Source organism: Butyricimonas sp. RTP31003st1_G1_RTP31003_210430, from assembly GCF_040920905.1.
In the GTDB taxonomy this organism is placed as follows: Bacteria; Bacteroidota; Bacteroidia; order Bacteroidales; family Marinifilaceae; genus Butyricimonas; species Butyricimonas paravirosa.
Window position 1 is genome coordinate 1 of sequence record NZ_JBCOSQ010000023.1, and the last position, 57,671, is coordinate 57,671.

A 57,671-nucleotide genomic window follows, 5' to 3' on the forward strand; every position below is an offset into this window, starting at 1 on the left:
GCACTACTGATGATGTAAAGATCACAGGTACTCAACTCGTAAAATGCCGTGATTCGACGAAAGGGGGAATGAGGCCCCAGATCAAAAGCAATTCGCTGCCCGGTAAAGATATGAAAGCGTACACGGGTGGAAAACTTATAATAGTTATTCGGGTATTTTTCCGGTTCCTTCACCCAGAAATCATCGGATAACACCGTGTTCATGTACAGTCCCGTCACCAGTGGTTCCAACCACCACTTGCCACCGAGACTAACCTCCCACGGTGCGTAATTTTGTTTCAACGTGAACGTTACTTTTGCCTTGTTGGAAGAAAAACGAGGAATCAAGCCGAACATGATCTCCGTTTCCCACTGTTTCTTTCGCCCGTAATCCCAGCCTACGCCAAGGGAGAGCAATCCCATCGAACCGGCATATTGCACGTTCTGGTACTTCGGGATCAAACGGTTCCACCCGGATTTATATTGCTGCAACTTACGCTGATGCCGTTCTGCCCGGCGTTGCTCCCGGTCATCATCCGTCATACCCAACACGATTGTAGCCATACCCATGAACATGGCCACGATGCCGACTCTAATAATAGACCACTTCATACTCGTACCCTCCCGGCGTTAAGGTGAATAACAAATAATTCTTATCTTTCATCGCGGCACAACCGATATACGGAATCCCGTCCTCGAACAACTCTTCATGAAGTAGCGTGTGACTGTGTGCGTGCAAACAGAACTCCACCCCCGGAAATTCCAGCAACAAGGCATGAAAACCACGGGCCACGTTATTGTTGAACTCCACGTTGAAAGGTTGCACGTGCATTACCGGAACCGTCCGGGGACATCCCACCGTGTCCTGCAATTCATTGTACATGAAGGTGAAGTCCGGCACCGGGTGTGAGTAGTCGAATTCCAAGGCATTCGTGTTCATGCAAACAAATTTAGTATTCCCCGCCCGGAAGGAGAAATTCTCATCCCCGTATACCTTCAGAAAAACATCCATCCCGTTCCCGAGAATATCGTGATTTCCCAACAAGGCCACGTAAGGCACCTTCAGCTTTCCCATAATATCCCGCACCCACAGGAACTCCTTCGTCAAGCCGAAATCGGATATGTCACCCCCGTGAATCACGAAATCCACGTCATCCCGCTTATTGAGCGCCTTCACGAAATCTTCCGTCTCGTCATACCAACGCTGGCTATCTCCCATTAACACGAACCGCAAGGTGTCTTTCCCCTCGCAGATTTCTTCTATACGAGCTATATTCTTCGCATTTATACCCGTTTCCCCGTGCAAACGCACATCGTACGGATGATACTCGATTAAATCACACCCGCATAGAAATAGCACTATTCCATATAAAATTACTCTTTTCATTGCAATACCAGTTTATGCTTTCGATAATGCAAAAAACAGACCAAAGATTATTCACACGAAATCGACACGGTTACCATTTTGGAAAAATACCCTACCAAAATGAAAAGGTTTTATCATTTATCGAATCGCCCATCATCTCGATAGACACTGATTAACAAGCAAATAAAATAAACTATATTCGTCTCGCATATTTTTTGCTATCTTGTTGGTCGTTATGGACAAGGAACAGAATGTTGAACACTTCCTCAGTCTTATAAGAAAGGCTAAGAGAGGTCATTTAAAGATATATATCGGCATGATTGCCGGAGTTGGAAAAACTTATCGGATGTTACGGGAAGCACATGATTTGCTTACCGCAGGAGTTGATGTACAAGTAGGTTACGCGGAAACACACGGTCGTGTCGACACGGCAGCCAAACTGGAAGGTCTTCCCGTCATTCCCCGTAAAAAACTATTTTACAAGGGCAAGGAAGTCGAAGAGATGGATTTACAGGCAATTTTACAAATACACCCGGAAGTGGTGATTGTCGATGAGCTGGCCCACACGAATATCGAGGGTTGCGTGAACGAGAAACGCTGGCAGGACGTGCTTGACTTACTGGACGCAGGGATTAATGTTATCACGGCCGTGAATATCCAGCACATCGAAAGCCTGAACGGGGAGGTACAGGACATTTCCGGAATCGAGGTAAAAGAACGAATCCCCGATAGCGTGTTAGGACAGGCCGACGAGGTGGTGAACATCGACTTGACCGCTGAAGAATTGATCTCCCGGTTAAAAGCCGGAAAGATTTACAAACCGGATAAAATTGAACTGGCCCTGCGTAACTTCTTCAAATCGGAAAACATCCTTCAACTCCGGGAACTAGCCTTGAAAGAGGTCGCCCTACGGGTGGAGAAAAAGGTGGAAAACGAGGTGGTGGAAAATATCGGTCTGCGCCATGAACGCTTCTTAGCCTGTATCAGTAGTCAGGAAAAAACACCGCGCAAACTCATCCGGAAAGTGGCACGCCTAGCCACCCATTACAATAGCAAATTCGTGGTCCTCCACGTGCAAACCCGCCACGAAAGTGCTGACCGCATCCCGCTAGCCAAGCAACGTTACCTGATCAATCATTTCAAGCTGGCATCAGAACTGGGCGGAGAGGTACTTCAAATACAATCGGACGACATTATCGGAACCATCATCAATGTTTGCCGAGAAAGGCAGATTAGCACGGTTTGCGTGGGAAAACCCAACATCCAGTTGTTTTCATACGTGCGTTCTGCCCTTCGATACAAGAGGTTATTGAATAATCTGGCGATATTAAATGTAGATTTAATCATTCTCGGATCATAAACACGGAAGAATTCTTGAAAATATCATTAAATCGAATTAAGTTTAGGGGTATGAAAATAAAAACGAAATTAACATCGGGAATCGGTCTCCTTTTCATGATCATCGTGCTACTCGGTGTTCTGGCGATCAGTTACATTGATAAACTGGCCGACGACACGAAAAATATCCTGTCCGATAACTACAATTCGCTCGATTACGCGAAAGGAATGCTTTATGCCCTCGATAATCTTGAAACGGACCGGGAAGCGTTGAATATATTCATGGAGAACCTCGAAAAACAGAGACTGAATATCACGGAAATCAACGAGTCGGAAGCCACCGACCGCTTGGCCCGCCATTTCAAATTGCTGGACGAGAATCCTAGCGAACAGAACATCCGGCAACTCCGGCTGGACCTGAACCAGATCATGAGCCTGAATATGGCCTCGATTCAACGCAATAGCGTGATTGCCGAAGACACAGCCCGACAGGCCACATTATGGATTTCCATTATCGGGATATGCAGTGTCGGGATTGCCCTCGCCTTGCTCTTGTTGTTCCCCTCGCAAATTACCCGCCCGATCAGCGAGTTGACACGCGGGATCGTGGAGATTGCCCACCGCAATTACAGTAAACGCCTGCATTTCGACTCTACACGGGAATTTAATGACGTGGCAACTTCTTTCAACGATATGGCCGAACGCCTGGAAGAGTACCAGCAAAGTTCACTGGCCACCCTGTTATCCAGCAAAAAATACTTGGAGGCTATTGTCAACAGTATTCATGAACCGATTATCGGTCTGGATCATGACCGGCAAATTCTTTTCGTGAACAACGAGGCTTTGACCGTGTTAAACCTCAAACGGGAGCAGATGATTCACCAATCTGCCGACGAGTTATCGTTGAAGAACGACTTGTTACGCCGCCTTATTCGCGAACTGGTACATCCAAACGAAAAGCACGAGCCGCTAAAGATATACGCCGACGACAAGGAGAGTTTTTTCCAAGCCGTTTACGTGCCGATTAAATTGACGGAGACCGAAACCGAGGGAGAAAAACAGGTTGGCAACGTGATTTTGTTAAAGAATATCACGGAATTCAAAGAACTAGATTCGGCCAAAACAACTTTTATCTCCACGATCTCGCACGAGCTTAAAACCCCGATTTCAGCTATCATGATGAGCTTAAAATTACTGGAAGATCAACGGATTGGCAGCTTGAACGACGAGCAACAATCTCTTGCGAGTAGCATAAAAGAAAATAGCGACCGGTTGTTGAACATCACGGGAGAACTACTCAAATTGACCCAAGTGGAAACCGGAAAGCTGATTTTAAGCCCAAAGATCACGAAACCGATCGAATTGATCAACTATGCCGTGGCAGCTACCCGGGTACTTGCCGAACGTTTCGGATGCAATATTGAAGTGGAGTACCCTGAAAAGATTCATAAACTATTTGTAGACAGTGAAAAAATAGCTTGGGTGATCACGAATCTCCTCTCCAATGCCATCCATTATTCGAAAGAGAACTCCCGGATCATCGTGGGAGCCAAGGAAGTGGACCAGACCATACAAATATTCGTGCAGGATTTCGGAAAAGGAATCGACCCCAGATACCACCAAAGTATATTCGACCGCTATTTCCGGGTTCCGGGGACCAAAGTACAAGGTAGCGGGCTAGGACTAGCCATTTCTAAAGATTTCGTGGAAGCTCATGATGGAAAAATCTGGGTTGAAAGCGAGATCGGCAAAGGAAGTAAATTCACAATCGCATTTCCAGTCCGATAAAAGAACTAAAAAGTAAAAACTAAAAGCTAAAAGTTAAAGGAGAGCCAACTTTTATCTTTTAACTTTTAACTTATCAACGTCGCCCGGGTATAAGTGATTAAATCTTTCGGGTTTAGCCGGATTTGTAATCCCCGAACACCCGCACTGATATAAATGTATTCGAACTTTAAACAACTTTCATGAATAAACGTGGGGAACTCTTTTTTCATCCCGATAGGCGAGCAGCCTCCCCGGACGTACCCGGTAATAGGTAATAATTCCTTCATCGGAATCAAATCCGCTTTCTTGTTCCCGGACGCTTTAGCCGCCACTTTTAAATCCAGTTCATGATCACCCGGAATAACACAAACAAAGTACCCCCCCCGATCCCCATGCAGTACTAACGTTTTGAACACCTGTTCGATATTCTCCCCCAACTGTGCCGCCACGTGAGCCGCAGCCAGATCATTTTCATCCACCTCGTAAGGAATTAACTCGTAGTCAATTTTCGCTTTATCCAGCAAACGAACAGCATTCGTCTTATTTATCTTGGCCTTCATATCTACACAATTTTACTTCCATACAAAAATAATGAATCACCGGAAAATTGGAGTAAAATAGATGCAATTTCTGACATGGAAATCATATCATTAAACGAACGTTTATTATATCTCATTTATTGAGCTGCCAATAAAATGCGGATTGTTAATTTTTATCTTGCTTTTCATTTGATCATGAGAAATTTAAAAAATAAGCAATATAGCTAATATGAAGTAAAAAATACTTATATTTGTACATTCAATAAACGTTCATTTATTGAATGTACAAAATTACAACATGAATAACGTTAAACACCTTATGGAACCAGAGAAACGCCCTATAATTCTTATTGCAGAAGATGATGAAAGTAACTACTTGCTTTTATTCGCTTTATTAAAGCGAGATTACCAGATCATTCATGCACATGATGGAATTGAAGCCATCCAATTATTCAAGAATTTTCCTCCCGATGCCATACTAATGGATATAAAAATGCCCCACATGGACGGGCTTACAGCCATGCAAGCCATTCGGGAAATAGATCAGGACATTCCGATTATTGTCGTTAGCGCGTACGCCTTCGAACAAGACAAACAAACAGCTTACTCGTGCGGGTGTAATGCCTATATCATGAAACCCGTGGATGCTAAAAAGTTGACAAGCACCATTTCCCTCTTGCTATCTATTAAAGAACATCACATTTCTATTCACTAACGGGAATCCATTTCACGGCATTGGCAAAAATCAACTGCACGGCATCCCGTTCCCACGCGTAAGTGCCATCATTCTCCCACGTCAAAGAATCACCACCCCGGTCACTCAAAAACACGCTATACTCACCACGATCAAAATGATATTTCCCCAAAGAGATCCATCCCGGTTCCTCGTTATCCAACAACACTTCCACGTCCGTGACGTCCCCCGCAGATGTCACCTGATAAAAAAGTCTCGCTCCCCCGATAAAAACCTTACGGGCTGAAGTCGCCTCCACATCCGGAACATAAACCAAAACCTCGTACTTCCCGGGATTTTCCACGTTCACTTTCCACTCCACCTTAGATTTCCCTGTTCCGGCAATTTTATAATAAGCACTCTTCACGATATCTCCGTAACAATGGCTATCCATAGTCAAAGTCCAATGCTCGTGGTCATACACGTAACTATACTTTCTCTCGTTCTTCTCCTTCGAGAAATAAGCGGCCAATTTCCCTTTCCGCTTTTTCTCATGAATAACAAAACCGGGGTCCTCGGCATTCACGACTATTCCCGGAGCTTTCCGAGTAAAAATAGCACTATCCACATCCCAAATACCCGTTTTCCCATCTTTCGTTTTTGACAAATCTTTGGATGAAGTCCATTCCAAGACATTCTCCCCGGGAAGATTCTGACTGAGATTCATTCCTAACGCAAAAACATCACGCATACCCAAATCGGCCCGAATCTCTTTACAACTATGTCCCGGAATTAAATAGTTACGCAGCCCGGACCCGCTCTCGTTATCCCCCATGGAATACGTTGCCACGCTCAGTGTCACAACTGCCGGAACTGAAGTAGGATTATATATTTTACAGCTACCTATATTTTTAGTCTCCTCGTCCTCTTCATACAATTCCACTTTCAAATCCCGGATAAATAGAGCCGGTAACTCCTTCCCCTCGTAATAATAATTCAAAATCTCCCGAAGATTCACATGAAAACGAGCATTAAACTCCCGTTCTAGCTCTTCGAAATCAGGTCGCATAAACAAATGACTTTGCTTAAATTGTTTCATAAAATTGAATAATTCCCGCTCCCCGACAAGCGCCTGCAAATGTTTTTGAATCAACTCGTATTTCTTCCTCAATAATTTCTGTAATTGCTCCCCCTTCACCTCTTGATCCACGAAAGCCTCCCGCATGGATTTCCCCTTCCAATAAGTGACAATCTCAGAATAACTGATCTCTTCTCCCACGTACACCATCGGCCCGTTAGAAAAATCTACTTTGGCTAAATCGTTCACTATACCTCCAAAACCCGGATATTCATCCGATTGTAGAACACCCCCGAAATCACCAAACAGAACTGAACAATCAAAAACACCCGCAAGTAAATTCACGGCTAACAAATTACGAAACGCCTCCACCTCCAACTCGAAACGAGTCCTTTCATCCTCATCTCCCGGCCAAAAGCCCACATGCGCATAATAACCCAAGTACATTCTCTCCGGATAAAATAGTATCTCCGGCTGTACAAATTGACTTCCCGTAACCCCTTTCCGTTGGTGTGGAATAAAATTCACCGGAGTCTCGACCAAAGTAAACTTACAAAAAGGATAATCACCCCCCTTTACTTCCCGCATCATACTTATCGGCTCTTCCACAAGGAACTCGGCGGAATCCTTCAGACTCGTGTAATCCCGCATGAAAAAGTCATGTCCGGGGAAATGATACAACTCGAACGTCAACGAGTCTAACACGATACTCCTCCGTTCGTACTCCCCGATAGTCAGACTTAGAGAAGGTAATGGCTCCCGGTTTCTGAAAATCGTCGTATCCCCGCTCATCTCCATCTCTCCTTGCGAGATAGCCACTCGTTTCCCTACATCCCCGACTTTCAACCGGTAACGAGTAAAATCATACTGACAAGCCAACGGGGCGTTCACGTTTACCGGGGGAACGGCAGCCGGATACCACAAACATTCCGGGAAAAGCAACGTGTAATCATCCCCGACACGAGCAAAACACCTTCCATGACGGAACATCGAATGATACGTCCGGAAAAAGCTCATCAAGCGGGTATCATGAAACTCCTCGTCCGGGAAATCCGGGAAACAAATCGCCTCATCAATCTTTCCCTCGTAAACCACGTGTAAAAGGATTTCTTCACCGGGTTGTAACGCTCTCTCCAAAAGGATGGCTTGGGATTCCCGGGTATAAGACAAGTTCTCCCCTTGCCCGCTTGTCAAGGCCGTTACCTCTAATCCCGGATTCAAGTAAAGCACGGGGCGAACTAAGGGCTGTCCTCCCACGTTTGCCACCACCAGATCACTCTCCCCCGTTATTTTATCCCCTTCCTGACGAAAATAGATATTATGCGCCTTAACGTGCCCTCCTTTCACTTCGGCGTACTTTTCGAATACCTCCCGGTACAAGTCTCTTCGATTATTTAGCTCGTGAAATATACCGTAATAAGCCCCTCCGAACAGGATGCCGATCAGTAGGAATGTCCATCCCCCGGCCCTCACTTTCCACGTAACACCTGCCCGTTCCGACAAACGCGGCATCATTCCCATGGCCAGCACAACAAGCCCCAATCCCAGAAAAACAAACATTCCCCGTTGTAAAACAACCCACTCAGGACGGGTCATTCCCGTCACATCCGAGAACAGAAGCGGCAATGCACGCCCCCACGGGTCAATAGTACCACACAATAAATCCGTGGTCCCGAAATAAAAGGCAGCAAATACAGCCACCAATACCAATACTGCCAAGGCATGATTCTTTATCCGGTTAGCCACGATTAAAGCGACTCCCAACACGAAAAACAGCGTGGGCAAGGTCATCACGAACAGGTAAACAAAATAAATCTTCAACTGGAAAGTTCCCGGTTCCCCGAACAAGATATGGAAAATCATCCCTAATCCCATCGTTATCAAGTTCAGCACGAGGCAAACCTCCACGATCCCCAACACCTTTCCCGTCTGGTAAGCCAAATTAGTCACCGGACGGGCAGAGAACACGGCATTCGTCTCCAAACGCCGATCCCGCCACACGAAATCAATACCGATAAAAATCACGATAATCCCTTGCACCAAATTATAAAACCAGGCATTCCAAAAAGGAATAAACGAAGGTAAAGCCCTGTTTAACCATCTGAGCCCACCTAATGAATCGCTTTGCCATAGCCAATGCGAAAGAGAAATTCCCGCAACTACACAACAAGCGAATATCCAAAACAACTTATTTCTTATGATCAGGTTTCGCTCGTAACGGGCCACCAGACGTATATTTTCAAATGTCATACCTATTATCGTAAAAGTAACAACCAACCTATTGAACAAAGGTATTCATTCCCAGTGAACATTACAATAAAAAGGGGTACGTCTTTCTCGACATACCCCTAGTTTGTAAAGTTTATAAAATTAGCCACTCGGCTACATTATCTCTGTAACGGGAATTTCAACACCGGCTCTTTCTCTTTCTTCGGTTCAGACTTGTTGATTTCTACATCCTCGATCAAAACCGAGGCCGGATAAATCAAAGAAGAAAGCACTTGACGATTCAGAATGTAGTTAGACACGTTCTCTTTACTTGAAATGTCCAGTACCCGTTTGATCTTCGCCAGATTAATGGCAGAAACATCACCGAAACGAACCTGCGTTTCACTACCATCTTTCACGTCAACCTTGTAAATACGGGATGCCGGTCCGGCAATACTGCGCACGATGTAAGCATAATCCAACCCTTCATCCTTGGCAGCCTTAATTAATGCTTTTTTCATCTTGTCCTGTTTCGTTCCCTTATCTACTTGGATATGAATAGTTCCCGGAGCCGTAGCATAAACTATATCACTTCCGGTCATCACGAAACGAGAGCTACCCGTGGAGTGCTGAGTTTTCAAAGAAGGTACCCGACCATTCAACATTTGGCGCAAGATCCCCTTGTCAACCAGCGTCATCTCCTTTTCCGGAATAACACCTTCCGCGTCGATCTCGTAAGCACCTAACAACGGGGTCCCATCGTATTTCTCCAAGCTAGTGTAATTTTTCACGGTCAAACGGTTATCAATAATCTTTCTCCCGATATGACCTTCCAACGTTCTGCCTCCCGCCTGACCAATCGGCTTACGATAAGCAAATAATCCCCCTTGATTCAACAGGTTGTTCACGAAGATACTGGAAGAAGCCCCGTCTTCAAAAAGAACCGGCCCGGAATAGAATTCTTCAACCACCGGGGCATTTCTCAACTTCATCAGATTTTCAGCAAAAGCAGTTACTTTCTTTTTCAAATCTTCCAAAGAAGGCATATCCTGCGGGCGAGCAACCAAAATAGAAAGCGCATCCCCGATCCGTACCCCGTCTTCCGTGGTTACATATCCTTGTGCAAACAGATTCGCATAAGTAACCGGTTGTTTCATGGTCACGTCCTCGCTCGTCTGTTTGTAAACTTCCATATCCAAACCGCTAATACCCACGGATGAGTTGTAAATTTCCTTGTAATTCTTGAATATCGCGGAAAGTTCACGAATCGTGTTTTCCCATTTCTTTATATCAATTTCATAGGGAACCTTGCTTTCCACGATCTTCGTGATCGGTTCTGCCTTCACCAAGTCCGGCAATTGAGCCTCCTCCGGAGTTTGCGGGTTTGACTTCAAGGCCGCTTCTTTGGCAGCAGCTTCACGCAACGCCATCTTGTAAGCCGCATCGGATACCAACCAAAAATTACGACGAATCATGTCATAATCCGCCTCGGCCGGCATCCCTACCTTCATGAATTGTCCCACGAAACGAGTATCGTTCGTGTTATTATAATCACCCAGCAACAACTGAGACGAGCCTACCCCTCTCCACGGCAATTCCAGTGAATTCGTGATCGCTCCCAGCTCCCCGACAACTTCAAATTGACGGAACCGACCTAAAGAATACGACAAATAAAACGGTTTATCCATTCCCGGCAATGCCAATTCAGCTTTATTTCTTTGTAATTCATCCTGCATCGCCTTGAAGATCACTTGATCTTGCTCATTCTGTGCCACCACTGGCCCTACCAGCAGGAAAAATATTAATAGTGATAATATATATCTCATCTTTCTAATTTTATAATTTCCACATCTTTATTTCGTTCCCGGAGCCGGTAAAATCGGTAAAATATCTTGTGATTTCGCTTTTCTTTGCGTCTCCACCTTATTCACCAAGATCGTCGGGGAAATAGCCGTTACAGGAATTGAACCCGATTCAGCACCACACATTCCCGTGAACACGCGGGCATCATTTCCAGCATATATAATATTAGAGAACATGGAAAGCGGAGTTCCGATCAAATCCACGCCACGAACCAACTGATCCGGACGACCGTCAGCAAATACTTTGTACACCTCCAGCGGGGTCACGTTGAAGGAATTGGTACCACCTTTACCGGTGAAGGTAAATCCACTCGTCACCTCCTTGAAGAAATAACCGTATTCTTTACCTTGTTTCTTTACCTCTTCAATCAATAACTGGCGTAATTCTTCGGGAGTTTTCGGGTTTGAAGTCTCGATCACCAAATTAGACTGGCGGGAAACAGGGTCAAATCCGTCGCTGGCACGGGCGTGTCCGTTCGTGCGAGGATGACCGTCGATCGGGGTACGGGTCATCAAGAAGTCATTCAACTTACCGTTCACCACAACATCCACCCGTTCGGCTTTCACACCCTGATCATCATACTTATAAAATCCGTTCAAATCCTCTCCTGCATACTTCCGAAGTGTCGGGTCATCATACACGTGCATACCCTCCGGCAACACGAATTGACCGATCATTTTCTTAAACGTTTGCCCGTCACTCTCGCTCTTCATACGTTGTCCCTCGATCCGGTGACCGAAAATCTCGTGGAAGAACACACCACTGGCAGGACCGGATAGCAAGGCCGGTCCCGTGTAGGGATCAACCACCGGAGCCACACGCAAAGCCTCCAATGTTTTCACCATCTCTTTGGCATCTGCAATAATCTTATCATTCGCAGGAAGATCTGCCGGGTCATAAGCAAAATAAGACAAGTTCAACGGCAATTCCATCCCATCATCGGCTTTTGTCTCCCCGAATACCATAATACGGGCATACGGTAGATTCTGCACGACTTCCGTTCCCTCGTTGTTCACGAAATACCGTCTCTCCACCGTGTAGATCATGATCGCATCCCCTTTCATAATCCCGGGGTGGTTTTTGAACACGGCCGAAATCTCTTTCATCCGGGCTGCCCATTGGTCCATATCAATCGTCATCTTTTCAGCCGGGAGCGGGGCCTCGTAATATTTTTCCACTTTCGCTTCCGAAAAATAAGGTGCCTTATCTTCTTCTTCCACGTTTACAGAGCTTTCTGCCTTCGTTTTCTGGTACATATCCACGGCAAACTTGTAACGATTGTTCACCTCGTCCCAGATAGCCTGACGAACGGCATCTTCATTATTTTCTTCATCCAATGGTAAACGAGCCACGGAAGGTCCTTGGAAACGGGACATGGCCGATCCCATTTGATTAAATCTAAAATTATCGAGTTTCTCATCCCCTAACCGAATCTGCGGAACTAATGTCCGGGAACGATATTGCTGACTGTTCATCAGCGCTCCAAAAGAAGCCGATACCACGGAAGAGGTCACATCAATTACCCTGTAATTCATGTGATACGGGGGAAATTCTTCACCCTTTAGTTCTTTCATCTGTTGTGCCAACTCTTCTTTCAGAAGTCCTAGCAACTTATCCTGTCCTTGCCCGTAAGTCTTGGGTACAAACAACAAGGAGAGAAAGCAACTAAAAATAACCAATACTGTTTTTCTCATGTGTAATTGTTTTAATCATGTGAATAATAAAAGATCATTGAAAAATCACGCACTATTTTCGTTAACAAATATAAGACGAATCTTTTGTGTAACAATACTCAAACGTTTTAAATTTTTCTTAAAGTGAAGAAATGCAAAAAAGGATGATTTCCCATCACGGTACTCTCACCCTCGTCGACAAATTAGAATTCAAAATATTACATTTATATGTAACTATATCTTTTCAAAAAACGTTTTCCAAAAAAGCCTCCGGATCATTAAATGGAATGTCAACTCGGATTTAATAAAAAAAGTGTATACACACTTCCGGAGGCTTATTCCTTCATGTGCTATACACTTTCTTATTATTTCTCGAATTGACAAGACAAAGGTAAATATTTCTTTAATATAAACCACAAAAGAACAAAATTATTTATTCTATACCGCCAGCATTTAACATTCCAACCTCCGCCTCTTTACGAAAATCTTCAACCGTATTTCGTTGAAATTATATCATAACACTTTTAATCATAACGCAGTAATTATATTTACATACATCATTTGTGTCTTTTCAATTTTCCACGAAAATATCTATTTCTCCAATATTTTATATTTTTCACCCGAATTTCATCCATTCCTCTTTTCCTTCCTTAATCCTCATTGAAAATAGAACTCAAAAATAAATTCCTAACAGGCTCATGGAACCTATTAGGAATTTTCATTCCACAAAACAATTTCATATCTTATATCCCTAACGGACATCCCGACAACATCGCACATTCAACCAATTGGTTTTCATTGTACTTGCTCGAAAAACCTGAGTCGAATTATAAGCGATTTTACGATAAAAAATAAAACCACTATTATCCGGATCTTCGGTTGCAGTCCAGAAAAAACCGTACACACCATGGAAACGCCAGTTCTCCGTATACGCCACCGTATGCTCGGAATAAAATCCTCCAGCAGTTAGTTGCATTCCTGTACCCTCATCGCCTTGTTGTAGCAGTTCACCCTCATAACATCCCCTGAAACCTTCACAAGCGGCATCCTTCACACTCATTCCCAAAGCTATTTCCAATTTCTGCCAGTCCTCGTCTGTTGGCAAGCGCCATCCTTCCGGAGCAACTAAAATAGCGGCATTGTAATCATACCAATACCCATATTTCTCGTACATCTCCTCTTTCATTGATCCACCTCCCAACTCCCCATCGCTTTCATATTTCCCATACAACCCGGATTCGGGAGCGTACCGCATATTACTGGTCATCCATTCCAAGTCTCCAAATCTTACCCAACCATATTCATTCCCATCACGTTCATCCACATAAGTTCCCGATGCATCCGGTTTAACAACGGGTATCACCTCATTATCATTATCACATCCCCAGATCGAAATCAACCCAAGGAAAACATATAATATCCCTTTATTCATAATTCTTTATTTAATCATTAATCGAACTTTAATCCCAGATCAATCAATACTCTCTTCATCTCATTCCATTTCGTTACACAAGCCGGATAACTTCCATTTTCAGTCATGAATTCTTCTTCCGTCATCGTTAACAAAACATTTACATAACTAGCCAAATCTTCCTCTTTCGAATACCATACTCTTACGGTTCCCATAAGTGGATTAGACCCCAAAAATCCCACCGTTTTAATATCATTCAACGGAGCAAAAATAGACCATTGTTCATAATAACCTTCCGCAAACGAGAAAAACTCCTCAAATTCGGAATCTTCCACTTTAGAAATACTATTAGAAACAATTTGTCTCAAAACAACAGCCGCATATTCTTCTTTTTCCTCTCCACTCATATTTAGAATATCCCTAAAAGCTACCGCCATACTATTCCATCCAGCGATATAATCCATATCCTCATCAACTAATTCGTACTGATCCCCATCTAAACTAGCCTGATAAGCATCAATCCGTTTCACCAACAATAACGAATAGGGATAAAGTTTCGAGCTAAACATATTTAATATTCTCTCTTTCATAAATTCTACGGCTGCCCGTTGAGATTCAATATCATCAAGATATTCAAAAAGATACCTTTGTTTCGACATGGATGTTAAATAATAAGAGAAATCTACTTTCTGTACGAAATAAACATCGTTACCATATCGATCGGTTCCCCGATATTCCTTTCTCAACGTGTCATTGAAGAGCAAATGAATTCCCAATGTTTCTTCAAATTCTTTACGTAACAAAGACTCCGGATCACTGGCATCTTCAGAGATCTCGTAATAATTATCTTTTAGATCCAATGGCTGTACATCTTCTTTCTCCGAACAACTCGACAACAAGCATACACACAGCCACCCCAAAATATATAAATACTCAAGTTTCATATTCATAGTTCAAATTATTAATTCAATGATTCTATTCTATAACTCCTCACCGGATGAGGATTATTTTGCATTCCCGTGTGAAATTCCAATACTTCATGGGGTATCGGTAAAACATAAGCCGGATCATTCTTCTCTAATTTATAGACCCGTTTCTCGATCTTTTCATCGGAAGAATCATCTTTATAAACATAGTATACTTTTTCAATTTCTTTGGAATAAGGATATTTTTCACATACCATATACCGTCTCAAATCAAACCAACGATGTCCTTCCAGACATAACTCCCGCCGACGTTCTTCCCGAATTTCCGTCACTAACTCTTCTCCGCTTTTCTGAAGTGTCGCATAACTTTCATTTTTAAAACGTTTTACTCGCAATTGTTCCAACAAATCTAGAGCCGTCGCCTCATCACCCAAATAAGCCGCCGCCTCCGCCCCGTTCAAATAGGCTTCTGCATTCCGAAACAAGAAATTATCCGATACCTCTATTTTCCGTCCCTCGTAAGCTAACGTGTAATTATAATAATAATCAGCAGCCGGATCATCATTCGCAAACGAAGAACTCTCAGCAATTTTAGCATATCCAACAAAATCATTATACGTCCAGAAGAAAACAGACTTCCTTAAATCTGTTATATCATAAGTATCATACATTTCACGTGATACTTGAAAACTCTTGTACTGATTGACTGTGTTATGAGTAATGGCATGACCACCCATTGAAAAAATTGTCTCCACAGAACTTTTGGATAGGAATCCCCCGGAAAATCCATTCAGATCCAAGAGATCAGGTTTGACTGCAATCACTTTTCGGGCATACTTCAAAGCTTGTTTCCAATCTTGTTTGTACAGGTAGAAACGACTCATCAGTAGATGTACAGCCGTACTATCAGCCTGATATATCGTACCAGGTAAATTCGCTTTTCCCAAACAATCTTCTGCAATCTTCAAATCCGATTCTATTTGTTCATAAACCCGGGCCACGCTCTCGCGCTGAAAAATTACATCTTGAATCTCCCCCGTAAGTTTTAAAGGTACCCCTAAATCGTTCTCCGCAGTGGAAATTTCATAGGGTTTCCCATACAAATTTATTAACGTAAAATAATAAGCCCCTCGTAGGAAATAAGCCTCCCCTTTCACCCGGTTTGCCCCTGCCACTTCATTATCACCTCCCTTGATATATTCATCAATAAGGTCAATGACACTATTTACAATATTAACATGGTAATATAGTTTCGTCCAATCACCGCTTTCATCTGCAAAAGAAGAACCATACTCATTCACGCCACAACGATCTTGCCAAGTATAATATCCGAAAATAGCATCTCTTCGATTAAAACCACTGGAACCGAAATCACTTTTCTCACATTCTTCTGTTTCATCCGACATATAGTGAAGATATGGGTAATAACTAGCTACCTGTTCTAACGAATAAGAACCATTCACTTTCATATATCCCTCACCGATTAACAACTCTTCTAAATCTTCATAACCACGAACTTGAACGGTATCTTGCGAATATTCCTCCAAAAAGCTACAACTTCCTAGGAAGAAAAGTATTATACTATATATAATAATATATTTCATAATTGTCAACATTAAAATGAAACATTTAATCCGAGAGAAATTGTAGGACGCTCGGACAATTGAATCTGAGAGAACACACTTTGTGTCGGAGTCTGTCCTTTCAGTTTTTTAGAACATATCGTGAATAAATTCGTTGCAGAAAGTGTCGACTCCAAACGAGAAATTCCAGCCTTCTTTAGCCATTTTTCCGGGAACACGTATGACAAACTAACATTACTACACTTTAAATAATCGGCACTCACAACCCTGGCATCGCAATAATCATACATATCCCAATAATTATCTGCAATGAATACGCCCTCATATGAACTATTTACGGACCAATGTCGTCCATACACACCATATCCTGGATCTGAAACGCTAAGAATCGCAGGTATTATAGTTTTCTTTTCATCTCCTGGCACTTTCCAACGATTTAGTAACGCCCGGCCAACATTATATTCCGAATAAATATTTCGATTATCTGAATCTTTTATCGCTTGAGAAAATACTCTTGATAAACGTAAACTAGCTCCCAAGCTGTACGCAAAAACCACGCTAGCCCGAATACGCTTATAACTGAAATTATTATACAAATTTCCGGATATAGAAGGATCACGTTTACCAGTTGCCTTTAATACCGTCGTGTACGTGTCATACTTATCCATGTTTTTCAACAAATCAATGCGATCCGAGTAATCGTCAAACAGAGGCCCTCCATCCAGAGGATTCAATCCGACAAAACGATACGAATAAAAAGTACTGACCGCTTTTCCTTTCACCAAAGCAGTTCCAGTCAAGAAATCGGACAACTCGTGAACATCCGCATTCGGCTGCGTATTCAACTTGTTTTTTGTCTTAGAGATCATCGTGGAAAACGACCACTTAAAATTATTCGTTTTCACCGGAACTAAATTCAAGGAAACGTTATACCCAATATTCAAAATCTCACCGGAATTTATAACATACGAATTCTGACCGTTCACACTAGAAATCGGTTTATTCATAAAAGCATCTTTCGTTCGTTTCCGATAATAATCCCCACTAATCTGTATCCGATTATCAAGCATAGACAACTCCAAGCCAACATTGAATGATCCGGTTCTTTCCCACTTCAAATCAGGGTTCGGATAGGATGACACCGATGACGTGAACTTATTATAATAGGAATCTTTCGGGTTGTTGATCAGCAGCAATTCGGGACTTTGCCCGTCTAACATATTACCTTGGTAACCATAAGACATTTTCAATGACAAAAAATTCAGCCACTCATTCTTTATCCCCGGTAATTCCGACACGTTAAATGCCCCGGATATAGCCCATACAGGTAATAGTTTCTCGTTACTCCGACTACCAAATTTATTAGAACCATCATAACGGGTGTTTGCATTGATACTGAACAAATTCTGATAACTATACGTCAACGTGATATAAGCCCCGATCAAATTTGTCAGATTATCCGTGATTGTCGGAACATTCGACATTACCCAATTAGCATAAGTTGCGTAATCAGAAGACGAAATATCACTGGTAAACTTTTTACCTCTATCTGCATAGTATCCCCGGGTTACATTTTGATACCCTTCATAACGGGATGATGACATCTCATAACCAAGAGTTCCGTTCAGATTGTGCTTATAATCCCGACCAAAATATTTATTCAAGTTTATTTGGAAACGAAGAGTATAAGTGGTGTTTCTCGTATTTTGTGCTGTCAGCTCCCCCCCGTATGGCATTAAACTTCTAGCTGGAGCCGTTTCTCCGTAATTAGACATTCGAAGGGTCGCCGCATACCATGTTTTCTCTCCCCAATAACCTTCTGCATTCACGTTTGATACAGCATAATTAAAAAGTATATTCGCATTTAAATAATCTGTAAACAAGAAATTTAACTGCGTACTCAAATTAAAATTATTATTATCTTGAGACGTGTAACTCTCCTTTTTCTCATTTAAAATATTAAAATCATAACCATAGCTGGAATTTATATTCTTCTTGTAATAACTCAATTCACCATTCTCGCCATAAGGAGAAATTGTCCGGCTAGCCATATAAGCATAATTAATCGACCCAATATCACTCTGTTCGTAAGCTCGTTTGCCGATGCTGGCGTTAAAATCAACTGCGGCCGTCAACCATTTATAAAGATTTGCATCCAAACTCAAGTTCCCCGTGTATCGGGAAATTTCTTGATCCCTAATCACATCATTGTCCCGCGAGTAGCCAATAGAAGAATAGTAGCGTAAACTCTCCGTTCCCCCAGAAATACTCAACGTGTGGTTATGTGAAATCACGTCCCTCGTTAAAATTGCAAACCAATCCGTATTATTATTCTCTATTTTCTTCACTTCACGAGCAAACGCCTCATCATCAAGCACTCCCGAATAAAGTTGTTGGAGCAAATACTCATACCCAACTACACTCATATCCGACGGGTAAACATAGGATTGAGCGACCAGCTCCCGAGACAGATCTACCCTCTCCTTTGAACTCATTAAATCTATTTGCCGATCACTATACCGGGGACGACGTTTATAAGTAGCTGTAACATTATACCGAACTAAAGGTCTCCCGATATGTCCCTTTTTTGTCGTTATCACGATTACCCCATTCGCAGCACGAGTCCCGTAAAGTGTCGTTGCGGCTGCATCCTTTAACACATCTAAACGTTCAATATCCTGTGGATTCAATCCGGCAATTGCATTTCCTATCCGGTTCACATAGTCAGGATCATTCAAAACATCCGAATCCAAAGGAACTGGGTCATTCACGACAATGCCATCCACCACCCACAAAGGTTCCCGGTTCCCGATTAAAGTGGAAGTTCCGCGAATCCTTAAACGTGGCACAACACCAACCTCACCGGAGTTCGTTGTCAACATCAAATCCTGGATTCGCCCCTCAAGCATCTGATCTATAGACGTGGCCCCCGGTATCATAATATCTTCCATTTTTACCGAAGTAATGGCACTGGTCAATTTCTTACGGTTAATAACCTGATAACCCGTCACGACAACCTCATCCAAATCCTCCACTTCTTCTTCTAAAGTTACGACTAGACGTTGGCCCGCTTTAAAAGCAACTCTTTTCTGCTTAAAACCGACGAAAGTAAATATTAGCCTTCCCGTATCTTGAGGAACTGTCATAATAAATTCTCCCAAAGAATTCGAGGCAGTTCCCACAACCGTCCCATCTAAACGAATAGTCACACCTGGTAATGGTTGTTTTTTGGGATCCAATACCAAACCTGTTACATTATACATTCTTTTTACAGAATCTTTTCCAGACACATACATCGGACGAATAACAAAAACACCATTCACGTAAGTATAAGTTAAAGATTTCCCTCGAAATGCTGCTTGTAATATGTCCTCCACGGTCGCATTCCTCATATTTACACTAACGGTACCATTACGTTCTATCTCCTTCAAATTATACAGGAAATCCACTGGAACCTGAGATTTGATCGTTTTAATCAAATCCTCGATAGAAACATCCCTTACAGAGATACTCATTTTCTCTTGCTGGGAATAGACTGTCGCTGAAAGTTGCATACAACTTACAAACAACAACACAAAACTCCATTTCATAACTTGCACGATTTTTCTAAAACGAATTCCCCGCCGTGGAATTCGTTCATTACGATTTTTTTTCATACATTTGTTTTGCTTAAAATGTTAATATTACATTTTGAATAACCAAGAGAACGGGTGCGGGAACACCCTTCTCTTTTTATTTCACAATAATCGTGTTTCCACGTATTTCAAATTGTACATCAGTTGTCATTTCCAACATCTTTAAATGTTCCTCAATACTATTATACTTTTTTAAATCACCCGTAAACAATTCATCTTTTACATCCGTACGTTTATAAAATACCACGACATCATACCAACGAGATAAAATAGTCAACATATCTTCCAAACGCTCCCGTTCAAAAACAAACAGACCGTCTTTCCACGAAATAAACAAGGCCGGGTTCACTTTCAATTTATCCATTTTACCACTTCCCCGATCAAAACAAGCTTGTTCCCCAGGTTCCAATAATATCTCGTTTTTGCTTTCCTCGACTTTAACACTCCCCCTTACTAATGTTGTTTCAACCCGCAAGTCATCCGGATAACATGATAAATTAAAAGCTGTTCCCAACACTTGTACGGAAAGATCTGAAGTCTTCACAATAAATGGACGCTTTTCATCTTTCGCTACCTCGAAATAAGCCTCACCCTGTAAAATGACCTCCCTACATTCATTCCCAAATGTCACCGGATACACTAATTTGGAATCAGAATTCAAGAATACTCGTGTTCCATCGGATAAAGTTAAAGCATACTCACCTTTCCGCGGAACATACAATTCATTCATCCGCATCGTTTCCTCCCGTTTTTCTCCATCATACCTTAACCCCGTGGAATCAATCTTCAATCCGCCACCTTCACGCCCAATAATTTCCTCATTTACAACATTCCCCAAAGCCATTTTTGTTCCATCATCCAAAGTAAGAATTGCTTTTTTCTGCCCGGGAGACAAGGTCTCCGATATATTTTCCTGTATGGGAGTATCTACCCACCAATAAAGCAACACCCCCAAAATAATTGGTAATACGATTGCGGCTGCCACTCGCATGTAATACATCAAACGTCGTTTTCTTAAATGCGTTCGACCGGCAAATTTCCGAAATGCTGCCTCCCGATCATATTTCTTTAACTCCTGTATCACGTTCACTTCCCTCTCACCGTCCATCATCTGCTTGAAAAACTCTCGATTCTCTTCTGCCTTCATCCATTCCCACAATTCCCGGACCTCATCTTCTTGAATTGCGTGCGTTCGGAATTTTCGAAATAAACTTGCTATCCTGTAAAAATCGCTCATAACTAAATTATGTTTCTACTATAGAAACACAGATTTACAAAACAGGGTGATAGTTTTGAGAAAAAATTACAAAAAAGTAAATAAAAACATCCAACCTTCCCGGGAAAGATTCTCACGCAAATAAACGTAAGCCTTCTTTTTCAATGTTTTAACTGTATTTACCGAAACATGCAAAGATTGAGCAATCTCTTCATTCCTCATACCTTTCATGGTCATTTCTACAATAACACGTCTCTGATCCGATAGGGAATTCAACACGGTAAATATCTGACGATAGTACTCTTCTTCAATTAATAATTGCTCGTTATCCGTGGAATCAAATGTCATCACTTCTCCCAAATGCTGAATAAGTTCTTCCTGCCGTTTTTCCTTTTGATCCCGAATATATACCAGACAAGCATTATGTACGGAGCGATAAAGATAAGCCGACACGGCCCGCATATTTTCAAACTTTCCTTCTCTCTCCCACAATTTCACGAAAATCTCCTGCACCACATCCTCTTCATCCATAAACTCTCCCACAAAACGATTAGCATAACGACACAACGATGCATAAAAAGTATTATATAAATACTTGAATGCCTCCTCCGTTTTATCATTTATACCATTTATCACGCCACCAAGATAATCGCTCATATATCTTCATTTGGTCAAGACAAACCTATAAAAAATATCTGGTAACACAAAAATAATGGCACATTTATAACATTACTTGCCATTAAGCAGGCAATGTAAATATTCATACCGCATCGTATTTATCGGATTCAGTTTCAATACTTTTTCTGCCGGATTCCATCCAAAAAAGATTTCGATTGCAGAACATACCTAATACCATAACAGATACAAACCCAAAACAAAAGTAACCCCCAAAGTAACACACCCTCCAAATAATAAAAACAGAATAACAAACTGACAATCCTTTAATCACACCTCAATAAATTGATGAATCCTTTTTTTCGCAACAAACAATATCTCAAAGATTTCCCAAAGAAAGATAAAAAATCTTGTACGTGAGAACCACGTGAAAAGAAATGATAACTTTGTTAAATAAAGAAACAAACGACACGTCAATATCACTTACATAAAAAATAGAAAATATATGCTTGGGAAACTATCCATCTATCTCTTTTTGTTACTCATTATTCCGGACGTCTATATCTACAAATTGTATATCACCAGATCAACAGGCGGTAGCCCGTTCGGTTGGCTGTGGTTTCTCCCTTCCGTGCTCCTAGTGTTCACACTCGTCTGGATTCTACTATCCTCCAAGGATGCGCTGGCCATACAAAGCCTCATCGGTACGTTCACAATCGCCTACATGGTCATCGTCCTGCCGAAAACGATCTTCATGGTTTGCTCGCTGCTCGATTTACCGTTAAAATACTTACTCAAATGGCAAATCCAGCCTTTTAGCTGGCTGGGAGTCGTACTGGGAGCTTGCATGATGATCATGGTTCTCTACGGGGCTATATGGGGTAAAACACGATTTGACGTGAAACAGGTCACTTTCGCCTCCCCGGACCTCCCCGCCGCTTTCGACGGGTATCGTATCGCCCAGATTTCCGACATACACACGGGTAGTTGGAACGGAGACCGGGCAGCCTTACAAAAAGCCGTGGACCGGATCAACGCCCAGCAAACCGATTTAATTGTTTTCACGGGAGACATCGTCAACACGAAAGCCACGGAACTGGAACCATTCGAAAACATTCTGGCACAACTGAAAGCCCCGGATGGAGTATTCTCCATTCTCGGGAATCACGACTACGGTCCTTACCACAACTGGCCTACCACCGAGGCCCGGGATCAGAATATCCGGGATATACAAGACAAGCAGGCCGTCATGGGTTGGCAATTATTAAACAATGATCACGTGATTTTGAAACGTGCCGCGGACAGCATCGCCTTAATCGGCGTGGAAAATAACGGGGAACCTCCATTCTCTCAATACAGTGACCTCCCCAAAGCCATGAAAGGCACGGAACAATGCGCGTTCAAACTATTGTTAAGCCACAATCCCACGCACTGGCGCCGGGAAGTACTCGACACGGACATCGACCTCATGCTGGCAGGGCACACACACGCCATGCAATTTGCCGTCGGACGACTTTCCCCGTCCCGATTCATGTACCCGGAATGGAGTGGGCTTTACATGGAAGGCAAACAAGGTTTGTATGTCAACGTTGGATTAGGATATATCGGACTGATGCCCTTGCGTTTCGGTGCATGGCCGGAGATCACGGTCATCACGCTGAAACAATTGAAAATGGAGAATTAAAAATTGAAAATGAAAATTCAGTAAGAAATTCGAAAATAAGTGACACTTTTCAGGCGGTTGGATGTTTTGAGGGAAAACTAAAATTAAAACTGTATGTTACACTTTAAAACAATTGCGCTATTATCCTCCGTCACGCTGATCGGATGTACCTCTTCGCCTCATGCTTGGCAAGGACAATCCGGTAGTAAACGAGTTTTCATCGAGTTAGAGACCACACCGGAAGGAACATCTCAAGCCTTCCTGTCACTTCCGGAACAATGGATTGACAAAGCAAAAGCCGACACGCTCGTACTTTCAGACGAAAGTATCCTTGCCATCTTCAACCGGGAGAACATCCGCTTTGAAGGTTCCTTCCATTCCGGCAAAGACTCCATTCAAGCCGAAGTAACCACCTACGGAAAGACTCGGGAATTCGCTCTCGGTAAAGTCGATAGCCTCCAACCGGTCTATTTTGCACAAAATCCACGCCCACCTTATCCTTACCGTTCCGAAGAAGTCACCTACGAGTCATGTGATTCGATACAAGTTGCAGGCACACTGACGATTCCACAAGGTAAAGGCCCTTTTCCAGCTGCCATTATTATATCTGGAACTGGGAAACAAGACCGGGACGGAACCTTTTCCGGCCACAAGCCCTTTTTCAAAATAGCGGACTACCTCACCCGACAAGGCTTTATCGTACTACGAGCCGATGACCGAGGAACCGGAAAAACCAACGGGATATACGAAGAGGCCACGACGAGTGATTTTGCACGGGATGCCCAAGCCGGAATCAATTACTTGAAACAACGCCCGGAAACAGACACCAAGCACATCGGGGTCATCGGACATAGCGAAGGTGGACAAGTAGCACTCATGCTGGGAGCTGACTCCCCGGACGTGTCATTTGTTATTTCTCTGGCAGGAGTGGGTGTTGATGGCTTACAAATATTGAAATTACAAAATGACGCGATCTTGCGTACTACTCCCGGAATGACCCCGGAACGGGTGGATCAGTTTATGAGCCTTTTCAACACGCTATTCGACAAAGTACACTCCGTCCCCTTGGAACAACCCTTAGACATACCCTTACGACAAGCCTTCGACCAATGGGTAGCCCAACAAGATGAGGCCACGCTGAAAGCCGTCAATTTTAATGACGGGAGAGACGAAATGTTTTTCAGTCGTTACCTGCATCAGGCACAAGGACGTTGGTACAGGGAAATGATCAATTATGATCCGGAAAATTATATCCCCCGCATCCATAAACCCGTTCTGGCATTAAACGGGGACAAAGACATCATGGTTCCCGCCAAAGAGAACTTGGAATCCATCAAGCAATTACTGGATAAAGGTGGAAACACACAATACAAAATAGTGGAACTCCCCGGCCTAAACCACATGTTCCAGCGCTGTAAAGAGTGTACCCGGGAAGAAATTCCCGACCTAGAAGACGTGTTTTCAAAAGAGGCCCTACAAATCATGGGGGATTGGTTACGAGAAAATGTACAAAAAGACCGAAAGTAAAATAATCAGACTATAGACAGGATAAAAGGGGTTGAATTCTAAGTCTCTTGCAACTATTTAATGAAGAAAATCGTGGTAAAATGTATTTTTATTGCGATTTTCTTCCCCCCCACAGCTTCTTTTTCTTTTCAAAAATCTCGTGATTCGCGAGAGACTTTCGAAAAGAAAAATAATCTTTCCCTCGCGCGTGTCACCGTCCTATGCTCTTAATGTAACAGCACCAAACAAGACTTTTCAAACTCTTTTTGAAAAAACTAAACCGAAAATGCCGGATTATACTTTTTGAACAACCCATTTTTTACCTCTACAAACTATCTTCTATCGATATACTTGTTATTAACTATGTAAAAATTCATTTACATCTACTAAATATTTACTATTCCATTTCTATTTTAATTGGACAGGAATAGGAGCGGAATAGGAGGGGAATGGGAGCGGCTTACAATATGATAACTAGATAATCGCTATCTAATATAAATTTTGTTAATTATTGTAAGAGAAACAAGCGTTAAAATTTTTCTGAATCCAAACTTAAATCAGAAGATTTTTCCTACGATATGTTCTTCCTGTCGAATTCAACGGATATACATTGATTCTCGACAAGGTTTCAAACGAAAACAAATCATCATTTTCAGATAATAATCGTGAAGACCGTCTCTTTACCTTCTATGGATGAAGCTTTTAGATTACCGCCGTGCATCCGCATGATCTGGCGGGAGACACTTAGCCCGATGCCCGAACCCTCTTCTTTCGTGGTAAAGAAGGGGACGAATATCTCGTTCATGATTTCGGGAGGAATACCGGGACCGTTGTCCCGTACCCGGATCAGCACCTTTCCCGTCGGCCCGTGCTCAGCCGAGAGGGTGATGTGGGCATCTTCCCTACCCCGCAAAGCGTAAAACGCATTTTTCATCAAGTTCAAAAGGACTTGTCCCATGAGGTTCGGATCGGCAAAAACCTTCAGGTCTTCCGGCTCAATGCAAATGTCGATCGTGACTTCCGGAAAATTCGGTTCCGTGCTGCTCAGGATCACCGCCCGCTGGATAAATTCGTTCAAATTGATCAATTCCCGCTCAGGCCGAGGAATGCGGGTAAACTTACGATAGGATTCCACGAAAGAGATCAACCCTTTGCCCGTTTCACTGATCACCTTCAACCCGTTTTCCGTGTTGCGTTTCAAGTCATCGGGAGTGATTTCAGGGTCAGAGTGCATGGAAAGTAACGTGTCGCTCAAAGAGGTTACCGGGGCGATCGAGTTCATGATCTCGTGCGATAACACCCGGATCAGACGTACCCAAGAATCAATTTCTTTCTCGTCGAGTTCGTTCTCGATGTCATTCATAACTAACAGGGTGATGGGCTTGTCTCTTAACAAGATGCGAGAGGCACTGACCAATAATTGCACGGAACCCCGTTCGTTTGTGAAAGTCACCCGCCGACTCTCTCCGGGACGGATTTCCGTCACCAGCAATTTTAAGGCCGGAGACACTCGTTCCAACTGGTTGACGTGTGTAAATATCTCTAAGCCTAGCAATTTTAAGGCAACTTGATTATTCTGCGTCACGAATCCCCGTTCGTCCAATGCCACTATCCCGGAACTCACGCTGTTTATGATCAACTCGTAAAATTGCTCCCGTTGCTGTATCTCCAAGCGGGTATTCTGCAAAATATCCTTGATCCGGTTCAGCACCCCGTTCAGGAAACGCTCGGAATGGCTACCGTCGTGTTCCGGGAAATGAATGGAATAATCATCGTTCTCCAAGGCTTGAAAGAAATAAGCCAGTTTCCGGTTCACAGAGCGAATATTCCACACGATACGAAAGCAACACCCCACGGCGAGTATTGACGTGGCAATCCCTGGAATATACTCCTCTTCCGACAAGAAATAACAGGTCGCCACGACCAAAACGATCAGAAGTAACAAATACGCCAATACCCGCGAGGTGATGTTTCTTACCATATCTTATTCTTACAGATTGAATTTTTTCATCTTGTTATACAGGGTTTGCCGGGTAATTCCTAGCCGGGACGCGACAGCCGACAAATTGCCCTCGTGCCGTTCCAAAGCCTTGCGGATCATCTCCCGTTCCATATCCTCGAGGGTTTCCAAGGGAGCTATCTCGCCCGGCTCGCTTTTGAACAGGAAATCTTCGGGGGTAAGTACCTGCCGATCGCACATGATCACGGCTTTTTCCACGGTGTGCTGTAATTCCCGCACGTTTCCCGGCCATGAATATCCTAACAGCCGTTGCCGGGTCTCGCCGGAAAAGGACAAATCGGGTTTCCGGTATTTCCTGCCGTAGTCCCGTAAAAAGGCCTCTGCCAGTAACAGAATATCATTCCCTCTTTCCCGTAACGGGGGGACTTCCACGTGGATCGTGTTGATGCGATAAAGTAAATCTTCCCGGAAAGTACCTTCTTTGACCATCCGGGGTAAGTCGCTATTCGTGGCACAGATCAGACGGATGTTGACATCAATCGGTTTATTCGATCCCACGCGGATCACCTTCCGGCTTTGCAGGGTTGCCAGTAACTTGGATTGCAGGGCGTATGACAAGTTTCCGATTTCATCCAGAAATAACGTACCCTTGTTTGCCGCCTCGAATTTCCCGACACGATCTTCCCGCGCATCGGTGAAAGCCCCCTTCACATGACCGAACAACTCACTTTCGAAAAGGGTTTCCGTAATTGCTCCCATATCCACCGAAATCATCACCTCCCCTTTCCGCCCCGACAAGGCATGAATTTCCCTTGCCACGATCTCTTTTCCCGTACCGTTTTCCCCGGTAATCAGCACGTTTGCATCCGTGACCGCCACTTTTTCAATCAATTGACGTACCCGACGCATGGCATCCGACTCACCCCACACGACAGTTCGTTCCGGGGAAAGCTGCCCTTTCAGCACTTCTTCCTTTGCTTTGAGTTGTTTCACCTCACGTCGGGATTCATGCAGACGATACGCCGCCAACAGGGTTGCCACGAGCTTGGCATTATCCCACGGCTTGACAACAAAGTCTGTCGCTCCTTCCTTCACGGCCCTTACCGCCAGATCAATGTCCGCGTAAGCCGTGAACAAAACCACGGGGATTTCCGCGGCATACCCCTTGATTCTCGCCAACCAGTAAAGTCCCTCGTTCCCGGTATTGATTCCCGCCGAGAAATTCATATCTAACAATACCACGTCCACCCGACCGGATTCGAGGATTGCCTCGATCTGGTTCGGGGTTCTGATCGTGATTACCTCCCGGAACACTCCTGCCAACAGCATCTCCAAAGCGTTCAGCACGGCCTTGTTATCGTCCACGACCAGTATGGTTCCCTGTTTCGCCATATATCTTGTTTTTCTACTCCAACATTTTTTCTAAAATACGCTCCACTTCTTCAGATGACGGACCGATGGCTAAAATTTTGCCGTCCCGGTCCACCAAAAAAGTTCCCCCACCGGAATTACCGACACAGTATTTAAACCAAATGTTCCCGGCATCGTTGAGTTCCACGAGGTTCAACCACGGGTAGCCATCTTGAAGGGCCGCGGCTTTCGCCGTCTGCACCGTCTTTTCTCTGGCAACCCCGACTATCGTGAAACCTTTGGATTTGTATTTTTCATACACGGGAATCATGCTTTTCGCCGACCGTCGGCACGGGCCGCACCAAGAGGCCCACAGGTCAATCAAAGCTACCTTTCCTTTTATCTGCTCGGATAAAGTCACGGGATTCCCCTCGAAGTCCGGGGCGGTGAAGTCGATGTAATGTCCACCCACTTCGATCTGTTTTAATGACTGAAGCATGGTAGCGATTAACCCCGTGTATGAATGTTTGGGGAACATGGGTTTATAGATGGTGTAATACATATTTTCCAGACGCGGCAAGTCTTTAAAAGACAAAATCTCAAGTTCTTCGGGAAAACCATGTACCCGGTAATCTACCCAATGTCTTAAATCATCCATCAACAGGAAGTAGGTCGCCACCGACGGATACTTTTCCATGTATCCCTCTTTCCATTTCTGCTCTTCTTTCCTTAAATTTTTATATTTTTCGTTCAACGCTATTGCTTGAGGGGTACACTCTTTGTTCTCCTTCTTTAATTGCTGGTAAATAGCATCCAAACTATCATACTTTTGTTTATTCTCGTAATTTTGAGACATCAATTCATGCAATTCCAAGGCCCTAGGCGTATAATAAAGTGCAGGCTCTCTCAATGAATCATATTGACGATATATCGTGCTAAAATGAAATTGCTCTTCTCTCAATTGCTGATAACGTTGATACAGCTCATTGACCTCTTTTCCACGAGTTTCCGAATCCGTATAGGCATCTTCCGACTGAATCGTGATCTCGACTTCCCCCGGTTCTATGAAAAAACTTACCGGACGATAAGAAGATTTTGCCAGTTCGTCGGTAAACACGAACCAGTACATTTTGCTCTCTCCTAATTGGCACACGTATTCGAACTTCCCGTTTCGAACAGGTATTATGGCGTATGGTTCCTGAATCCGATCATCATCCTCGTATCCCATCAACACTAATCGATAGCTCGACGGGTGTCCCAGCACCTTCCCCCGGATCAGGCAATCGCTCCCCTTTTCCAGCTTTTGCGGTTTCTCATCCAACACGATTCCCCCAATCCGCCAGTCCGTTTCATGGTTCCCCTCCACGTAATCCACCTTTTTCTCCCCGGCATTCACGGGTTCGAAATAGAGCTGAAAAGTCATCTGCCCGGATTCCGGTAAAAATACCTGTTCATTCAGCTTGATCCCCTCAGCTTTTAAGAGCTTGTACTCTTTACCACTTTCCCCTCTTAATACCGTGCGCCCCACAACCCGAAACCACTCGTTAGGTAAATACTTCACTTGTCCCGTGATAATTGTCGCCTTATCGGTCAGCTCCATTTTTATAATATCAAACATATACGTGTTGGTTGTCTCGTACCACGGGACTTCAATCACTCGTTGTCCCCATCCCAACGATGTCCAGAGACACAAGCATAATCCGAAGAGCAAGCTTTTACCTTTCATAAATTGTTATTTTTTGGTTTTTAATTCTTCCCGTCTCGTCCAAATTTTTCCGGAGGGTAATCGTTCTATTTTAAATCAGAGAATTTCCCGGTTTTCCAACTCGGTCACGATTTGCCCGTCAAAGAGATGAACCACCCGGTGGGCATACGAGGCGTCATGCTGGGAGTGGGTCACCATGACAATGGTGGTTCCCTCTTGGTTCAGCTCGGTCAATAGGTTCATGACTTCCGCCCCGTTTTTGGAATCGAGGTTTCCGGTCGGCTCGTCGGCAAGGATCAGCTTGGGCCCTGCCACGACGGCACGGGCAATGGCAACCCGCTGTTGTTGTCCCCCGGAAAGTTGCTGCGGGAAGTGCTTGACCCGGTGACTAATGTTCATCCGGTCGAGAATCGACGTGACCAGTTCCTTTTTCTCCGACGCCTTTTTCTTCAGGTAGATCAAGGGTAATTCCACGTTCTCATAGACATTCAACTCGTCAATCAAGTTAAAACTCTGGAACACGAAACCGATGTTCCCCTTGCGAACCTGCGTCCGCTGTTTCTCTTTTAAATGCCCGACTTCCTGCCCGTTGAAATAATAATTCCCGGATGTCGGGTTATCCAACAAACCGATGATGTTTAATAAGGTTGACTTACCACAACCGGAAGGTCCCATAATGGCCACGAATTCTCCCTGTTTCACGTGAAGGGACACATCGTTCAACGCTGTTGTTTCGACCTCTTCAGTACGAAATACTTTACTTAAATGCTCAATTCTTATCATGATTCAATCTATTTACGAGTAAAACTTCACGTTGAACGTACCATTATCATGCCAAAAGGTATTTTACACTAATTATCAATACATTACCAAAATGTACTTCATATCACGTGTCAAATAATTAGACAATCGTGTCTTATTTTTTGACATCCCGTTCTTCCCCATTTTCCTCTATACAACTGAAAACAAACACTTTCCGACTTTGGCACGACATTCGTTCCTCTGGATGCAAGATAAAACAAAAAATGATGATATTAAAGCAATATTCCATTCTATTGAGCATTTTAACATCCGGTTTGCTTGTCAACGGGCAAAACCGGGAATGGAGCCTTCAGGAGTGTATTGATTACGGCGTGGAGAAAAGTCTTTCCATGCAACAACGGGAGCTACAAAATAAAAACGATAAACTGGACGTGCGGGATGCCACGCTCTCGCTCCTACCCTCCGTTAACGGGATTTCTCCCGGCGTTAGTTACAGTTTCGGTCGGGGGATTGACCCGGAAACGAACACGTACACGAATACCCGCTATATGTCGGTCGGGGGATTCGGCGTAGGCAGTAGCCTGACCGTGTTTGCCGGGTTCAGTAATATCAATCGCCTGCGAGCTACCAAGTTAAGCCGCCTGATGGGATGGGAAGAAACCGAGAACCAAGCCAACCAGATCGCCATACAGGTGATGAATGCTTTCTTCACGTTATTGTATGCCGAGGAAGAGGTTCGGATCACGCAGGAACAGGTGGAAAACTCCCGGTTGCGTCTCAAAAAGATTGAGCGGGAATACGAGTTAGGGAAAAAGCCGAAGAGCGATCTTTTCGAGATGCAGGCGCAACAAGCCTCCGTGGAGTTCCGGCTGATCACGGCACAAAATAATTGTCTCAACGCGCAAGCCAATCTCAAGTACATTATGAATTATAACGCGGAAGAGGAATTAAAGATTGATGCCCAGTCGGTTTCCGAAGTTCACCCGGAACTCCACGAGTTGAAGACCGAAGAGGTTTTCTCGCAAGCACTCCAAACATTGCCGGGAATCAAACTGGCCGCTTACCAAATCCGTTCCGCACAGCTCGGCGTGTACTCGGCAAGAGCCGGGTTATATCCCTCGATCAGTATTAGCGGAAGTATCTCTTTCGGAAATTATAGTGACCAGCGTTCGGGGGATTTCTTCTCGCAAATCACGGACCGAAACCAGATCGGGAAAGGGTTCAGCATCGGTATGAGTATTCCCTTCTACTCCGGTCTCAGCCGCCGTTCCAGTCTCCAAAGAGCCAAACACAATTATCAATCGTCGAAGATACAATACCAACAGACGGAACGAGCATTATATAACGAGATACAACAAGCCCTGCAGGATTTGAAGTCCTGCACCCAGCGCTACCGGATTGCCGTTCAGCGAGAGAATTTCAGCACCCTCTCCTACAACGCCGCCCGCAAACGTTACGAGCAAGGACTAATCACCATCATCGACCTGAACACGACCTCCAACAGCCTCCTCGAAGCAAAGTACGACGTGCTGCGAGCCCGCTTGGACTACGTGATGCAGAAGAGAATGATTGATTTTTATCAAGGAAAACCGTTACAATTGAAAATTGAAAATTGAAAATTGAAAATGAAAAAACGAACTCCCTCCCCCCTTCGGGGTGCTCCCTCTATAAACAGAGGGAGAGTTGAAATACTCCCTGTTTTCGGGAAGAGTCACCAGCTCCTCCTCTGTTTATAGAGGAGGTGGCAGCGAAGCTGACGGAGGAGTTCAATCTAAAATCTAAAATAATTAAATCTAAAATAACATCGTGGATCGACTAATAGAACAAAAAAGAGGAATTAAGAGGAAACATATACCTTACCTCATCGGGGGAATATTTATTCTCTGGTTTGCCGGGTGGGCCGTGTTCGGGAATCACGAATCGGCTTTGCGGGTGGACAAGGAGAAAGTGACTATCGAGGACGTGAGTCAAGGGATATTCCATGATTATATCCGAATCATGGGGAACGTGGAACCGTTGACATTCTCGCAGTTAACCGTGCAGGAAGGGGGAAACGTGAAAGAGATTCTCGTGGAAGAGGGAGAAATGGTGAAGGCAGGAGAGGTCATTATCCGGCTCGAAAGTAAGAACCTGGAAACGGAGATACTGAATAGCAAGGATCGGTTCGCCGAGGAAGAGAACTCCGTGCAGAATAGCCTGCTGGACTTGGAACGGGAAGAGCTGAACCTGCAACAGGAACGATTGACGCTGGAGCTTGACGTGGAACGGAAGAAACGAAAATACTTGCAGAACAAGCAACTTTTCGAGGAAGACTTGATCGCCAAGGAAGAGTATCTCGTGGCCAAGGAAGATTACGAGTACGCCATCCACAACCGGGAGCTGATCACAGAGAAACAAACGAAAGATTCCATTCGCCGCCACTCACAGGTCATTATGCTCAAGCAAAAAATGGAGAATGCCCGGCGTAACCTGCGACTGACACAGGAACGCTATGCCCGGCTTAACGTGTGCGCCCCGATCGACGGGCAGTTGAGCGACCTGAACGTGGAGATCGGTCAAGTGGTGGGGGCTGGCAGCCAGATCGGGAAAATCAACGTGCTGAACAATTACAAGGTGATGACACAAATCGACGAACATTATATTGACCGGGTACGCAAGGGGCTGACCGCCACGTTAGAGCGACAAGGGAAGGATTACCAGATGGGGGTGATCAAGGTGTACCCCGACGTGAAGGACGGGCAGTTCAAGACCGACTTGGAGTTCACGACTACCGTCCCTCCCAATATCCGGACGGGACAGACGTACCATCTGAACCTGCAACTCGGTGCGGCGGACGAATCGATACTGATTCCCAGAGGTACTTTTTACCAAAGCACCGGGGGACAATGGATATACGTGTTGTCGCCCGACGGAACAGAGGCTTTCCGGCGAAAAATAAAAATCGGCAAACAGAATCCCCGTTATTATCAAGTGACGGAAGGACTCGAACCGGGTGAAAAGATCATCACGTCGGGATACGAAATGTTTGGCGACAATGAACGACTTATTTTCAAGTGATTTTTTGTACTTTGCAACACGGCTAAAAATAACACGATATGTATCATCTCAAACTGGTAGGACGTCAGATTTTTCAACGGAAAGGCTATTTCGTGATCAACACGATCGGGCTGGCCGTGGCTCTCACCGCCTCCGTATTTATTTATACTTTTCTGGTAAAAGAGTGGCAGACAAACACGTTCCACGAGAATGTTGACCACATTTACCGGATCACGGTTCAAACCGACGGGAATACCCACTGGGGGGCAGAGGTTTGCAGCTCGCTGGGAGAGATTGCCAAAGCGGAATTGCCGGAAGTGACTGACTATACCCGGATCATCACGGCACGGGAGATGAAAATTCGCTGGGAGAATGACGATCATTATCAAACCGGGATTTCCTGCGGGTACGCTGACCGACAATTGTTCAGCATGTTCACGTTCCCGCTCGTGACGGGGAGTATTCAAGCCTTCGAACACCCCGGCTGGGTGGTGATTTCGGAAAGTATTGCCCGACGTCACTTTAAGGATGCAAATCCCATAGGGAAACTGGTATATCTGGAAAACCTGTACACGAGTGGAAGTGTTTCAACATTCCGGATTGCCGGGGTCATGAAGGATATGCCACCCCGTTCATCCATTCAAGCCGACGTGATTCTGGATTTTTCCGTGATAGAACATTCGTTCCGGTACAACATGGGAAACGCCGTGCAGACGTTTATTCAATTAACCGACGGGGCAGATGTCCAAAAAGTTGAAGAGCAATTACTTCAAATTGAATACCGGGAGTCTGATTATATTCGGGAACAAAAGGAGCTATTGCAGTTACAACCGTTACGGGAAATGTACCTGCACTCGGATCACATACAGGACTTTGACCTCTCCTTTGCCCAAGGGTCGGGAACTTTTAACTGGATTCTGTTCGGAATCCTCTTACTCATCCTGTCGCTGGCATTTTGTAATTACCTCATCATCAAACTAGCCCTAGCGGATAAAAACGCAGAACGGTTTGCCATACAAAAACATTTCGGGAGTAGTAATCGAAATATTTTCGTGCAGGTGTTGCAGGAAATAGGCATATATACCGTGACGGCCTTCGCCCTGACGGTCGTGCTGACCTTTATTTTTTATCCCTATTTCGCACAAATCATTTCGCCCAAGCATCCCTTTCCATTTTATTTGGGCGGAACGGAAGTTATCGGTTTCCTGCTCATCTTCCTGCTGTTTGCCGGATGCATCGGGGGAATTACTTACGGGCATATTAGCCGAAAACTCAACTCTTCCGGACTGAAAAACACGATTACCTCTTCCCGCTCGTCGCTGGATTTGAAGAAAATTCTGATGATTGCCCAACTGACAATCTTCTGCGGATTGCTTTTTTTCTCCATCGTGTTTCTCCGACAAATCGATTATCTCCAAAATAAACCGCTGGGTTACAATAACCGAAACACGATTTCTTTCGATTGGCCGAATCCCTACGAGATCACGTCCCTGAAGGAAGAGTTGTCGCAACACCCGGACGTGCTGGCCGTGAGTTGCGGAGCCTTGCTCCCGATCGGGAACTGGGCGCACTGGGACATTCATTTGGCCGAGCAACCGGAAAAAAGCATACAATCCTACTCGCTTTTGTGTGACGAAGATTTCCTCCGTACCTACCAGTTAAAACTCGTGGAAGGACGGGATGCCAAAACGAAGGTCACGACACCGGGAATCTATTCCCGTAAGCCCGTGGACGTCGTGGAGATTGTCGTGAACCAGAAGTTCGTGCGGCAAATGGGATTGAGTCACCCGATCGGAACGCTACTGAGTGACGGAACCGCCAAAATGCAAATCGTGGGGATCGTGCAGGACTTCCACTACCGTTCACTCTACGAACCGATTCAACCCGTCATGATCGGTAGTGACCTTCCGGGGGTGTCGTTCACCCTCATCGTCCGGTACCGGGAAGGGAAACGAAGCGAGATGATCCGTTACCTGCGACAATTACACGAAACCCGTCACCCGGAAACGCTGATGAGCTATCAAGAATATCCCTATTCCGAACTATACGAGCGAGAAATCATGCTGGGACATCTCGTGTATATATTCACGGGCATCGCCCTATTGATCGGGGGCATGGGAGTACTTGCCTTTTCTGTTTTCATCGCCGAGAGCAAGACTAAAGAAATCGCTCTCCGCAAGGTGAACGGGGCCTCGGAAGGGCAAATTATGATTTACCTGAACCGTATTTTCACGGGGCAAGTAGCGGTCGCCTGTGTCGTGGGGATTCCCTGTTCCTATCTGATTTGCCGACAATGGTTGCAAGGTTTCGCATATAAAGTCACGATAAGCCCTTGGATTACCGTTTGCGTGATCGGGGGGACTTTGCTACTGGTGGTTCTCGTCACCGGCTGGCAAATACGCCGGGCCACACGCCGAAACCCGATTGATACCCTTAAAACCGAATGATCATGCGGATGTTCCAATATAAAATATTATTCCGGCATTGGGGTAAAAACAAAATATATCCCTGTATCTCGACATTCAGTCTGGTTATCGGTCTCACGTGCAGCACGCTACTGATTGGGTTTGCCATGCACGAACGGCGAACGGCACATTCCACGCCCGGAGAGGATCAGCTTTACGTGGTGCAAACGAAAGATAATTTTTACCACAACTCGGAACTGAAAACGTACGATACCCCGGTCGGGGCTGCCCAAAAACTACACGAGAAATACCCGCAGGTGACGGGGTACTGCACTTTTCGACAAGAATTTGTCGTCATGCACCGAGGAAAGCACAAGCTGGAGATTGATAACGCTTATAAAGTAACTCCCGGTTTCGACACGCTTTTCCAGCCGGAAATGATTAGCGGGAATTTAAAACAAACTTTATCGCATCCCTTGGAGATCGCGATAACCCGGAGTTTTGCCCTCCACACGTTCGGGAAGGAAAACCCGGCGGGAGAGGTTCTCACGCTCGAAACCTACAAAGATGTATTCGTGAAGAACGGGGACGGTTACGGGGTTTCACAACAACAAGTCAATCAAGACTACACGATCACCTCAGTCATTGACGATCGCCAACCAAGTGTCCTGTATTACGAGCTTCTTTTCGGGTTATCCCCGGAAGAGATTGCCCGACAACCTTTCAGTACTTCGTGGTATCATAACGTGGTGCAAGTGCAAGCGGGAAGTGATCTATCCGCCCTGCAAGAAAAGGATGAAAACGCCACCCCGCTTTTCCTGCTCCCCATCGAACAGGCGTACTACACGAAAGATTATTCAGAGAACCGACTTTTCAGGTACCGGGATTATAAACAGTTGCAAACCAGCCTGTATATCGCACTACTTATTCTGATTATCGCTTGTTTTAATCACGTGAATATCAACATGACCCGGTCGTTCCAGCGTTTGCTTTATTCCGGCCAGCAACTGATACACGGGGCTTCCCGGAACGAAATCCGGTGGCAGGTGATTCAAGAAACGGCACTCCAAGTAGGCTTTGCTTTCGTTATTTCACTGGCATTGATTTACACGGTGTTACCGACGTTTAATGCCTTTATGGATTCCAAGCTGGCTTTTGTCGATCTGTTCCGGGGAGAAACGCTACCGATCATTTTCTATACCCTTGTCGCCGTGATCCTGTTCCCGTCAATTTATATCCTGTACAAAGCGGAACGGGTGGCTCTGGCCGATATTCTAAGGAAAAATTACACGTTTCATCGCTCGCTGATTGCCGGAATCATTGTTGTCCAATTCACAATTTCAATCATTTTACTGGCCCTTTTCCTCACGATAAAAGGGCAGACCGAATATATCACACACATTCGCCCGGATGCGGAATCGATTGTTTCCATAGAACACGAATATATTCCCGACGAACATTCGTGGAAGATATTCAAGGAACAAGTGATCACGCTACCGGAAGTTGTTGACTACACCTCTACCCTCCCGCTCATGAACGGGGCCATCGCTAACCGGGAGTTTAATGCCAACACGCTAAAGATGGATCAACGCTTTTTCCGTTTTTATCACGCCGAACTCGTGGCAGGGGATTCCTTGTGTCATGCTACCGATGTTTCGATCCACAAGGTGCTGGTGAATGAATCGCTGATCAGAAAGAAACAGATCGAAAACCCAGTCTGGCAATCTTTTTCACATGACGGGATGGACTTCGTAATTTGCGGAGTCATCAAGGATTACGCTATTGATCACGTCACAAACGAGGTCGAACCGTTAATTATCATCCGGGAGACGGATGACTGGGTAAACGCCAGAGGCTCGGTGATTAAAACCCGACCGGGAGAGGTTGAGGCCACGATTGCCCGGATGCAGAGCTTGTGGGAAACGATCGCTCCTGATGAATCACCGTTGGTTTTTACCTCTTTGACCGAGATTTACAGGGATATACACAAGGAAGAGTTTCGGACGGCACGAATCGTTTCCGTATTCACATGGATCAGTATGCTACTCTCTTGCATGGGATTATTCGGGTTAGCGTGGTATTCGGTGGAATGTCGGACAAAAGAAATTTGCCTGCGGAAAGTCAACGGGGCAACCGAAAAGCAAATCGTACTGCTCGTGTGCGGACGTTTTGTGAAATGGATGATCTGGGCCTCACTTCTCGGTATTCCAATCGCTTGGTATTTAGCTAACGCATGGATTTCGCAATTCGTGTACAGGGCTGAGTTATCCCCGTGGATTTTTATCACGAGTATATTGTTCGTAATTATGATAGGCATTATTACCGTGATTCGCCAATCTTGGTATGCCGCAACACTAAACCCGATAGATACCCTTAAAACCGAATAGTCATGTTTAAACAATATTTCAAAATTATCCTCCGCAACTGGAAAAAGAACAAGATATACACCGTCATCAATATCGTGGGGTTGGCCATAGCCTTCTCCATCACGTTATTGATCTCGAATCACGTGATCACGGAATGGACAATGGACAAGTTTCATTCCAATGCAGGAAACATCTACCGGATTACTAACCAATACCTAGAATCCAAGGAGTGGGAAAGTCTTACCGCCTACCTAATCGGTCCTTATGCCAAACAGGAAATCCCCGGCATTGTCAATTACACCAGAATTATGCCCAGCAACTCTTACGGAATAAAAAACAACGAGACGGAAGAGTATATCCCCATTCCCAAAAGTCTTTTTATAGATGAAAATTTCTTTCAAATGTTTGATTTCCCAATTATACAAGGAAAAATCGACAGCACAGTATTAAATTGGATCGTCGTCACCCAAAACTACGCAAAACAGCACTTCGGCGGCCAAAATCCTATCGATAAAACTGTCTTCATCAAAGACTTGGATTCCGAAAAAGACCACGGATGTGTAGCCCGGATTGTAGCTGTGATCGAAGATTTACCGGCAAATTCTTCCATTCAATCCGACATTTTTATTGACAGTCGAGTCATCTCAAAAAATAGGGATATACTCTATTGGGGATGTTGTTCCTCCTATACCTATCTTCAACTTGCATCAACAGCAGACATCTCCGTCATCGAGCGAATGATACCTCAAATGATCGAAAAAAACAACTCTTACTTGAAAGCCAATGAATACAGATGCCAATTACAACCCCTAACAGACATCTATTTTCATTCAAACCACCTTCATCCCGAGGCCATTTTACGAGGCCAAATATCCTTGTCTCTCCTTCTCTATGGAATTATTTTACTGATCCTATTTTTGGCACTAGGCAACTACATCATGATCAAAACGGCCCAAATAAATAAAAATATTACCCGAATGGGCATACAAAAATGTTTCGGAGCCGACAACCGGACAATACGACACCAGTTATCGCTGGAAATTGGTATTCACACTCTATGTGCCTTACTTTTATCTTTCGCACTCGCTTACGTGTTGCACCCGTACATCATAGAAATTCTCTCTCCGGAACACCCGTATTGGTTTCATCTATCCTTTCAAAAATTCGCGGGATTCCTCTTACTTGTCTTCTTCGCCATGTTCTTAACCGGATTTGTATTACACTTATACACTCATAGAAGATTAAACCATAACGGACTCAAACAGGCCATCCAACCTGCTCCCGGGTATAAGGATATAAAAAAAATACTCACAATTGTACAAATTACAATTTTCAGCGCCCTCCTTTTCAGTGCCCTCGTAGTATCAAGGCAAATGAACTACATGCAACACATGGATTTGGGATTTAATCAGGAAAACATCTTATATTTTTACTGGCCGGACAATGAATTTCGATACGAAACCCTAAAACAAGAACTGCAACATCACCCTGCCATACTTAACGCCAGTAATGGGTACCCCCTCCCATGCTACGAAAGGGCCGAATCGATCTCAATACCTAACCAACCGGAGAAAACCATTAAAGCTCGTATCATTCTCGGCGATGCTGACTATATCGATACATACCAAATTCAACTTCAAGAAGGCCGATGCCTAAAAAAGTATAACTATCCTATTGATCTGAAAGAATTTGCAAGAATCCGTCCCAACCATATCCGAGAAGCTATCGTTAACCAGTCTCTCGTGAAAGCTCTTCAACTAGAACACCCGTTGGAAACCATACTCAACTTATGGGATCATGAGTGCCCTCTCAAAATAGTGGGGGTCGTGGACGATTTCCAGTATTTCCCGCTATACAAATACACGGAACCTGCAATCATCATGTACGAATTCCCTCAAATATCCTCCACGATGATCGTTCACTACCAAACGGGAGAATTCCAAAACGTATATCGTTACATCCGGGCAATGTTCCAAGAGAAATTCCCCAATACCGTTTTTAAATGTGAAGAATATAATTTTTCAGAATTATACGGCAAAGATATCGCCGTTGTAAAACTCATCATCTTGTTCGCCCTCATAACTATCCTCATTGGTGGCATGGGTATTTTCGCATTCTCTACTTTCATGGTTGAAAGTAAAACTCGGGAAGTCGCCCTACGTAAAGTAAACGGGGCTACCGAATGGCAGATCATGCAACTCTTTAATCAACAATTCTTCGCAAGAGTTCTTCTCGCCTGTTTTATAGGTCTGCCCGTTGCTTACTATGCCTCGAAAGAATGGTTAAAAGGATTCGCTTACAAAGTAGAAATCCATGCGGGATTATTCATATTTGTTTTCCTCACTTCCGTCTTTGTAGTCCTCGCCATCACAACTTGGCAGACTCGAAAGGCCGCCCGCCAAAACCCAATAGATACCCTTAAAACTGAATAGCCATGTTTAAGCAATATTTTAAATTCATAGTACGCAAGCTTTCCCGCAACAGGGTTTACACGGTGATCAATATTGTCGGGTTGTCCATTGCCTTTTCTGCCGCTTGGCTGATATACAGCCACACGGCAAACGAGTGGAATATGGACGGGGATTTGAAAAACAGCGACAATATTTACCGGGTAATTACCCGATACGGTGATGAGGATTTCTGGAATTGCCGAACCAACACACCATTCGGCCCTGCAGCAAAACGAACATTTCCGGAGATCGTACAGGTAGCACGCTATTTTCAAAAAGATTATCGCATAAAAATAGAGGATAGTCAAGATTTTACCATAGAACCTAAACTTGCATTTGTCGACCCTCCGTTCTTTGATCTGTTCGAGATTCCCGTGATACAAGGGAAAATTGACACAACCGTTTTTTCATGGATCGTGTTCACGGAAACAAGTGCCAAACGCTACTTTAACAAGGAGAACCCTATCGGGAAGACGGTAACCATTAAAGATGGAATCAATAATAGGAAAAAAGACATCAAATGCCAAGTTGTCGCTGTTATAAAAGATTTTCCGGCGAATTCGACGATTCAAGCAAATATCATCGTAGATTACCGACAAGGTGCCCCATATTTTGATGAACATCGAGGAAATTACTCTTTGTACACCTATTTTCATATTCTACCAACCGCTGACCTGCGAGCCATCGAAAAGAAACTACCGACAATCGCCTCCAATATGCCGGACGACGTTAACCATTACAGCCACAGACTTCAACCTCTGAAAGATATTTATTTTCATTCCGAGCATCTACGAGAAGATGAATTGTTACGGGGTTCTCAATCCCTAACCTATTTATTATGGAGTATCACAATTCTTATTCTACTACTTGCTGCCGGAAACTTCCTACTCATCCGAATTGCCCAACAAGACCGGGATTCTTCCCGTTTTGCCATACACAAATGTTATGGAGCCAGTAACAAGCATTTATTCTATCAATTGCTCGGTGAAATCGGGTTACAGACAGGAGTTATTCTTCTACTCTCGTGTATTTTGACCTATGGATTGCATCCTTATTTCATCCAGATTTTGTCACCGGAGCATATTTATCCATTTGAACTTTTCAACCTTTCCAATTTCGTATTTGTAGGATTTATATGTCTGATTATGGGGATCATTTGCTCCATTTTATACTTTCATTTTAAACATCATGTTAGCCGGGAAGGTGTGAGAGGTATGCTCCAACCCAAACCACAACAGATAAATCTTTCCAAAATTTTAACCATATTACAAATCGGTATTTTCACCTCATTACTTTTTTATTGTACCATCATTATTTCTCAAATTAATTTTATAAAAAACAAACCACTAGGGATAGATACAGAACATATCCTTCAAGTTGGCTGGTTTGACAATTCCCGCAGCTATCAACCTCTAAAAGAAGAATTACTTCAGCATCCCGGAATTCTTTATGTATGTAACGGTATGAGTATACCTTTTACTTACATACCCTCCATCGAGAAAATACCCCTCCTCACAGAGCCGGAAAAACAAGTTGATGTTGTATGTGCATACGGGGACGAAGACTTTACCAATGTATATAAAATTCCGATTATTGAAAGTCAGGAGTTTACTCCTATCGAATTTAATCCCTCGCCTGAAAATAATTACTCATCAACAACCGACGTGTGGGTAAATAAAAAATTCGTGGAAACGTTCAAACTGGATCACCCTCTAGGAATGATCCTAAACCAGCAACATTCTGTTCACTATCGAATTACAGGAGTTACGGAAGATTATCACACGCAATCACTCCATTACCCGGTACGCCCTACGATGATTTTGCCGCCATCCTCGTATTTATTATTAATACGTTACCAACCGGGAAAACGGCAAGAGATTCTTGAATATCTGCAAGACTTATATCTATCCCGAAACCCAGAATATATTTTCGAATGCAAGGAATACAATTACTCAGACCTATACCAAAAAGACATGGCCTTTATGGAACTCGTGATTCTGTTTTCACTGATCGCCATTCTAATCGGTGGTATGGGGATATTCGCTTTTGCCATATTCATGGTGGAAAGCAAAACGAGGGAGATCGCCCTTCGAAAAGTAAACGGGGCATCGGAACGACAAATCATGCTGTTATTTAACCGACAATTCATGACGAAAGTCTTCATGGCCTGCGTGATCGGTCTACCGATAGCGTACTACGCCTCCCGGAAATGGCTGGAAAATTACGCTTACAGGATAGAAATACAACCTTGGATTTTCGTACTTACCATCGTTATATCCCTTTGTATTGTTCTGCTCGTGACCAACTGGCAGATCCGGCAAGCATCAAGAAATAACCCGATAGATACCCTTAAAACCGAATAATCATGCAAAACGTTCAATTCAAAATCATATTTCGAGGTTGGATAAAAAACAAGACCTACACGCTGATTTCTTTGATCAGCCTGATCACGGGGATCACGTGTTGCACGCTGCTCGTTACTTTCGTGATACACGAATATAATATCGCTCATTCTATCTTGAATAGTAAAAACTGTTATCTTGTTCAGGAGCAAAAAGAACAAGATGCCACCCCCAGTGAGGCTCTCATTTCCGGGAAAAGTGGAGTTCAACTCAAAAATACCTATCCAGAGGTAAAATCCTATTGTGTACTCCGAAATGAACATCTTTTTTTATCAGAGGAATCCGAAGAATCAGACTATATGTATGCTTATTCTGCAACACCTAGCTTCACCGAATTCTTTAAACTTCCCCTCTTATCAGGAGATTTACACAAAACGCTTTTGACATCTAACGAAATTGCTGTTACTCGGTCTTTTGCCCTCCAATACTTTGGAATTGCTAACCCCATCGGAAAATCAATCACGTTAGGACATAGTATACGCTATTTTAATGGGAAAGAAAATACCTATAAAACGATATTCCAATCTCACACGATCACAACTGTTATCGACGATTCCCAAAAAAGTTTTCTTCATTACGGGATATTGCGAGGACTCCCAGACGAGGAAATTTCACAAATTACCGGATTCCCTTTTTATACGTTTATCGAACTCACACCCGAAGTTACGGTTCAAAAATTCATGGCAAAAATAAACGATCGAAACGAAGGACAATTTGAGGATAAAACAATCTATCTAAAACCAGCCAAAGAACTTTATTTTTCAGAAACAAGGCATTTATATGAAAGAGGATTAATCTTCAAACGTGATCCTTCTTTCGTTTACTTAGGCATGGGTGTTGCCATACTCATATTTATCATCGCTTGTTTCAACCACATCAACATTTGTCTGACCCGTACCATACAGCAATTAAAAACAACCGGGATTCAACTTATTTCGGGAGAATCAAAACAAGGAATACGTAAACAGTTAATCATGGAAACCGGATTACTCGTTATGTTTTCCTTTATCGTATCCATCGGCATCATCCATGTACTTATCCCTTATTTCAATACATTCATTACTTCCGACTTAAGTCTATCGGATTTATATGCCGGATATACCCCACTGGTACTGATTCTTTTACTCGGTACAATTATCATCATACCTCCTTTATACGTGATCCTAAAAATCAATAAAAATTCTCTATCCGAAATTCTAAAGAATGAAAACAAACAAAAAACTATTCTCATTCGCAATATTGTGATTACCCAGTTTACCATATCCATTATCCTGACGACAACAGTGGTAAACATTCACCACCAGATGGACTTCGCAACACATTGCCGTCCACACGCTAATGAAATTTTGATATTAGGGTGGGGACTATATTCAGTAGAAGATGAAACGATTAAAATTTTCTATGATCAACTCACTTCCATCCCGGAGATCACACATCGCACAATGAGCGCAATCACTCAAAATTGCACTTACGGACTAGACAACATGTACGTGGATTGTGCGGATGCCGATCTCTCATTCTTTGATTTTTATGATATACAACTTTTGGGAGGAAGACTTTTCTCTCCGGGAAAACAAGGATTACATGAAGCCATCGTGAACGAGACTTTTCTAAAGAAACAAGGGATAACAGAGCCCCTAGGTAAAACATTCCAAATATGGGATGAAACCTACACGATCGTCGGGGTCGTTGCCGATTATCCAAGAGATAAACTCACCCGAGAGATCACGCCATTATTTATTCGATTCAGTGATACCGGGTCCGATCGTCATATTATCCGTATTCAACCCGGTACCCGAAAAATAGTCGAAGAAAAGATTAATGCACTTTGGAAACAAGTTGCTCCGGGAGCAATCGAAATAAAAACTTGTAGTCTGTCTGAACGCTACATGGAGTTTCACGAAGAAGAGTTACAAGTCATGAAAATTCTTTCAATATTTTCCTATATCAGCATTTTGCTAGCCGGTTTAGGATTATTCGGATTAGCATGGTTCTCCGTGGAGAATAGGCGGAAAGAGATCAGCCTCCGTAAAATCAACGGGGCCAGTGAAAACCAAATCGCCGTGTTACTGTGCGCCCGTTTTATCAAATGGATTCTGATTGCTTTTTGCATCGGGGCGCCAATTGCCTATTATTGCTCGGCACAGTGGCTCACACAGTTCGTTTATAAAAACGAGATTTCTCCGGTATCATTTATTTTTATCGGTATTGCGGCAGTCGTTATTGGCACGCTGACCGTGGCATGGCAAGCATTTAAAGCCTCCCGGATGAATCCGGTAGATACTATAAAATAGGGGAAAGTCAAGCGTTCTTTCCCCTATCCAAATCATTCTCGTCCGGTTCCGTACCCAAGGCATCGGACTCTTCTTTTACCTCGTCCATGTAATTAGCCAAGTTATCCCGGGCATCATCATCGTCATTCTCCAGAATTTCACCTAAAACGTTTATATATGCCTCGTGTAATTTCTCATCATCTTCGGGTGTCAGATGCTTTTTCACATCCATATTCTCTTGTTTCTTTTCCTTCTCTTTCATAACCGTGTTCGTTTGAATTTATACACGTGAAACGAAAGAAAAGGAAAAAAGTTCGAGTATCAAGAATACATCTTAATTTCGCCAGTTGTTCGGTAGGTTGTTCGGTAGTTGTTCGGTTATCAAGTTTCTTATTTTATGCCTGCTTGATCGAAAGACCGATACGTTTCCGTACCTTATCGACCTGCACGATTTTCACTGAAATATGCTGATTCAAAGAAAGTACATCCGCCGGGTTCGAAATATATTTATCGGCAATCTCGGATATGTGTACCAGCCCGTCCTGTTTCACGCCAATATCCACGAAGGCTCCGAAGTTCGTCAGATTAGTCACGATACCCGGAACAACCATCCCGATCTCCAGATCGTCAATCGTATGAATATTATCAGCGAAACTGAATACTTTAGCCACGGAACGGGGATCACGCCCCGGTTTCTTGAGTTCATCCATGATGTCTTTCAACGTGGGTAGCCCAATCCGGTCATTCACGTAACGGGATAGTTCAATCTTATTACAAGCCTCCTCGTTACCAATCAACGACTTCAACGGGATTCCCAAGTCTTTTGCCATCCGTTCTGCCACTGCGTATGATTCCGGATGCACGGATGAATTATCCAAGGGATTTTCGGCCCCCTCGATACGAAGGAACCCGGCACACTGTTCGAATGCCTTCTCTCCCATACGTTTCACTTTTTTCAATTCGCCGCGACTACGGAATGCCCCGTTTTCCTTGATATAAGTAACCACATTTTCTGCCAAAGTCGGCCCCAATCCGGAGACGTAAGTCAACAAGTACTTGCTTGCCGTGTTCACGTTCACCCCAACCCGATTCACACACGACTCGACCACCCGATCCAAACTCTCTTTCAATTTGGATTGATCGACATCATGCTGGTATTGCCCCACCCCGATAGACTTCGGGTCAATCTTTACCAACTCGGCCAACGGGTCCATCAGCCGACGCCCTATCGACACGGCACCGCGAACCGTTACATCATACTGTGGAAACTCGTCCCGGGCTATCTTAGAGGCCGAATAAATCGATGCCCCGCTTTCACTCACGACAAACACTTGTATATCCCGGTCATAACGCAAACTCTGGATAAATCGTTCGGTTTCACGTCCTGCCGTACCGTTACCGATAGCAATCGCCTCGATCCGGTACGAGTTGACCAGATTGGTAATCTTATTAGCCGCTTGTTTCACCTCGTTTTGTGGCGGATGAGGATAAATGGTTTCATTATGCACCAGATTTCCCGTCTCATCCAGACAAACAACCTTACATCCCGTGCGGAATCCCGGATCTATACCCAACACCCGCCTATTCCCAAGAGGTGGTGCCAAAAGCAATTGACGCAGATTTTCAGCAAACACCTTAATCGCTTCTTCATCCGCTTTCTGCTTACCGCTTTGCAGGTACTCTGTCTCGATAGACGAAAGCAACAAACGTTTATACCCATCTTTCACCGCCATGATCACCTGCTCGGCACTCTCGTTACGACCTTTCACGAATATTCTTTCCAAAGACTCGATCGTTTCCTCTTCCGGGATTTCAATCGCCACTTTCAGAATACCTTCAGCCTCCCCCCGACGAATCGCTAACATCCGGTGGGAAGGAATCCTCCGCAAAGGCTCGGAATAATCGAAATAATCCGTGAACTTCTCCCCTTCTTCCTCTTTCCCCTTCACGACTTTCGCTTTTACCACGGCCACCCGGTCAAAAGAGCGACGCACGGTGTTTCTTGCCCGGTCATTCTCGCTGACCCATTCAGCAATAATATCCCTAGCACCCTGCAAAGCCTCTTCTTCATTCTCCACGTCATTCTTCACGAAACGGGCCGCTTTGTCCCACACATCCCCGTTATCCTGTTTCATCAACATGGCTGCCAAAGGTTCCAATCCCTTCGCTTTTGCCTTTGATGCCCGTGTTTGTTTCTTCGGTTTATAAGGCAGGTAAATATCTTCCAGTTCTCGTAAATCGGTACAATGCTCTATCTGTTTCCGTAATTCCGGAGTCAACTTTTCCTGCTGCTCGATACTCTCCAACACCGTCTTTTTCCGCTTTTCCAGCTCCTTGAACTGCTCGTAAATCTCCCGTACCAGTCCCACCTGCACCTCATCCATACTCCCGGTCATCTCTTTCCGATAACGGGAAATAAAAGGAATCGTGGCTCCTTCATCCAGTAACCCCAATAAATTTTTTATATATCTACTCTCAAAACCACTCTTTTGTGTCACGAAGGTGACCGGATCTATATAATATTCCATACATAATTGATTTTAGATTGCTAAGATACACACTCTTTATTTAATCGCTATCTCCATTCAGTAAATAAATTCATCGAATCTTATGAAGTAATCCTAGGTAGCAATCTAATATTTCTTATCTTTGTCTAAAGCTTAAATCAAACATACCCTATTATGAAACAATTAATCGCCTGTTGTGGATTAGATTGCGAAAACTGCGATGCCCGTATCGCCACAATCAATAACGATGACAAGTTAAGAGAAGAAACCGCTCAAAAATGGAGTGTCATGAACAACACGTCGGAGATCACACCGGAAACTATTAATTGCACGGGTTGCCGTGTCAATGGCTCTAAATTCGCCTATTGCAGCAATTATTGTGAAATCCGGAAATGTGTTCAAACAAAAGGATTCAATACCTGTGGCGATTGTAAAAAACTGGATCATTGCCCGACCATCGGTCTTATTTTCCAGCATAACCCCAGTGCAAAAGAAAATCTTCTATCGTCAATTTAAAATCACCTTCTTGCCTTGGATTTATTACAACGGCATAACTTTATTATGCCAATAAGCATATTTACATCTATCATTGAAATAAAAATAATCAACAGGATTATCCAAAATTGAAAATTATTATCTTTACCATCAAAATAATAAATGTTGGTTAGCGGGTTGGAATCACTAAATCGGAAATCATAAATCAAGAAATTAATCAGGTGATAGAAATTAAAAATATAGTCAAAAGCTACGGCGAACTAAAAGTGCTGAAAGGAATTGATCTAACGATAAAAGAAAAAGAGATCGTAACGATCGTCGGGGCTAGCGGTGCCGGGAAAAGTACGTTATTACATATTCTGGGAACACTCGATACCCCGGACGAGGGTGAACTATTGTATGATTCTGTGAACATTGCCCGGTTATCCTCCAACAAACTATCGGAATTCCGAAATAACAACATCGGGTTTGTATTCCAATTCCATCACTTATTGCCGGAATTCACGGCTTTGGAAAATGTTTGCATCCCGGCATGGATCAAAGGAACCGGAAAAAAAGAAGCGGAGCTGCGGGCCATGGAACTACTGACCCTTCTCGGTCTGGCAGACCGGGTGAGCCACAAACCCAATCAACTATCCGGCGGGGAACAACAACGAGTTTCCGTGGCAAGGGCTCTCGTCAATCATCCCCGAGTGGTGCTAGCCGATGAACCTTCCGGAAACCTGGACACCCGTACCAAAAATGAATTACACCAGTTATTCTTCACTTTACGGGAAGAACTCGGACAAACATTCGTAATCGTCACGCATGACACGGAACTAGCCCGTATGTCAGACAGACAAATAAAATTAAATGACGGAATGCTAATGAATGAATAAAATGAACCTTCCGGCACGATTTTCTCGTATCGCGAATAAAACACGAAAACCTGTTTGTGTTTTCGCACAATGTTCTTACATTTGCATCTTAATGAACAAAATATTTATTTATTAATTAAACCTTTCAATGAAATATACAGAAGAGTTAGACAAAGTGAGTTATTGTTTCGGTCTAAGTATTGCAAGTAATCTCCTTTCTTCAGGTGTGAACACCATTAATACAGAAGCTTTTGTTGACGCTATCAGAACAGTCTATGCAGGCCAGATGCCGGAAATCAAACCGGAAGAGGCTAACCAGATTTTGCAGGACTATTTTAACAAACTGCAAAATGAAAGAGGTAAAGCTGCCAAGGAAGCCGGAGAACAATTTTTAAACGATAACAAGAGCAAAGAAGGCGTGGTTACCCTGGAAAGCGGATTACAATATAAAGTAATTTCCACCGGAAACGGGGCTATTCCGAAAAGTAGCGATACTGTAAAATGTCACTATGAAGGACGCCTGATTAATGGTGCCGTGTTCGACTCTTCCATCCGCCGTGGCGAGCCGGCTGAATTCCCGGTAAACGGAGTTATTGCCGGTTGGGTTGAGGCTCTTCAATTAATGCCCGTGGGTTCAAAATGGCAACTATACATTCCTTCTGATCTAGCTTACGGCCCTCACGGTGCAGGACAGGCTATCGGACCGAACGAGACCTTGATTTTTGATATCGAATTATTAGATATAGTATAATTTAATTTACGAAAAACTATGAACGCAAAAAATCTAATTTTAGGTTTATCTGTTGCTGCAATCGGTTTATCTAGCTGCTGCAACACTTCTACAAAAACGAATGTATCGCTGAAAAACGAGGCCGATACAGCAAGTTTCTATATTGGTTACATGTACGGTTCTAACATCACTGGAAACGGTATTGAAGACATCAACATGGACGCTATCATCGCCGGAATGAACAGTGCTTTACAGAAAAAAGATGCTCCTGCCGACATGATGCAAATGAATATGTTTTTACAGAAATATACTCAAAAAGCCATGATGGCTAAAGCTGACAAAGCATTGAAAGCCGGAGAAGAATTCTTGGCAGCAAACGCTAAGAAAGATGGTATCAAAACTACCGAAAGCGGACTTCAATACAAAATTGAAAAAGAAGGAACCGGAGCTATCCCGGCAGATACCAGTGTTGTTAGAGTTCACTACAAAGGAACTTTGATTGACGGAACCGAGTTCGACTCTTCATACAAGAGAGGCGAGCCTACCGAATTTCCTGTAAACCGCGTGATCAAAGGTTGGACGGAAGCATTACAATTAATGCCTGTTGGTTCTAAATGGACGCTTTACATCCCGTCAAACTTGGCATACGGACCTCAAGGAGCCAGAGGTGCTATCGGACCGAACGAAACGTTGATTTTCGAAGTTGAATTAATCGACATCGTTGACCCGAACGCTCAAAAATAATTTATTATTTGATATTTAAACAGCTAGCAAGCCCAAGGACTCTTGGGCTTGTTTCTAATCAGAAAAACAATGAATTACGAAGTTACCGGAAAATTAATTTACAAAGAAGCTACACAAAAAATCAGTGATCGTTTCCAGAAGAGAGAATTCGTGATAGAAGTTGAAAACGAGAAGAATCCACAGTGGAACGACTTCGTAAAAGTTCAATTGATCCAAGACCGGTGTGATCTATTAGAGACTATTCAATTGAACGAGAATATTAAAGTGTATTTCAATTTGCGTGGCCGCAAATGGGAGAACAACGGACAGGTTTCTTATTTCACGAACCTCGAAGGTTGGAGAATTGAGAAAGTTCAAGCGGAAGCCCCGATGATGGGCGCTCCAGTACCGGAATACAAGGTGGAAGACATTCCTCCCATGCCGGAAGCCGACGATCTTCCTTTCTAAACGGAAAATACCAGTATTAAAAAAGGTCTGCAAATATTACAGACCTTTTTTAATACCATAAACAACTCAGTAATTGACCAAAACCTAATAAAAGCGCTATCAATAACGTCGTTATCGAAAGAAATTTCAATTGAGAATCCAAGGCTCTTCCTTCTCCCCGATAGACAGACTTCAGATGCATTGCCAGCAACGGTAGCGTTAACAAAAAGAGATAGCCCGTCCATCCGGCAGGATGCAGCACGGAGTACAACACGAGACAAATCACAGCCAATAGCGTGATCACGAAATGATATATCTTTGCACCCCGTATTCCCAAGATAACCGGGATGGTACGCTTGCCACAAACCGAGTCATTCTCGATGTCGCGGATATTATTCATGTTTAAAACACCGGAAGAGAGAAAACCGATGGCCGCAGCCGGTAACACACATATCCAAGGCAAAACACCGGACATGGCGAAATAACTTCCCATCACGCTCACTAACCCGAAAAAGATAAACACGAAAAGATCCCCCAGTCCCCGGTAACCATAAGCACTCTTCCCAACCGTGTATTTCACGGCGGCCACGATAGATGCGCCTCCGGCAATAAACAGAGAAATACTTTTCCAATTCAACAAATCCCGAAATGCCTCATAGATTAACAGACTTCCGGTGATGATCGCTATTACCCCGAAAACAATCATGGCCTGTACCATTTCCCGCATACTCAAAGCTCCACTTTGGGCGCTCCGGATAGGCCCTAAACGATGTTCATTATCCGTTCCCTTGGTTAAATCCCCCACCTCATTCGCCAGATTAGACAATATTTGTAAGGCAACCGTGGTGAGCATAGCCCACACGAAAGTCGTCGTTTTAAAATACCCATCGCTCGCAGCCAACAAAGAACCTAGTAATACACCCGATAAGGATAAAGGTAATGTTCTTAACCGAAAACTCGTGATATATGCCCGAACTTTAGACATGTATTCATTCAGATTTTAAATTAAACTCCTCCGTCAGCTTCGCTGCCACCTCCTCTATAAACAGAGGAGGAGCTGGTAACTCTTCCCTAAGTCGAAAAGTAATTCAACTCTCCCTCTGTTTATAGAGGGAGCACCCGAAGGGGGAGGGAGTTCATTTTTTATTTTCAACTTTTAATTCTCCATTTTCAACTTCAGCTCCTTCTCCCCGATAATAACCTTATGCTGTTTGAATAAACCGCCAACCGTCTTTTTGTAGTTCTTTTTGCTACAACCGAAAAGGCGATATATCTCGTCCGGATCGCTCTTATCCGATACAGCTAAGGAACCTCCATTCTCTTCCAGCTTTTTCAGTATCAAGGCTGCCAAACGGTCAATTTGTTCATGACCATCATTTTTTTGCAGGATACAATCAATTTTTCCGTCTTCCCGGATAGTCTTAATATAACCGGTCAGGTGCTGCCCAATGGTTATAGGTTGGAATATCTCGTTACGATAGATAATTGCCCCATGGCTATTATTGACAATAACATTATACCCTAAATCTGTACGACGAGCGACGATTAATTCGACTTCCTGCCCCAATTCATACTCTGCCGGAGTCTTATCCAAGAAACGACTTAACCTCGTGGAAGCAACAATACGATCCGTCGTTTTATCCACGTAAACATAAACCAAGTATTCACGCCCCACAATCATTTCTTCCCGCTGTTCCCGAAAAGGAACCAGCAAATCCTTACGTAATCCCCAGTCCAGAAAAGCCCCCACTCGACTCGTACCCACCACCTTCATCAAAGCAAAATCACCCACGACGGCTTTAGGTGTTGTCATCGTGGCAATCACCCGGTCTTCCGAGTCAAAATAAATGAAAACTTTTAATTCATCACCTTCCTTACATTCAGCCGGAGCCGTTTCTTTCGGTAGCAAAATCTCGCCCCAATATTCCCCTCCATCCAAATAAACACCAAAATCCACGATCTTAACGACCTTCAATATATTATATTCTCCTAACTTTATCATATTCTGTAATTTTGTGACAAAGATAGAGAAATTAAGTGATTTATGATTTATGATTCGGTGATTAAATCATTCCCACCACCTACAAGAATGCAGGAAGGTGGGAATCACAAAATCATCTAATCGTAAATCTCGAAATCACTTAAAGGCTTTTTCCGACAAACCCGGTCCGTTCAACTTCAATTGATCGAAATACTCCGGCACCGGACGGCCCATTAATTTATCAACATACATTTTAGCCAAGTATTGCGATAACATGAAACCATGCCCCCGCATACCGACAAACAGACCTAATTCGGGATCAACGATATAGCGAGGCTCCGTGTAATACCCGGACCACGTGGCCTGTATACTCACGCCAGCCAGTTCCGGCATCCAATCCACGAAGAATTCACTGATAATCTCCATAAACTCCTTCGTGTTCAAGATCAGATTTTTATCCGTCCGCAACGCATCCACCCGCGGGGATGCACAACCGATAATTTGCCCCGTGTGGACTAATTGTTGCCCATAGACAGCGGAGAATCCTTTATACTCCTGCCGATCGATCAGCATATCCAGACTATCCCCGTTCTTCCCTAGCATGGGTAAACGACGAGTGATAAATGCCTGATGGCGTACCGGGTACAATCCCGCATGAATCCCCAATCCCTCGCAAATCTTTCCAGCCCCGGCCCCCAAGGCATTCACGAATATCTCCGTGCGGAATTCCACGTATTTCTTATCATGAGTCAACACTAAAATACTGTATGTTGATCCCTCTTTCATCACTTCCAACACCTTACAATCTTCCACGATCCGCCCCCCGGCCGAAATACCCATGTTACGAATTAAATCGACCACTTTACCGGGTGTCGCCTGCCAGCAATCATTGGTAATCAAAGCCCCCAAGTAACGTTTGGATTTCGTGCTGAAATAAGGAGAAATCTCTTTCTGGAAATTCTTCGGGTCAACCATATAGGCATCCGACCATGCACGACTCGCGTCCAAGGCATTGAACGTGGGCTCATCATGAGCCAAATTAATATAGCGCGTCGTCTTGTAATCAATATTCGATATTTTCTGTAACTCTTTAAATATAGTATGATTATGCTCCGCGATCTCGGCCAGTTCCGGTAAAGAGAATGCCGTACGGCCTCCCCCGATATTTCTCCAGGAAGAACCTCTATCCGCATTCACTAGCACGGGATTCAAGCCGGAATCTGCCATATAGCGGAACAACGCACTTCCGGCAATACCACCTCCGGCAATCAACGCCCCGACCTCTATCTTCTTGAAATCCGATCGATTAGCCACACGATGCTCGTCACCTCGTTTAGGCGGGTACAATTCACCTAGATTCAACTGGTTAGACAAGGGCGCTCTCGGTGTAGCATCACCCACGATCTCGATCCCTTTCGCTCGTAAAGCTGTTTTCAACCGAGGAATACAACGTTTCCCCCGACAAGGCCCCATTCCCAAGCGAGTGGTATGCTTTATCTCGTCTATCGAAATAAAGGTACGATCACCCACGACTTTCAAAACATCGTCCAAAGTAACATCATCACAATGGCAAATAAACGTGGCTCCCGGTTGATCCTTCAACAACGGTTCCAAATCCAGCGGTTGCGGGTAATTCTCCTTCACCACGAAACCTCTTACCTTCACCAAATCTTCCCCGTGAACATCCAAAGCTTTCACCCGGGCAATATTCGTTTTATTCGGCTTATGCAACACCTTCTCGATAATCCCCTCTCCCAATCTTTCTCCATAATTATTTACCAGGTAAACTACTTCTTTCTCCTTTACCTCGTATTCTATCGGCAGAAACAAGTTATCTTTTCGTAAATCATAACCGAAAATGGCCAATCCCGGACATTGATAGACACACTCCATACACCCGATACATTTATCGTAATCCACGTGAGGAACGGTAGAAGTCGAACTTTTCGTTATCGCCCCGTGAGGACAGGCAAAAGAACAAGGATTACACGCAAAACCATACAAACAATCCATTTGCACGAATCCCCGTTTGTGCATACGTTCCGCCTCCGGCAAACAGGGAGTTTCCAGAATCCGAACCGGATGTTGTTGTGAATCAATATACTCTTTGGAAACCACCAAATAATCATCATAACTCACCCTAGCCCCCAAGTCCATCAATATCTCAATTGCCGTTTGCTTCCCCCGCAATACGGCACTCGTCCCTTCTCCAATTCTCACGGCATCTCCCGCGGCATAACAATGCTCTCCAAAGACGGCCTTTCCTTTCATCAACAATTGATTGTCCGGAATCAATCCCGTACATATATTTATGACATCTATGCCATTCAATATTCTTTCCGTACCCGGAATCGGTTTGAAATTCTCACATTCAGCAATAACAGCCCCCGTGATTCCCGTTTGATCAGCATTCGGGATCGCTTTCAACAGCACGTGGGACGTCATGATCGGTATTGCCAAACGGCGCACCCGGTTTGCTTGCACGGGGAAACCACCTTCTTTGGGCATCCCTTCAATAATCGCTTTCACGTGGGCCCCCGCTTGCATCAACTGGTAAGAAGTCAAGTAACCAATATTTCCGGCTCCCACGGTCAGTACATTCTTTCCCAACAGCGTAAGTTCGTTATTCATCATTTTCTGGACGACAGCTGCCGTATATACCCCGGGTAAATCATCATTCTCGAAAGCCGGCATAAACGGAACAGCCCCCGTGGCCACAACTAAATAGTCTGCATCCACGAAGAACACTGTATCCGTTTCCAAGTTCTTCACGGCCACCCGTTTCCCCTCCAAAATATCCCAAACCGTAGAGTTCAGGTAAATACCTTCCATATTCTCCCCTGCCAACGTTTTGGCAATATCAAATCCACGCATACCCCCGAAACGCTTTTCTTTCTCGAAAAAGAAGAACTGGTGGGTTTGCATATTAAACTGACCGCCAATCTTATCGTTATTATCAATCACGATATTATCTATACCATACTTTTCAAACTCCTCCCGCACGGCTAATCCGGCTGGCCCGGCCCCCACGATCACCACCGTGGTACGAAGTACTTTCCGTGTATCAATCCGGTGTTCGGCATGTTGTTCGGCCATTTCCCCCTGGGCGAACTCCCGTACCTCTTTCACACCATCCACTTTTGTCACGCAAATACGCCGGACTTTACCATCCACCAACATCTCACAAGCCCCACATTTCCCGATGCCACAGGCTAGGGAACGTCCCCGGCCATCCAGACTGTGACTATGCACGGGGTACCCGGCCTGATGCAAGGCTGCCGCGATGGTAAAACCCTTTTCTCCTTCGATTTTCTTACCGTTAAAAGTGAACACCACTTTATCTCGTTTCGGAACATCCAAAATCGGATGCGAATTAATCTTCGACATAAGTTATTGTTTTATTAGTTAGGTTATTAGATTCTTTTGCAATATAACCGATCCGAGACAAAAAAAAGCTGACAAAAGTCAGCTTTTCAAATTTATCTATTTTTTAACATTTAATTCTTTTCTCTTGTGAATGTGAATTTCCCCTCGATTCCCTGTCCATCCTTACTCACCCCAACGATCGTATCGGCATCAACCAAGATACCAAACCAACTATCCAACTCGTACTCGATCTCGTGTTCGGAATGAATAATATCAAACTCTTCGGCATCCAATTTTACCTTATGTTCTTCAAGCCTCCCCACTAAAAATTCCTGCAACATATATCCTTCCTCTCCCTCAAGCTTATCCGTAAAAATAATTCGCCCGGACAAATCATACCCCTCTTGTTTCAGGAATAACTCGCCCTCGGCTACCCCGTAGCCATAATCCTCTTTATATTTCCATTTACCTGTTAAATCCACCTTGCTAATTTTAAATCCGATTAATTTTGTGATTTAGTGATTTCCAATTAAGTGATTATAGAATCTTCCAGTTATCAAATCGACTATCACGGAATCTTCTCAAGCTTTTTCCATCGCTTTTGCCTCGTTCCAATACTCGTCCATTTCCTCCAAGGTCATATCCGAAAGGTTACGATCTGTTTCGTGAGCTTTCTTTTCCACGTACGAAAAACGACGAATAAATTTCTTGTTGGATTTCTCCAAAGCATCTTCCGGATTTATACCGTATAGTCGCGCCGCATTAATCATGGCAAACATGAAATCACCGAATTCTTCTTCCATCCGCTCCTGATCCTT

The 57,671-nt window shown here is 43.9% G+C and carries 40 protein-coding genes (1 of these 40 running past the window's edge); 17 read left to right on the forward strand and 23 right to left on the reverse strand.

Annotated features, from left to right (window positions below; translation table 11 throughout):
- Both AB5542_RS08955 and AB5542_RS08960 read right to left on the reverse strand, forming a co-directional pair.
- The coding region (locus AB5542_RS08955) for a hypothetical protein (RefSeq protein WP_368243033.1) at positions 1 to 590 on the reverse strand (590 nt) is incomplete at its 3' end.
- Positions 571 to 1,365: a metallophosphoesterase family protein gene (locus AB5542_RS08960; RefSeq protein WP_279038736.1), complete on the reverse strand. Its 795-nt coding sequence runs from the start codon at positions 1,363 to 1,365 to the stop codon at positions 571 to 573. The genes AB5542_RS08960 and AB5542_RS08955, both read right to left, overlap by 20 nt.
- Positions 1,366 to 1,579: 214 nt before the next feature.
- Here AB5542_RS08960 and AB5542_RS08965 point away from each other — a divergent pair, with 214 nt between their 5' ends.
- Both AB5542_RS08965 and AB5542_RS08970 read left to right on the forward strand, forming a co-directional pair.
- A complete protein-coding gene (locus AB5542_RS08965) occupies positions 1,580 to 2,704 on the forward strand; it encodes a sensor protein KdpD (RefSeq protein WP_279038735.1) in 1,125 nt (374 codons plus the stop codon).
- Positions 2,705 to 2,754: 50 nt separating this feature from the next.
- A complete protein-coding gene (locus tag AB5542_RS08970) occupies positions 2,755 to 4,470 on the forward strand; it encodes an ATP-binding protein (RefSeq protein WP_279038734.1) in 1,716 nt (571 codons plus the stop codon).
- Positions 4,471 to 4,535: 65 nt separating this feature from the next.
- Here AB5542_RS08970 and ybaK read toward each other — a convergent pair whose 3' ends face one another.
- Complete coding sequence (ybaK, locus tag AB5542_RS08975) at positions 4,536 to 5,009, reverse strand: Cys-tRNA(Pro) deacylase (RefSeq protein WP_279038733.1); 474 nt, start codon at positions 5,007 to 5,009, stop codon at positions 4,536 to 4,538.
- A gap of 298 nt (positions 5,010 to 5,307) precedes the next feature.
- Between ybaK and AB5542_RS08980 the strand changes: the two genes are divergently transcribed.
- Complete coding sequence (locus AB5542_RS08980) at positions 5,308 to 5,703, forward strand: response regulator (RefSeq protein ID WP_270544575.1); 396 nt, start codon at positions 5,308 to 5,310, stop codon at positions 5,701 to 5,703.
- Here the strand turns inward: AB5542_RS08980 and AB5542_RS08985 are convergent.
- The 9 genes from AB5542_RS08985 to AB5542_RS09025 all read right to left on the reverse strand — a co-directional run bounded on the left by AB5542_RS08985 (position 5,693) and on the right by AB5542_RS09025 (position 21,911).
- Complete coding sequence (locus tag AB5542_RS08985; RefSeq protein ID WP_279038732.1) at positions 5,693 to 8,989, reverse strand: hypothetical protein; 3,297 nt, start codon at positions 8,987 to 8,989, stop codon at positions 5,693 to 5,695. The genes AB5542_RS08980 and AB5542_RS08985 overlap by 11 nt on opposite strands.
- Positions 8,990 to 9,126: 137 nt before the next feature.
- Positions 9,127 to 10,773: a metallopeptidase TldD-related protein gene (locus AB5542_RS08990; RefSeq protein WP_279038731.1), complete on the reverse strand. Its 1,647-nt coding sequence runs from the start codon at positions 10,771 to 10,773 to the stop codon at positions 9,127 to 9,129.
- Between the two features lie 27 nt (positions 10,774 to 10,800).
- Complete coding sequence (locus AB5542_RS08995; protein WP_087422121.1) at positions 10,801 to 12,504, reverse strand: TldD/PmbA family protein; 1,704 nt, start codon at positions 12,502 to 12,504, stop codon at positions 10,801 to 10,803.
- Positions 12,505 to 13,234: 730 nt separating this feature from the next.
- The gene (locus AB5542_RS09000; RefSeq protein ID WP_279038730.1) at positions 13,235 to 13,915 is read right to left on the reverse strand and encodes a fibrobacter succinogenes major paralogous domain-containing protein; all 681 of its coding nucleotides are present in this window, start codon (positions 13,913 to 13,915) and stop codon (positions 13,235 to 13,237) included.
- 17 nt (positions 13,916 to 13,932) lie between these two features.
- Positions 13,933 to 14,844: a hypothetical protein gene (locus AB5542_RS09005; RefSeq protein ID WP_270544580.1), complete on the reverse strand. Its 912-nt coding sequence runs from the start codon at positions 14,842 to 14,844 to the stop codon at positions 13,933 to 13,935.
- 11 nt (positions 14,845 to 14,855) lie between these two features.
- Positions 14,856 to 16,424 (reverse strand): RagB/SusD family nutrient uptake outer membrane protein, encoded by a 1,569-nt coding sequence (locus AB5542_RS09010; protein WP_288215232.1) that lies wholly within the window; start codon positions 16,422 to 16,424, stop codon positions 14,856 to 14,858.
- Between the two features lie 11 nt (positions 16,425 to 16,435).
- Positions 16,436 to 19,993, reverse strand: coding sequence for a SusC/RagA family TonB-linked outer membrane protein (locus tag AB5542_RS09015; protein WP_279038728.1), 3,558 nt, complete (start codon positions 19,991 to 19,993; stop codon positions 16,436 to 16,438).
- A 142-nt stretch (positions 19,994 to 20,135) separates the two neighbouring features.
- Positions 20,136 to 21,275 (reverse strand): FecR family protein, encoded by a 1,140-nt coding sequence (locus AB5542_RS09020; RefSeq protein WP_087422116.1) that lies wholly within the window; start codon positions 21,273 to 21,275, stop codon positions 20,136 to 20,138.
- Positions 21,276 to 21,341: 66 nt separating this feature from the next.
- Complete coding sequence (locus AB5542_RS09025) at positions 21,342 to 21,911, reverse strand: RNA polymerase sigma-70 factor (protein WP_087422115.1); 570 nt, start codon at positions 21,909 to 21,911, stop codon at positions 21,342 to 21,344.
- Between the two features lie 463 nt (positions 21,912 to 22,374).
- On the opposite strand from AB5542_RS09025, the gene AB5542_RS09030 reads away from it, so the two are divergent.
- Positions 22,375 to 23,553 carry a metallophosphoesterase gene (locus AB5542_RS09030; protein ID WP_087422114.1) on the forward strand — a complete coding sequence of 393 codons (1,179 nt, stop codon included), beginning with the start codon at positions 22,375 to 22,377 and terminating at the stop codon, positions 23,551 to 23,553.
- 93 nt (positions 23,554 to 23,646) lie between these two features.
- Positions 23,647 to 25,059: an alpha/beta hydrolase family protein gene (locus AB5542_RS09035; protein WP_087422113.1), complete on the forward strand. Its 1,413-nt coding sequence runs from the start codon at positions 23,647 to 23,649 to the stop codon at positions 25,057 to 25,059.
- A gap of 631 nt (positions 25,060 to 25,690) precedes the next feature.
- Here the strand turns inward: AB5542_RS09035 and AB5542_RS09040 are convergent.
- The 4 genes from AB5542_RS09040 to AB5542_RS09055 all read right to left on the reverse strand — a co-directional run bounded on the left by AB5542_RS09040 (position 25,691) and on the right by AB5542_RS09055 (position 30,836).
- The gene (locus AB5542_RS09040) at positions 25,691 to 27,019 is read right to left on the reverse strand and encodes a sensor histidine kinase (RefSeq protein WP_279038727.1); all 1,329 of its coding nucleotides are present in this window, start codon (positions 27,017 to 27,019) and stop codon (positions 25,691 to 25,693) included.
- A gap of 9 nt (positions 27,020 to 27,028) precedes the next feature.
- Positions 27,029 to 28,390: a sigma-54-dependent transcriptional regulator gene (locus AB5542_RS09045; RefSeq protein WP_279038726.1), complete on the reverse strand. Its 1,362-nt coding sequence runs from the start codon at positions 28,388 to 28,390 to the stop codon at positions 27,029 to 27,031.
- 13 nt (positions 28,391 to 28,403) lie between these two features.
- Entirely contained in the window at positions 28,404 to 30,074 is a 1,671-nt protein-coding gene (locus tag AB5542_RS09050; protein ID WP_279038725.1) for a TlpA disulfide reductase family protein, read from the reverse strand.
- A 75-nt stretch (positions 30,075 to 30,149) separates the two neighbouring features.
- A complete protein-coding gene (locus AB5542_RS09055; RefSeq protein WP_087422109.1) occupies positions 30,150 to 30,836 on the reverse strand; it encodes an ABC transporter ATP-binding protein in 687 nt (228 codons plus the stop codon).
- 245 nt (positions 30,837 to 31,081) lie between these two features.
- Between AB5542_RS09055 and AB5542_RS09060 the strand changes: the two genes are divergently transcribed.
- The 7 genes from AB5542_RS09060 (at position 31,082) to AB5542_RS09090 (ending at position 45,768) form a co-directional block, all read left to right on the forward strand.
- Positions 31,082 to 32,431, forward strand: a complete 1,350-nt coding sequence (locus tag AB5542_RS09060; RefSeq protein WP_279038724.1) for a TolC family protein — start codon at positions 31,082 to 31,084, stop codon at positions 32,429 to 32,431.
- Positions 32,432 to 32,621: 190 nt separating this feature from the next.
- Entirely contained in the window at positions 32,622 to 33,872 is a 1,251-nt protein-coding gene (locus tag AB5542_RS09065) for an efflux RND transporter periplasmic adaptor subunit (RefSeq protein WP_279038723.1), read from the forward strand.
- A 38-nt stretch (positions 33,873 to 33,910) separates the two neighbouring features.
- Positions 33,911 to 36,298: an ABC transporter permease gene (locus tag AB5542_RS09070; RefSeq protein WP_279038722.1), complete on the forward strand. Its 2,388-nt coding sequence runs from the start codon at positions 33,911 to 33,913 to the stop codon at positions 36,296 to 36,298.
- Between the two features lie 2 nt (positions 36,299 to 36,300).
- Complete coding sequence (locus AB5542_RS09075) at positions 36,301 to 38,643, forward strand: FtsX-like permease family protein (RefSeq protein ID WP_279038721.1); 2,343 nt, start codon at positions 36,301 to 36,303, stop codon at positions 38,641 to 38,643.
- A gap of 2 nt (positions 38,644 to 38,645) precedes the next feature.
- A complete protein-coding gene (locus tag AB5542_RS09080) occupies positions 38,646 to 41,054 on the forward strand; it encodes an ABC transporter permease (RefSeq protein WP_279038720.1) in 2,409 nt (802 codons plus the stop codon).
- Positions 41,055 to 41,056: 2 nt separating this feature from the next.
- A complete protein-coding gene (locus AB5542_RS09085) occupies positions 41,057 to 43,435 on the forward strand; it encodes an ABC transporter permease (RefSeq protein WP_288215230.1) in 2,379 nt (792 codons plus the stop codon).
- Positions 43,436 to 43,437: 2 nt separating this feature from the next.
- On the forward strand, positions 43,438 to 45,768 hold the full coding sequence (locus tag AB5542_RS09090; protein WP_279038718.1) for an ABC transporter permease: 2,331 nt from the start codon (positions 43,438 to 43,440) through the stop codon (positions 45,766 to 45,768).
- Positions 45,769 to 45,775: 7 nt separating this feature from the next.
- Here the strand turns inward: AB5542_RS09090 and AB5542_RS09095 are convergent, their stop codons facing one another.
- Both AB5542_RS09095 and AB5542_RS09100 read right to left on the reverse strand, forming a co-directional pair.
- Entirely contained in the window at positions 45,776 to 46,009 is a 234-nt protein-coding gene (locus AB5542_RS09095; protein WP_279038717.1) for a hypothetical protein, read from the reverse strand.
- Between the two features lie 133 nt (positions 46,010 to 46,142).
- Entirely contained in the window at positions 46,143 to 48,275 is a 2,133-nt protein-coding gene (locus AB5542_RS09100; RefSeq protein ID WP_279038716.1) for a Tex family protein, read from the reverse strand.
- A gap of 153 nt (positions 48,276 to 48,428) precedes the next feature.
- Between AB5542_RS09100 and AB5542_RS09105 the strand changes: the two genes are divergently transcribed.
- From AB5542_RS09105 to AB5542_RS09125, 5 genes are all read left to right on the forward strand, one after another.
- A complete protein-coding gene (locus AB5542_RS09105) occupies positions 48,429 to 48,770 on the forward strand; it encodes a DUF3795 domain-containing protein (protein ID WP_279038715.1) in 342 nt (113 codons plus the stop codon).
- A gap of 200 nt (positions 48,771 to 48,970) precedes the next feature.
- Positions 48,971 to 49,627: an ABC transporter ATP-binding protein gene (locus AB5542_RS09110; protein ID WP_118261008.1), complete on the forward strand. Its 657-nt coding sequence runs from the start codon at positions 48,971 to 48,973 to the stop codon at positions 49,625 to 49,627.
- A gap of 127 nt (positions 49,628 to 49,754) precedes the next feature.
- A complete protein-coding gene (locus tag AB5542_RS09115; RefSeq protein WP_087422099.1) occupies positions 49,755 to 50,357 on the forward strand; it encodes an FKBP-type peptidyl-prolyl cis-trans isomerase in 603 nt (200 codons plus the stop codon).
- An 18-nt stretch (positions 50,358 to 50,375) separates the two neighbouring features.
- The gene (locus AB5542_RS09120) at positions 50,376 to 51,080 is read left to right on the forward strand and encodes an FKBP-type peptidyl-prolyl cis-trans isomerase (RefSeq protein WP_270544600.1); all 705 of its coding nucleotides are present in this window, start codon (positions 50,376 to 50,378) and stop codon (positions 51,078 to 51,080) included.
- Between the two features lie 69 nt (positions 51,081 to 51,149).
- Entirely contained in the window at positions 51,150 to 51,527 is a 378-nt protein-coding gene (locus AB5542_RS09125; RefSeq protein ID WP_087422097.1) for a DUF3127 domain-containing protein, read from the forward strand.
- A 49-nt stretch (positions 51,528 to 51,576) separates the two neighbouring features.
- On the opposite strand, the gene menA is transcribed toward AB5542_RS09125, so the two are convergent.
- The 5 genes from menA to mazG all read right to left on the reverse strand — a co-directional run.
- Positions 51,577 to 52,491, reverse strand: coding sequence for a 1,4-dihydroxy-2-naphthoate octaprenyltransferase (gene menA / locus AB5542_RS09130; RefSeq protein WP_279038714.1), 915 nt, complete (start codon positions 52,489 to 52,491; stop codon positions 51,577 to 51,579).
- Positions 52,492 to 52,662: 171 nt separating this feature from the next.
- A complete protein-coding gene (locus tag AB5542_RS09135; RefSeq protein WP_279038713.1) occupies positions 52,663 to 53,508 on the reverse strand; it encodes a S1 RNA-binding domain-containing protein in 846 nt (281 codons plus the stop codon).
- A gap of 135 nt (positions 53,509 to 53,643) precedes the next feature.
- Positions 53,644 to 56,874 carry an FAD-dependent oxidoreductase gene (locus AB5542_RS09140; protein ID WP_279038712.1) on the reverse strand — a complete coding sequence of 1,077 codons (3,231 nt, stop codon included), beginning with the start codon at positions 56,872 to 56,874 and terminating at the stop codon, positions 53,644 to 53,646.
- A 110-nt stretch (positions 56,875 to 56,984) separates the two neighbouring features.
- A complete protein-coding gene (locus AB5542_RS09145) occupies positions 56,985 to 57,335 on the reverse strand; it encodes a hypothetical protein (protein ID WP_087422093.1) in 351 nt (116 codons plus the stop codon).
- 99 nt (positions 57,336 to 57,434) lie between these two features.
- A protein-coding gene (mazG, locus tag AB5542_RS09150; protein ID WP_279038711.1) for a nucleoside triphosphate pyrophosphohydrolase crosses the window boundary here: on the reverse strand, positions 57,435 to 57,671 show its final stretch. The gene runs 555 nt beyond the window's last position; only the last 237 of its 792 coding nucleotides appear in the window; its start codon lies off the right edge, out of view; its stop codon occupies positions 57,435 to 57,437.

What these genes read in the sequence shown, in the direction of transcription:
- AB5542_RS09050 (WP_279038725.1), bottom strand. Translation starts at nt 30,074, where the DNA reads ATGAAAGGTAAAAGCTTGCTCTTCGGATTATGCTTGTGTCTCTGGACA.
- AB5542_RS08965 (WP_279038735.1), top strand. Translation starts at nt 1,580, where the DNA reads ATGGACAAGGAACAGAATGTTGAACACTTCCTCAGTCTTATAAGAAAG.
- AB5542_RS09135 (WP_279038713.1), bottom strand. Translation starts at nt 53,508, where the DNA reads ATGATAAAGTTAGGAGAATATAATATATTGAAGGTCGTTAAGATCGTG.
- AB5542_RS09015 (WP_279038728.1), bottom strand. Translation starts at nt 19,993, where the DNA reads ATGAAATGGAGTTTTGTGTTGTTGTTTGTAAGTTGTATGCAACTTTCA.
- AB5542_RS09115 (WP_087422099.1), top strand. Translation starts at nt 49,755, where the DNA reads ATGAAATATACAGAAGAGTTAGACAAAGTGAGTTATTGTTTCGGTCTA.
- AB5542_RS09035 (WP_087422113.1), top strand. Translation starts at nt 23,647, where the DNA reads ATGTTACACTTTAAAACAATTGCGCTATTATCCTCCGTCACGCTGATC.
- AB5542_RS09055 (WP_087422109.1), bottom strand. Translation starts at nt 30,836, where the DNA reads ATGATAAGAATTGAGCATTTAAGTAAAGTATTTCGTACTGAAGAGGTC.
- ybaK (WP_279038733.1), bottom strand. Translation starts at nt 5,009, where the DNA reads ATGAAGGCCAAGATAAATAAGACGAATGCTGTTCGTTTGCTGGATAAA.
- AB5542_RS09140 (WP_279038712.1), bottom strand. Translation starts at nt 56,874, where the DNA reads ATGTCGAAGATTAATTCGCATCCGATTTTGGATGTTCCGAAACGAGAT.
- AB5542_RS08990 (WP_279038731.1), bottom strand. Translation starts at nt 10,773, where the DNA reads ATGAGATATATATTATCACTATTAATATTTTTCCTGCTGGTAGGGCCA.
- AB5542_RS09100 (WP_279038716.1), bottom strand. Translation starts at nt 48,275, where the DNA reads ATGGAATATTATATAGATCCGGTCACCTTCGTGACACAAAAGAGTGGT.
- AB5542_RS09080 (WP_279038720.1), top strand. Translation starts at nt 38,646, where the DNA reads ATGTTTAAACAATATTTCAAAATTATCCTCCGCAACTGGAAAAAGAAC.
- AB5542_RS09040 (WP_279038727.1), bottom strand. Translation starts at nt 27,019, where the DNA reads ATGGTAAGAAACATCACCTCGCGGGTATTGGCGTATTTGTTACTTCTG.
- AB5542_RS09020 (WP_087422116.1), bottom strand. Translation starts at nt 21,275, where the DNA reads ATGAGCGATTTTTACAGGATAGCAAGTTTATTTCGAAAATTCCGAACG.
- AB5542_RS08970 (WP_279038734.1), top strand. Translation starts at nt 2,755, where the DNA reads ATGAAAATAAAAACGAAATTAACATCGGGAATCGGTCTCCTTTTCATG.
- AB5542_RS09075 (WP_279038721.1), top strand. Translation starts at nt 36,301, where the DNA reads ATGCGGATGTTCCAATATAAAATATTATTCCGGCATTGGGGTAAAAAC.
- AB5542_RS08960 (WP_279038736.1), bottom strand. Translation starts at nt 1,365, where the DNA reads ATGAAAAGAGTAATTTTATATGGAATAGTGCTATTTCTATGCGGGTGT.
- AB5542_RS09125 (WP_087422097.1), top strand. Translation starts at nt 51,150, where the DNA reads ATGAATTACGAAGTTACCGGAAAATTAATTTACAAAGAAGCTACACAA.
- AB5542_RS08985 (WP_279038732.1), bottom strand. Translation starts at nt 8,989, where the DNA reads ATGACATTTGAAAATATACGTCTGGTGGCCCGTTACGAGCGAAACCTG.
- menA (WP_279038714.1), bottom strand. Translation starts at nt 52,491, where the DNA reads ATGTCTAAAGTTCGGGCATATATCACGAGTTTTCGGTTAAGAACATTA.
- AB5542_RS09005 (WP_270544580.1), bottom strand. Translation starts at nt 14,844, where the DNA reads ATGAATATGAAACTTGAGTATTTATATATTTTGGGGTGGCTGTGTGTA.
- AB5542_RS09010 (WP_288215232.1), bottom strand. Translation starts at nt 16,424, where the DNA reads ATGAAATATATTATTATATATAGTATAATACTTTTCTTCCTAGGAAGT.
- AB5542_RS09025 (WP_087422115.1), bottom strand. Translation starts at nt 21,911, where the DNA reads ATGAGCGATTATCTTGGTGGCGTGATAAATGGTATAAATGATAAAACG.
- AB5542_RS09000 (WP_279038730.1), bottom strand. Translation starts at nt 13,915, where the DNA reads ATGAATAAAGGGATATTATATGTTTTCCTTGGGTTGATTTCGATCTGG.
- AB5542_RS09120 (WP_270544600.1), top strand. Translation starts at nt 50,376, where the DNA reads ATGAACGCAAAAAATCTAATTTTAGGTTTATCTGTTGCTGCAATCGGT.
- AB5542_RS09070 (WP_279038722.1), top strand. Translation starts at nt 33,911, where the DNA reads ATGTATCATCTCAAACTGGTAGGACGTCAGATTTTTCAACGGAAAGGC.
- AB5542_RS09095 (WP_279038717.1), bottom strand. Translation starts at nt 46,009, where the DNA reads ATGAAAGAGAAGGAAAAGAAACAAGAGAATATGGATGTGAAAAAGCAT.
- AB5542_RS08995 (WP_087422121.1), bottom strand. Translation starts at nt 12,504, where the DNA reads ATGAGAAAAACAGTATTGGTTATTTTTAGTTGCTTTCTCTCCTTGTTG.
- AB5542_RS09085 (WP_288215230.1), top strand. Translation starts at nt 41,057, where the DNA reads ATGTTTAAGCAATATTTTAAATTCATAGTACGCAAGCTTTCCCGCAAC.
- AB5542_RS09030 (WP_087422114.1), top strand. Translation starts at nt 22,375, where the DNA reads ATGCTTGGGAAACTATCCATCTATCTCTTTTTGTTACTCATTATTCCG.
- AB5542_RS08980 (WP_270544575.1), top strand. Translation starts at nt 5,308, where the DNA reads ATGGAACCAGAGAAACGCCCTATAATTCTTATTGCAGAAGATGATGAA.
- AB5542_RS09060 (WP_279038724.1), top strand. Translation starts at nt 31,082, where the DNA reads ATGATATTAAAGCAATATTCCATTCTATTGAGCATTTTAACATCCGGT.
- AB5542_RS09090 (WP_279038718.1), top strand. Translation starts at nt 43,438, where the DNA reads ATGCAAAACGTTCAATTCAAAATCATATTTCGAGGTTGGATAAAAAAC.
- AB5542_RS09045 (WP_279038726.1), bottom strand. Translation starts at nt 28,390, where the DNA reads ATGGCGAAACAGGGAACCATACTGGTCGTGGACGATAACAAGGCCGTG.
- AB5542_RS09105 (WP_279038715.1), top strand. Translation starts at nt 48,429, where the DNA reads ATGAAACAATTAATCGCCTGTTGTGGATTAGATTGCGAAAACTGCGAT.